The following is a 51,747-nucleotide window of genomic DNA, read 5'->3' as shown; positions in this document are numbered from 1 at the left end:
GCAGGTTATGATTCAATCGGATTTCTGACATACGATGGAGATCACGATGGCCTGGACTGAAACCGCTCGCCGACAGTATGAGCGTCGCAATTCGCGTTATGCAAGCGATTTAACGGATGCGGAATGGTCTGTGCTCGAACCGCTGATGCCTTTGCCACGACATCTCGGTCGCCCTCGAAAGACAAACCTGCGAGAAGTGGTGAACGCGCTTCTTTATATAGCTTCTTCGGGCGGTGCGTGGCGGCTTTTGCCTACTGAATTCCCACCATTCTCCACGGTGCAGAAATATTTCTACCGCTGGAGAGATGATGGCATGCTGCGGACCATCAACAACACACTTGTGATGATTGCGCGTGAACAGGCCGACAAGCAGCCCAGCCCCACGGCTGGTGTGATCGATAGCCAGTCGGTGAAAACCACGGAAAGCGGCGGAATACGAGGTTTTGATGCGGGGAAGAAGATCAACGGTCGCAAACGTCATATTGTGGTTGATACTCTCGGCCTGATGGTTGGTCTCGTGATCCATTCTGCGGGCATTCAGGACAGAGACGGCGCGCCGGATGTCTTGAAAACCATTCTCAAACGTTGGCCGTGGTTGCGGCATATCTTTGCTGACGGCGGATACGCAGGACCAAAGCTCAAAGGCAGGCTGGAAAAGGTCGGGAGGTTTACACTGGAAATCGTCAAGCGGTCTGATCGCGCTGAAGGTTTCCAACTACTCCCGCGTCGATGGGTTGTCGAACGCACATTTGCATGGCTGGGACGGTGTCGCAGACTGACCAAGGACTTCGAGAAAACCATCGCTTCCTCTGAAGCGTGGATCTACATCGCAAATATCCGCTTCCTCACCCGAAGGATCGCAAGAGCCTGATATCGTTACGTTCATTATGATTCAGGCTCTTAAATAAGATAATATTACATTCAAAACTATTTTGATTATCAAAATAATTTAATTGTAAATAGTATATTATTCGGGTTACCTTAGTAACTTTTAAGTATATTTTGTGGAGAGTCGATGTTCTTATCCAAGAGAAGTTCGATTACTTTCATCCGGATGGATGCTTCCTCGACCGTAACTGCCCGATGTTGGACGGTACGATTAGGCTTCGTACTCAGTCCCTATTGCAATAGCAGCACGCGCTTGCTTAATTGCAAAAATGGCGTTTACCCTGCGGCAGTTACAATACTTCATCGCTGTGGCCGAACAGGGGTCTGTGACCCGTGCGGCGCAGAAGCTATCCATTTCCCAGTCATCCGTCACGGAAGCCGTCAAAGAACTTGAGACGGACCTGAATGTCGAGCTTTTCGAACGACACCCTCGCGGCCTAACCGTCACGCATAACGGTCATCAGTTTTTGCGCCACGCGACGAAAATTCTGGCAGATGTATCGGACGCCCGCCGCTCCTTCACGGACAATCGCATTCAGGAAAAGGGTAAACTCAATCTCGGCGTCACCTCGCTCGTCGCGGGTTATGTGCTGTCGGAACTGCTTGCCCGCTATCGCCGGGCTTTTCCCAGCGTTGAAATCAGCGCCATCGAGGATAATGGTTCCTATCTTGAACATCTTCTGGTCGGTGGTGAACTGGACGTCGCCGTGATGGTTATCTCCAATCTTCGCGACCGGATGGCCTTGCACGCGGAAATTCTCGAAACTTCGCCTTATCGATTGTGGTTGCCGCTCGGCCATCCGCTTGTCCCGACGGACAGCATTTCGGTAAGCGACATCGCGAAAGAGCCGCTGATCATGCTGACAGTGGATGAAATCGAGGAAAATACCGGCAAGCTACTTGCCGCTCTAGGTGCCCGGCCACATGTGGCTTTCCGGACGCGCTCCGTAGAGGCTGTCCGCAGCCTTGTCGCCACTGGCGCAGGCGTGGCGCTCCTCCCCGATCTGGTCTATCGCCCATGGTCGCTGGAAGGTGACCGGATTGAAAGCCGTGATGTCTCCGGATCACTGCCTGTCGTGCAGATCGGCATGGCTTGGCGCAAGGGATCGAGCCTGCCACAATCCGCACGAGACTTTATCGGCATTGCCGAAGCTGCCCGTTCCGGCAGATTGCGCTAGTCTTCGATATCGGAAAAACCGATATCAGCTTTTCGATAAATGAATTTGCGAAAGGCGAGGTTTAAGCACACCATCCGCTCTGGGAACAAAATCACTGAATGTGAAAAAACGGGAGTGGTCGATGAAAAAGATTCTGCAATCCTGTACCGCTTTGATGGCTGTTGCGAGCTTTGCGACGCAGGCCATCGCCGCCGAACCGCTGAAAGCGATCGGCGAAGGTGAAGGTGCGCTGAGTATCGTGGCCTGGGCAGGCTATATTGAACGCGGCGAGACCGACAAGAACTACGACTGGGTTACGGATTTCGAGAAGGAAACCGGCTGCAAGGTCAGTGTGAAGACCGCCGCCACTTCCGATGAAATGGTGGCGCTGATGAATGAAGGCGGCTTCGACCTGGTCACCGCTTCCGGCGACGCCTCGCTTCGTCTCGTGGCTGGAAAGCGTGTGCAGCCGATCAATACCGACCTTATCCCAAGCTGGAAGACGGTAGACGAACGGCTGCAAAATGCGCCGTGGTTTACCGTCAAGGACGTGCACTACGGCGTGCCCTATCTCTGGGGGCCGAATGTGCTGATGTATAACACCGATGTTTTCAAGGACGAAGCGCCGAAGAGCTGGAACGTGGTGTTCGAGGAACAGACCCTGCCGGATGGCAAGTCCAACAAGGGCCGGGTGCAGGCTTATGATGGGCCGATCTATATCGCTGACGCTGCCCTTTATCTCATGAAGCACAAGCCGGAACTCGGTATCAAGAATCCTTACGAGCTTAACGAAGACCAGTACAAGGCTGCGCTCGACCTCCTGCGTGGACAGCGGAAGCTCGTCAGCCGTTATTGGCATGACGCCATGATACAGATCGACGATTTCAAGAATGAAGGCGTGGTGGCTTCCGGCTCATGGCCATTTCAGGTCAACCTGTTGAAGTCGGAAAACGCCAAGATCGGCTCGACGTTTCCGGAGGAAGGTGCGACCGGCTGGGCCGACACCACCATGCTGCACGTAGACAGCGAGCACCCCAATTGTGCCTATAAGTGGTTCGAGCATTCGCTAAAACCGAAAGTTCAGGGCGATGCCGCAGCCTGGTTCGGCGCTGTACCGTCCGTTCCGGCAGCTTGCAAGGGTAATGCGCTCCTGACCGATGCAGGCTGCGCGACCAATGGCTTCGACAATTTCGCGAAGATCAGCTTTTGGCGTACGCCGACAGCCAAATGCGAAAGCCAGGGGGAATGCGTGCCCTATCATCGCTGGGTATCCGATTATATCGGCGTCATCGGCGGTCGCTGACATTGACCATCGTAAGCTCAAAGATCGCCTTTCCTTCGGTTGAAGGAAGGGATCGGGAAGACGTATCCGCTCCGCATGATGGATAGAACCATGACAGCAGCAGTTCGTTTTGAAAATGTGAGCCGTTACTTCGGCGAGGTCCGTGCCGTCGATCACGTCAATCTGGCCATCGCGTCCGGTGAATTCTTTGCCATGCTCGGCCCTTCCGGTTCCGGCAAGACAACCTGCTTGCGGTTGATCGCAGGTTTTGAACAGCCGACCGATGGTAGAATAGAGATTTTCGGCGAAAGTGCCGGCGGCGTGCCGCCCTATCGTCGGAACGTCAACACGGTCTTTCAGGACTATGCGCTGTTTCCGCATCTCAGCATTCTTGACAATGTGGCCTATGGGTTGATGGTGCGGGGCGCCGGAAAGGCCGAACGACATCGCGAAGCCGAAGAAATGCTGGAGCTGGTCAAGCTGCCCGGCTATGGCGCACGCAAGCCCAGCCAGCTTTCCGGTGGACAACGTCAGCGTGTCGCGCTGGCTCGCGCCCTCGTCAATAGACCCAAAGTGCTGCTCCTCGACGAGCCACTCGGCGCCCTCGACCTCAAACTGCGCGAACAGATGCAAGAAGAGCTGAAGAGCCTGCAAAAGGCGCTTGGTATCACCTTTGTTTTCGTGACCCACGATCAGGGCGAGGCGCTGTCCATGGCGGACCGTATTGCTGTCTTCAACAATGGTCGTATCGTTCAAGCCGGAACACCGCAGGAAATATATAACCGCCCGCAAACCCGGTTTGTCGCCGATTTTGTCGGCTCTTCCAATGTCGTTGCGCCTGAAGTTATGGCCGCATTCGGCGGGGAACGGCGTTGGGCAAGCCTTCGGCCGGAATCCATTCGCATTGCAGACAAGAACGACAAGGTCGGAGTAGCAGCGCGGATCGAAACCGCCAGCTTCCTTGGGTCCGCTACACGTCTCGGTGTGGAAGCCGAAGGCGCCAGGCTGCACGTCATGCTGCCTGCCGGCGCAACTGTCCCCGAGACCGGATCGGATATCCGCATCGTGTGGACTCCGGGTGACGTTCATTACATGGATCAGACAGCATGACTGGCGCGCAGGCTTCCACACTCGCAAACTCCGGGTCAAATCCGGCGTCCATCTTGCCGCAGCGCGGTGGGATGTTTGGTCGCCTCTCGGACCTTTTCTGGCGTCGTCCGGGGCTGCTCCTGTTTCTCATGATCACGCCGCCGCTTCTGTGGCTGGGCATCATCTATATAGGCTCGCTGATAGCGCTTCTCTTGCAGAGCTTCTTTTCGGTCGATGATTTCTCCGGTCTGATCGACTATAATTTCACGCTCGCCACTTATGCTCAGCTGCTAAATTCTGCCAATCTCGACATCATCATCCGCACCGTCCTCATGGCTGCGCTGGTCACGGTCGCCTCGGCATTCGTCGCCTTTCCCATCGCCTATTATGCCGCCCGCTATGCACGCGGACGCTGGAAGGCGCTGTTCTATCTCGGCATCATGTTGCCGCTCTGGTCGAGCTATCTGGTCAAGGTCTATGCGTGGAAGCTGATCCTCGCCAAGGAAGGCATCCTGACCTGGATATTCGCAAAGCTGCATTTGTCCTGGCTACTCGACGGCATTCTGTCCGTGCCGGTCATAGGCGGTAATTCACTGTCGGTCAGCTATCTCGGCACGTTCATCGTCTTCGTCTATATCTGGCTGCCCTATATGATCTTGCCGACACAGGCCGCGCTGGAGCGTGTGCTGGGCAATCTGGTGGAAGCTTCCTCCGATCTCGGTGCAACGTCGGCGCAGACTTTCCGAACCGTGCTCATGCCGCTCGCCATGCCGGGCATCATTGCAGGATCGATCTTCACCTTTTCGCTGACGCTCGGCGACTACATCATTCCGCAGATCATTGGTTCGTCGCGCCTGTTCATCGGACAGGCCGTCTATACACAGCAGGGAACGGCAGGCAATGTGCCGCTGGCGGCTGCCTTCTCCGTCGTGCCGATCGTCATCATGGCCATCTATTTGTGGATCGCCAAGAAACAGGGGGCTTTCGATGCGCTCTGATCGCAACAACCGCGCTTCCTTCGGATTGAAGCTTGCTGCCGGACTGGGCCTCGCCTTCCTGCATCTGCCGATCTTGCTCATCTTCGTCTATGCCTTCACGACGGAAGAGAAGAGCTATCAATGGCCGCCGCCGGGCTTTACGCTGCAATGGTTCGCAGTGACATGGAATCGTGCCGATGTGTGGTCGTCGCTTGCGCTCTCTTTGCAGGTCGCCACAATTGCGACCTTGATCGCGCTGGTGCTCGGAACGCTGTGCGCAGCAGCTGTCAGTCGGACGCATTTCTTTGGGCGTGAAAGCATTTCGCTGTTGGTCATCCTGCCTATCGCACTGCCCGGTGTTGTAACCGGCATCGCATTGCGCTCGGCCTTTTCGCTATTCGATATTCCTTTTTCGATGTGGACCATCGTGCTCGGTCACGCAACCTTCTGCGTGGTGGTCGTCTACAACAATGCCGTGGCCCGCTTCCGACGCACTTCCGGTTCGCTGATCGAAGCCTCGATGGACCTTGGCGCCAACGGGTTCCAGACGTTCCGCTATGTGATCCTGCCGAATATCGGAACAGCTTTGCTTGCAGGCGGCATGCTCGCATTCGCACTTTCCTTCGACGAGGTGATCGTCACCACATTTACCGGCGGCCAGCAGATGACCCTGCCGATCTGGATGCTTCAGGAACTGATCCGGCCACGCCAACGCCCCGTCACCAATGTGGTGGCCATGGTGGTGGTTCTGGTGACCTTCCTGCCCATCCTCGTCGCCTACTATCTCACCCGCGATGGCGATCAGGTCGCCGGTCATGGGAAATGACAAAAGGGAGAACGTCATGAACACCGAAATGCTGATTGGCTCGCGCTTTGAAGCTGGCACGGAGACAGAGGAAAAAGTCCTTAATCCCAAGACCGGCGAGACAGTTCTCAAGCTGCCCGAGGCCTCGTTAGGACAGATCGACGCCGCAGTCACCGCCGCGGACAAGGCATTCAAGGCCTGGTCACGCACCACACCCGCCGAACGTTCCAATCATCTTCTCAAAATTGCCGATGCGATTGAGCGGGACGCGGAAGCGTTTGCCACGCTGGAAGCGCTCAATTGCGGCAAGCCGATCAATGCTGTCATCAATGACGAGATCCCGGCCATCGTGGATTGTTATCGCTTCTTTGCAGGCGCGGTGCGTAATCTTCATGGACCGCTTGCCGCCGAATATATCCCGAACCACACATCGATGATCCGTCGTGATCCGGTCGGCATTGTCGGCTCCATCGCTCCTTGGAATTATCCTTTGATGATGATGGCATGGAAACTGGCACCGGCCATTGCGGGCGGCAATACGGTGGTTTTCAAACCGTCGGAACAGACACCGCTGACCGCGCTGAAAATGGCCAAGCTGTTGGCGGAAATTCTGCCGGAGGGCGTCGTCAATGTCGTTCTGGGGCGAGGCGAAACCGTCGGCAACGCGCTGATCAACCATCCACGTATCGACATGGTGTCGATCACCGGTGATGTCGCCACCGGCAAGAAGGTCTTGCAGGCCGCGGCCAAGACCGTGAAGCGCACTCATCTGGAGCTTGGCGGCAAGGCGCCGGTCATTGTTTTCGACGATGCGGACATCGAAGCTGTCGTCAACGGTATTCGCACTTTCGGCTATTACAATGCCGGACAGGACTGCACAGCTGCCTGCCGCATCTATGCCGATGCACGCATCTACGACCGTTTCGTCGCTGACTTGTCATCTGCCGTTTCCAGCATCCGCTACAATCTGGACGATGACAGCCAGAATGAGATCGGACCGCTCATTTCCCGCCGACAGCGTGACCGCGTTGAAAGTTTTGTGGCCCGCGCTCGCGAGCATAAGCATATCGAGGTGACCGCGGGTGGTAATACGTCTGGTGCCAATGGCTTCTTCTTCGAACCGACCGTCATTGCAGGTGCATTGCAGGAAGACGAAATCGTGCGACGCGAGGTATTCGGACCAGTCGTATCGGTGACGCGCTTCAGCGATGTCGATGAAGCTGTGCAATGGGCCAACGACAGTGATTACGGCCTTGCCTCGTCAGTCTGGACCAAGGATGTCAGCAAGGGAATGCAGACCGCCGCCCGTCTGCAATATGGCTGTACGTGGATCAACACCCATTTCATGCTGACAAACGAGATGCCACATGGCGGCCTGAAACAATCGGGCTACGGCAAGGACATGTCGATTTACGCACTGGAAGATTACACGACCGTGCGTCATGTCATGATAGCTCATTAGAGGGCATCTCGAAAAGTGTGAGCATTTTTCGGAACAAGATGCACGCCAAGACAAACAGTTAGAACGCCGATCTGATTCAATCAGATCGGCGTTCTATTTCGCACCGCAGATGTATTGTTCCGTCGCTATTCAAACTTGAAGCTCGTCAAACAAGGCTGACATAAAATATGGAAGCGTCTACGATCATTCATCAATATTGTTGAACGATATATTCCATGTTAGAACTTGTCCGTCATGGAACACGCGGTCGCGTATCGTGACGATCCAAACGCAAGAGAACGACAGAGCGCTTCATGAAGATAAATTCGATCACGCCGCGGCCCGCCGATGCCGCTGCTCGCATGGCCGTTAAACCAGTGATCTGTTATCCGGTCGATACGCTGCCGCCCCCTGATCTCGATGCTTATCGCTGCCTTCGTGACAAACTTGTTCTTGTCGAACGCATCACCGTGCAGCCGAGGGATGCGGAGTGTTGGTCCGTTCCTGCCGGCCATTTTTGCCGTATTCTGTGCAGCGAGGGGCCGCAGGTCGGGGACCTCAATCTGTTCAATGCGGACGATCTCAACGAGAAATTCTATAGCGGCAAGACGCGCGCGCTCAACGGAACCCATGTGGGGCTGGGAGACCAGCTGTTCTCCAGTTTTCCTTACTTGCGTCCGATGGCCACCATCACTCACGACAGTCTCGACTGGTATGGTTTCGACGAATTTGGCGGCGCGGTGCATGATGTGATCGGTACGCGTTGCGATCCTTATACCAATAATCTTCTGAGCCATGGCGGGCAGTACCATCATTGCTGCCACTCCAATCTCACGCGCGCTTTTGCGAACCAGACAGGCAAGCCGCTGCACGAGGCCGAAACCTATATTCACGACGTGCTCAACGTGTTCATGTGCACGGGCTTCACCCGGGATACGGGACAATATTTCATGAAGGCAAGCCCTGTCCGACCGGGCGACTATCTGGAGTTCTTTGCCGAGATCAATCTTCTTGGCTGTCTGTCGGCCTGTCCGGGAGGCGACTGTTCTGCGGAACATTCTTCCGATGCTGCTACCTGTCATCCAATGGTGGTGGAGGTTTACAAGCCGGAGCGTCTGCCTGAAGGCTGGGCACCGCCTGCTCCCAACGGATATGATCGGACGCACGGTCTCTAAGTTGGGAAAAGACCAACAAAAAAACGCCGCGATCAATCGCGGCGTCTTCTTTCGATTGCCGACAACCCGATTTTTCAGTCGGCAGGAGCATAGCTCCCATCTTCTCGGTGCACCTCATTGCCTGCCAGCGGTGGCGTGAAAACGCAGACCAGCACGAGGTCGCCCTTGGTGGCGCGCAGGATGTGCGGGTCGTTTTCGTTCAGGGCATAGATCGTACCGGGGCGGATTGGAAACACGTCGCCACTCTGCTTGTGCTCGACTTCGCCTTCGCCCGAAATGCAATAATTGGTTTCGAAGTGGTTTTTGTAATGCAGGTGCAGCTCTGCACCTTCCTTGACGCGGGTTTCGTGGACCGAATGGCCCATACCGTCGTCACGCACGATCATGCGGCGGCTTTCCCAGCCGGGTCCAGAAGCGTCACGCGCGGTACCGGCGATTTCGTCGGATGTCACGACAATCATGTTATTCTCCTCATGTCAGGGTCAGAAAGGCTATTAAAACTTGGCGGCCAGCGGCTCGAGTACTTCTGCGATGGCAAGCAGCGTCTCGTCTTCGCCGCGCAGTCCGGTCAGCATGAGACCGGCGGGGTGTTTGCCCATCGGCAGCGAGATGCTGGGCAGATCAAGACGATTGGCGAATTCCGTCAGCGAGAATGCGCGCCGGTTGAGCGCCAGATAGGTTTCCTCGTCTGCAAGCGTGACCAAAGCGGGCGGTAGCATGGGAACGGTCGGCAGAATGAAACCATCAAAACCTTCGATTTCCGCGTCGAACTGCTCACGGCAGGCAGTAAGGGCGTTCAATGCATTCACATAGAGATAGGCGGGGTTTTCTCGACCTTTTTGAATGCGCGTTCCGACCAAGGGATCGTAACTGTCGAAATCGAAGGCGAGCCGCTCGCGATGAAGCGCATAAGCCTCGGCGCCGATCATCCCGCCATCGACGGCAATCCTAGCACTCTCGATCAGGCTTGGAAGTTCGATATCCCGGATGACAATTTCTGCCGCTTCCAGAGCGGACCGGCAGGCACCGAAAAGCTTCTCGATAGTTCCGTCGAGGGGGGCTTCCGAAAGCAGACGGGGAATTGCCAGTCTTATCCGCTTTGAGCGTGGAAGTTTCCTTGCTGGGATGCTGGTTGCTACATCGTCGATCAGGCGACAATGGGCGACCGAGGTGCTGATGATCCCCGGCACATCAAAGCTTGTAGACAACCAGTGCATTCCGCTGGTTTCGTAGCGTCCGCGGCTTGGTTTGAAGCCCACCACGCCACAGAAAGCCGCGGGAATGCGCGCTGAGCCGCTGGTATCGGAGCAGACGGCGAAATCGCTATATCCTAGTGCGACTGCCACCGCTGCACCGGAACTAGAGCCGCCAGCGATTGCTTCCTGGGTAGGGTCGAGCGGTGTGCGCGGCGTCCCGAAATGCGTGTTGACCCCCAGCGCGCCATAAGCAAATTCGGTCATGTTTGTCTGGGCGAGCAATGTCGCACCGCCCATACGGAGCCTGCGCACCAGAACAGCGCTTGTGAGAGCGGGAACAGCCCCTTGCAGCGCTTTCGAACCGCAGCTTGTCACCCAGCCTTCTGTGTCGAAGCAGGCCTTGACCGTCATCGTCAGACCAGCGAGAGGTGCGAGTTCATGATTACTTTCGCTAAGTTCCTGCCAATGGCTGAGCTCAATGCGAGCCGCCTCGAACCGCCGGTTGAGAAAAATCTCTCGTGCATCCCAGTCACGCGCCGCATAGTCGGCCAGCGCCAGGTCAAGCTTTTCAACCCAGTTGCAAGGCATGGCATTCCCCAATCCGGATTTGTCTTGCGGATCGTGTTTCATAAAGCGTGTCCCGTTGGTGCAATCGGCTGTGATCAGTTCCGGACCAGTGCCGTCAGCATTTTTTCTGAATTCGCCAGATAGTTCTCAAGCTGGTCGGCCGCGGCTTCGCAGTTCCCCACTGCAATGAGGCGACAGATTTCGGCTTCTCTTTTCAACCATGGCTCATGAAAAGCCTGTTCGTTGCCGGTGACGAAAACCAGACGCAGCTGGGTCACAAGCAGAGAGAACATCTGATCGAAGATAGGGCTCCCATGCAACGACACTATTTCCTGGTGAAAGAGAAGGCTCTGGCGGGCTACCGCCGTCCAGTCTGCGCGGGCGGTCGCATCACTCTCGTTGTGGATCACCTCGTTGAGCCTTTCCAGCCAGTGCGAAGGAACCGAGGTTCGCCCCCGGAGCGCACCAAGTTCAACGACCCGACGCACCACGAAGATGTCGCCAATGTCCTTTTCCGTCAGCCTTTTCACACGGACGCTCTTGTTCGGCTCCTGCGAAACCAGTCCTTGCTGGCGTAGAAGCTGCATGGCTTCGCGCAAGGTGTTGCGCGAGACGTCGTAGACATTGATAAGTTCGGCTTCGATCAGGCTCGTGCCGCTCAACAGACGGCCTTTGAGAATGTCGTCGCGTATGGCATTGGCCACACGAATGAATGCGGGATCGCGAAGGGTGGCTGGCTGGTTCATGTGTCAGACCGTCATATTCTTCAGGAAAGGTTTCAACTGCGGATAGATTCCGGATTTGAGTTTATCCGGCGTATCGTCGCAGACGACCTTGCCCGCGTCCATAAAGAGAATTCTGTCGGAGACCTCGAAAGCAAAGTTCATTTCGTGGGTGACGATGACCATCGTCACGCCTTCGCTTGCAAGAGACCGGATAACGCCCAGTACTTCTTCAACGGTTTCTGGGTCCAGCGCCGAAGTGGGTTCATCGAACAAAACGATACTCGGCGACATCATCAGGGCGCGAGCAATTGCAACTCGCTGCTGCTGGCCACCGGAAAGCTGGTGCGGATATTTTCCCGCGTGAGCTGCCATGCCCACCTTGCTCAGATAATGAAACGCTTGCCGCTCAAGGTCGGCTCGCGCACCGATCTTGTGATACAAAGGCGCGAGGAGCATGTTTTCAAGCACAGTCTTGTGATTGAAAAGATTGAAGCTCTGGAACACCATGCCGACATCGCGGATTAGCGAGACATCTTCCCGGAAGACATGTTTGCCTGATTGTGTCACTTCTGCCGAGATGAAGGGCGAGCCGTGCAGTTTTACTTTACCGGCATCGAGACGTTCCAGTCCGTTGAGCAGGCGAATGAAGGTCGTCTTGCCTGAGCCAGAACGACCGATGATGGAGATCACCTCACCGGATTTCACCGTCAGGCTGACGCCCTTCAACACCTCATGCGAACCATAGGCCTTGCGCAGTCCGGTTGCTTCCAGGGCAACGGTGTCGGATTGCTGGGATTTGCCTTGGGCGCGATCAACGGGAGCTTCAGTGCCGGACAGTTTTGCCGAAACCTCCTGCGGCGACAAGGTGCGTGCCTTCTGACCGCGTCGTATCACATCCGAGCGCCGCTCCAGCAAAGTAAGACCGCGATCGAACAGCGTGACGACGAGGACGTAGAAGAAGGCAACAACGGTGAGCGTCTCGAGGACCAGAAAATTCTGCGTATAGAGCCGCTGGCCAACAAGCAGGATTTCGGCAAGCGAGATGACCGAAACCAGAGAAGTGAGTTTGACGATAGTGACAAGTTCGTTCGACATTGCGGGCAAGGAAACCCGGATTGCCTGTGGAATGACGATCAGACGCTGAATGCCAAAGAAGCTCAGACCCAGCGCACGCCCGGCCTCGATCTGGCCTTTGTGAATAGCGAGCAATCCACCCCGATGGATTTCTGCCATATAGGCGGTTTCACTGATGACAAGTGCGATCAGGCCAGCCGCGAAAGCATTTGACAGGAGCGTGCGAAGAACCGGAAAGACCTGCGGCAGGCTGTAGATGAAAATCAGCAGCACCAGAAGCGGAAGGCTGCGGAAGAACCAGATATAGGCCCGCGCGGGACCGTTGATCACCGACCAGGATGATTGCTTTGCCAGTGCCAGACCGAAGCCAGCAATCGCCGCCAGAAGCCAGCTCAGCAGGCTGAGCTTGATCACAACCCAGCTCGCCTCCCAGAAATCCCGGTCTGCAAGCAGACCGAGCGCGTAATGCCAATCGTAGTTCAAGCGAAGCCTCCCGTTTCGGCAATGCAGAGGGAAATGGGGCCAGTCCGGTCCGCCCCAATCCCGGTTTATCGAGCTGTGGAAACGACTTCTTTGATCTCATCGTCGGTGACGGGTTCCATGCGATAGGCTTTGACGAGCGCGTCATAAGAACCATTCTTTCGCATCTGGGCGAAAGCATCGTTCATGGCATTGAAAAGCTCTTTGTTCTGGGGTGTGGTAGCGATGCCCACCATGATCGGATAGATGAGCGCCCCGGACGTAACGGCATATTCGTCAGGAAACTTTTTCAGCAGTTCGGCGGCGACAACATTATCCATGAATTCTACGTCGACCGAGCCGCTGCGCAATGCCTGTGTGACCTGGGCATCCGTGTCGAACTCCCGGGTCTCGATGGCGCCGAGATTATTCTTGACGCAGTAATCTTCCGAGAGTGCCTTCAACTTCGGAAGCCACGACGCGCCCTGCATCGATCCGATGACCTTGCCGCAAAGCTCTTTTTCATTCGAAGGGCGATATTTGGCGTCTTTCAGTACGAGCAGGGAAGACCCGGCCTTGATGTACGGGATGAAATTGAGAATCTTCTGCCGCTCCGGTGTCACATAAAGCGCCGATGCGATGACGTCGAAATGGTTGGCGCGTGCACCGGTGATGAGGCTGGTGAAGCGCGTGTCCTTGAACTCTGCAGCAAGCCCGAGTTGCTTTGCGATGCCTTCCATCAGTTCAACGTCGAACCCGGCCGGTTTGCCTTCTTTCATGTACACGAAGGGGGGATATGTCAGATCGGAACCAACCGACAGCGTGTTTTCCTTCACGGTCTGAGGTGCGGCTGCGGCTCCATGCGGCACCAACGCGACGACGGCAAAAGCGGCGGCCAGCAAGGCTGATTTCAGTTCAGTCACGCGTATTGAGATTGTCGGAGCAGGCATATCGTTCCCTTTTTTGTTCAATAATATTGTTGAACAATTAAAAGATGGGCCGTGCGATGTCAATATGTCTTCACGCGGAGGCGATGAAGACACGTATGCTCGTCTCTTCTGACGCAGTTAAGGGTATCGGATGTTCAACGTTGGGAACTGGCTTCTAAAACGGGTCTTTGCAAGCTTTGCAGACTTTTGAAGAGCAACTTTTCGCCAGGGCGGTTCCAGTTAAAACGGAGTAGCTGAAGTAGCGCTAGGTATTTGTTTCTTCGCATTATTCTAAACAAAGCCGCTTCGCACTTTTGCTGGGCATGCTCTAACTTTCAAAATCGCCGAAAATATCCTGGAGACGGGTAAGGCTCTGCACTCTTTCATCCACCTGACTACCGAGCTGTATGATGATATGCGAAAGCATAAGATCCATGATGGCAGTCATCGTTGCGGCACCATCCCAAAGTGGCCCGTGAGAACCGGGTACGATCAGGGCAATATCGGCCACCTCGCTTGCCCATGGACAGAATTCATCGGTAAGAAGTATCACTTTTACGCCCATTCGACGGGCCTCGATGGCCAAGGGGCGGGCTTTTGATGCGAAGCGGCGGACATCGTGCAAAAACAGAACACGGTTTTCCCTTGAGCCATCCAGGACTTCTGCATAGGTACCGTTCAGCCCATCCATGAAGGACACCCCCGGGCGCGAATAGGACAGCTGTGACGCGAAATATTGCGCTATGCCGCGTACATTCTGATAGGCTGCAACATAAACCTCGCTTGCCCCGATCAGTGCGTCGATCGTCTCCTGCCATTCAGGACGGGTAGTCAGCTCGTAGATGGCGCCGAGATTTTCGATCTGTTGTTGCACCAGACCGGCGAGCAGCTTGCCTTCTCGAAAATCTTGCTGGAGCCGGGCAACCGGCCCCTTAACCTGCCACGCAGGATTGGAGCGGCCGCGCCTTAATGCTGTTTTTAACTCCTCCAGCCCATCAAAACCGAGCCGTCGCAAATAGCGACCGACCGTCATCTGAGAAATACCAAGACGCTCCGCGATGGACTTTGCCGTTTCGAATGGCAGTTCCGCCAGATTACGCTCGATATAGCCTGCGATCAGCTTGTCGGCCTTGGATTTGCGTAATTCCGCATTTTGGAGACGTATGAGAATTTCTTTAGACAAACTTACCCCTCCCGTTTTGGCTCCGGTCCTGGTAATGGAGACCGGAGCCAGCAAAACAGCCTATTGCGCTGTTTTTACCTTTGTCCATGCCCGGTCGAGCTGGCGAACGCCGGAACCCAGATCCTCGAAAATCTGGAGCCGTTTCATCGTTTCGTCGGTCGGATTGATTTCCGTGCTGTTCTTGATGTTGTCAGGTGTCAACTGACGTGCCGGCACATTGGGCGTTCCGTTCGTCTGTTGCGCAACATTGAGCGCGGCGATTTCGGGGCGCGTGTAAAACTGCATGAACTTCACTGCACTGTCCTTGTTCGGAGCTGTTTTGAGAATGCACATATCTTCCTGGTACATGGTCGCGCCTTCTTCCGGAATGACGTAACCCAAATCTTTCGGATTGCCTAAAACATCCACCATGCTGCCGATAAAATAATGCGCAGCAGCAACGTCGCCTGCGCCGACCATCGGACGGGAATCATAGGTGAAAGCAGCCACATACGGCTTCATTTCGATGATGGTGTCCGCGGCCTGCTGAAGCTGCTTCGGGTCTGTGGAGTTTACAGAGTTTCCGTTGAGAATAAGCCCGACACCCAGCACTTCACGCATGTCATCGAGAAGTGTGATCTTGAGACCCTTTTCCTTGATCGTCGCAAGCAGATCCTTCCAGCCGGTCACATCCTTGCCGAGCACGCGCCGGTTATAGAGAATGCCCACCGTGCCGAAGGCGTAAGGCAGGCAATATTCTCCGTTGGGATCACTTTTGGCGCGCAGAAAGCGCGGGTCGATGTTCTTGAAGCCTTCATATGTATTGATATCGGTTTTCGCGAGCAGATCGAGCTTAGCCATGATGTCTTGCATATGCACGGACGGAAACACGATATCGTAACCGCTGGCACCGCCCTGAATCTTGGCCAGCATTTCCTCATTGGAGGAATAGGTCGATAGATTGACCTTGACCTTTGTCTCTTCTTCGAATTTCTGAAGTACTGCAGGATTGATGTATTCGCCCCAGTTATAGATGTTCAATTCATCTGCGAAGCTTTTGCCTGCAGACATGCCCAGAACGGTGAGCGCAATCAATCCAAGGCGCTGAACAGCACCATTGAAGATCGTCATTGTAGTTCCCCTTGTCATATTTTTCCCCGCAGCCCGTTTTCATTTCCCTGCCTTGGCAAGGATGCAAAGTACGGTCTTCGAGGCGTTGACTTGCACTGGAAAATGATATCAACATAACCAAATCACGCAAGAGTTAATTAAATAACATTTCGGGGAACGAAAATGCGGGATGCGATTGTGCGGCTGGTTTCCGCGGCCAAAACCTTTGCGAGTCCAGAGGGCGGTGAGGTCAAGGCACTGGACGGTATCGATCTGGATATCGGTCGTAATGAATTCATTACCTTGCTAGGCCCTTCGGGCTGTGGCAAGACTACTTTGCTACAGGCGATCAGCGGGTTCGCTGCGTTGGATGCGGGGCGGATCGAGATCGACAGCGTCGACATGACGGACCGTCCACCTTATCGCCGCCCGGTCAATACGGTTTTTCAGAACTATGCGCTGTTTCCGCATATGAGTGTGGGGCAGAACACCGGATATGCTCTGGAAGTCGCCGGCGTCGGCAAGGCGGAGCGCATGGAGCGCGTCAGGGCCGTTTTGCAGATGGTGGGGCTGGCTGGTTTGGAGGCTCGCCTGCCGCGGCAGCTCTCGGGTGGGCAACAGCAACGTGTGGCTCTGGCCCGGGCCATCGTGGCCCGTCCGAAGGTGTTGTTGCTCGACGAGCCATTGTCCGCACTTGATAAGAACCTGCGCGAGGCGATGCAGTTCGAACTGAAAACCTTGCAGCACGAACTGGGCATTACCTTCATCTTTGTCACGCACGACCAGCAGGAAGCGCTGACCATGTCGGATCGCGTGGCGGTGCTCTCGAATGGGCGCATCCAGCAACTGGATGCGCCGCGGGTTGTGTATGATCGCCCGGTCAATGCCTTTGTCGCCAATTTCGTTGGCGCGAGCAATCTTCTGGAAGGACAAGTCGACGCCAACGGCTTCGTGCTAACGGACGGAACGGTGCTGCAGCACGATGTTGGAGGCAAAGCCAAAGGCAAGGGCACCGCACTTCTGCGTCCAGAAAATTTCTCGCTTATCGCGCGCAATGAAAAATATGGGGTGCTCGATGTAACGCTCGACCAGATTGCCTTTGTCGGTTCGTCTTTCGAATTGCTCGGACGGCTCGCTTCCGGGCGCAAGCTGACGGCGCAGATTCCGGCTGTGGACCGAAACTCGGTCAATGATCTGCAGCCAGGGCTGGCCGCGCGCTGGTATTACGATCCGGCTACAGTCCACCTACTTTGCGAAGGGGAAGCTGCGTGATGAACCTGGCGAGCTTACGGCGTCTTCAGCTGGCAGTTCTTCTCGGACCGGCGACGTTGTTTCTGATTGTCTTCTTCGCCATTCCGCTCGCGATCATGGTGGTGACGAGCTTTCTCGCGCCTGGACTTTATGGTGGTGTCGAATGGGAGTTTTATCCTCATAATTTCGGGCGTATCCTCGGTTTTGCGGATCCGGCATTTGAGGAATTCGACCCGATCTATCTGGCGATTTTCTTCCGCTCGGTAAGGATCGCCATCGTGACGGTCATTGTCGCATTGCTGGTCGCTTATCCGGCTGCCTTTTATATCAGCAGGCTTCCCGACAGGTGGAAGAACTTCTGCATATTCCTCATTACCTTGCCATTCTTCGCCAGCCTGATTGTGCGGCTGTTCGTATGGGTGATGATTCTGCGCCCGACAGGGTTGCTCAACGAGACCTTGATGTCGCTCGGTATCATCTCACGTCCGCTGGACATGATCTATACCGACGGCGCCATCGTGCTGGGCATGGTCTATGTGTTCCTGCCGTTCATGTTCATGCCTGTCTATGCAAGCATTGAAAAGCTGGACTGGCGTTTGGTGCAGGCGTCGCTTGATTTGGGGGCAGGTCCGGTGCGGACTTTTTTTCGAATTGTCTTGCCGCTGACCACGCCCGGCATTGCTGCCGGTTCGGTAATTGTCTTCATTCCTGCGCTCGGAAATTTTGTTGTGCCTGCAGTGCTGGGCGGAGCCAAGGTGATGATGCTTGGCAATTTGATTGAAGGACAGTTCCTGTCTGCCCGCAATTGGCCGTTCGGGTCGGCGCTCGCGATGATGGTGATGGCCGTCATGTTGCTGCTGCTGTCTGGCTATGTACTCTTTACGAACCGGCGTAATGCCGCCGAAACGCTGTCGCGGTAAGGGAGGCGCAACAATGAAAATTACCCGTTCTCTCTTCAATGGCGGATTGCTGCTTTACGTCGCGCTGTTCTTCGCTTTCATCTATATCCCGCTGGCGCTTGTCATCGCCTATTCGTTCAACGCCAATCCGGTGAACATGATGGTGTGGAGCGGCTTTACGACCGACTGGTATGCGCAGGTTCTGGGCTTCAAGACAGTGGTTTCGGAAAGCGCACTCTATATTGAATCGACGGATCAGCTTGTGGCAGCCGTGTTCAACAGCCTGAAGATTGCGACTTCAACGACACTCATATCGACCGTTCTCGGAACGGGGCTGGCGCTGGCCATGCATCGCTACAATTTTCTGGGAAAGCGCTTCTATCAGGTGACACTTTTCATGCCCATGTTGATGCCCGATATCGTGCTGGGCATTGCTCTCCTGATTTTCTTTGTCAATGCGGGTATTCATCTGGGGCTGACCACGATCATCATCGGCCAATGCACTTTTCTGATCTCTTATGTCTTCATTGTCGTTTCGGCCCGGCTGGCCGGCATGGACCGCACGCTGGAACATGCATCGGCCGATCTTGGCGCCAATGAATGGGTGACATTCCGCAAGGTCGTCATGCCCCAGCTCATGCCCGGCATTCTCGGTGGTGCACTGCTTGCCTTCATCATTTCAATGGATGACCTCGTCATCACCTATTTTATCGCGGGCGTCGATGTTACGACCCTGCCGATGTTCATCTTCGCAATGCTGCGTCGCGGCATCAAACCGGAAATCAATGCGATTGCCGTGATGATGCTGACCTTCTCATTCGTTGTGGCTTCGCTTGGACTTTATCTTCGTTCTCGGCAGAAATAATATGACTTCACAAACACCTACACGTAAACCGCGCGCTCGCGATCTGGGGCTTCCTTTCACTGGCGTGACTGGTCCGTACAATGCGATCACCGATGTCAATGGAGTTGGGGTCGGCTTTCAGACCATTATCGAGAACGAGCCGCGCCCCGGTCGCAAGCGTCCGGCGCGCAGCGGAGTGACTGCCATTCTGCCGCATATGCAGTCTGAAACTCCAGTGCCGGTCTATGCAGGCGTCCATCGCTTTAATGGCAATGGTGAAATGACCGGCACGCATTGGATCGAAGATGGCGGCTACTTCCTCGGCCCCGTCGTTATTACCAACACGCACGCTATCGGCATGGCACATCATGCGACAGTACGCTGGATGGTCGACCGCTATGCCTCGACCTACCAGACCGACGATTTCCTCTGGATTATGCCGGTCATCGCAGAAACCTATGACGGTGCACTCAACGACATCAACGGCTTTCCTGTGACGGAAACCGATGTGCGCAAGGCACTCGATAGTGTTGTGTCTGGCCCGGTGCAGGAAGGCAATTGCGGCGGCGGCACTGGTATGATCACCTATGGCTTCAAGGGCGGGACGGGCACGGCATCGCGCGTCGTGGAGTTCGGCGGTCGCAGTTTCACCATCGGTGCGCTGGTGCAGGCCAATCACGGGCAGCGCGATTGGCTGACCATTGCCGGTGTGCCGGTGGGGCGGCATATGCGGGATGGCACGCCGCAGAGCCAGTTGCAGGAGCGCGGCTCGATTATCGTTGTGCTGGCGACCGATCTGCCACTGATGCCGCACCAGTTGAAGCGCCTTGCGCGTCGCGCAAGCATCGGCATCGGCCGTAACGGAACGCCGGGCGGCAACAATTCGGGCGATATTTTTATCGCTTTCTCCACCGCCAACCAGCGACCTATGCAGCATCGTTCCACGCCCTTTCTGGACGTGGAGATGGTGAATGATGAGCCGCTCGATCCCGTCTATCTGGCGGCGGTCGATGGCGTGGAGGAGGCAGTCGTAAACGCGATGATCGCGGCTGAGGATACGGGTGGAACGGCCTATGATCGGCTGCTGGTTCAGGCCATAGATCACGAACGTCTTCGTGCTGTGCTGCGCCTGTATGGGCGGCTTGCCTGATCCTTTATAGGATAAGGATTGGAGCTCCAGTCCCGTCTGATAGCGATCCGGTTCGTGTCACACGGTATCCGTCATGCAGCACGGAAACCGTGAACGTCTCCCTTTATGTTGCCGTCTTGACAGTATTCTATCGACGGCACTACGCTACAGTAACACGGCAGATTTTTACTGAAGTGAGGGGAGGAATTCATGACTAAAAGTTCAATCATTACAGGGCTGGGTCGGGTTTCGATTTCACGACGCCAGTTTATGACATCGAGTGCACTGGGCGCCGGTGCTCTGCTTCTACCGTCCCTGCCGTCTTTTGCAGCAGACCAGCCTAAAGTCGGTCTCGTCATGAAATCGCTCGCCAACGAGTTCTTCAAGCAGATGCAGGCAGGTGCCGAGGACTATGCCGCCAAAAACACCGACAAGTTCTCCTTTGCCGCTGTCGGCATGAAGGACGAACGTGATTTTGCGGCTCAGGTCGATGCTGTAGAGAACTTCATCACGCAGCAGTTCAATGTGATCGTGCTGGCCCCAGCAGACTCCAAGGCGATGGTAACGCCGGTTAAAAAGGCTCTGGAGGCCGGCATCAAGGTTATTAATATTGATGTGGCGCTTGATGAAGAGGCGAAAAAGCAGGCGGGTGTCGATCTCGCCTTTTTCGGTCCGGACAATCGCGAGGGCGCAAAGCTCGCCGGCATGGCACTTGCCAAGGAATTGGGTAAGGGCGGCAAGGTGGTTATCCTTGAAGGCAATCCTGAGGCAGACAATGCCAAGGAACGCAAAAAGGGCTTTGACGATGCCGTGGCTGAAGGCGGTTTGACACTGCTCGATTCCAAGACTGCCCATTGGGAAACGGAAGAAGCCAACACGCTGATGACCAATTTCCTGACCCAGTATCAGGACATTCAGGGTGTTATGGCGGCCAACGATTCCATGGCGCTCGGCGTCGTGAAGGCGCTGGATGCCGCCGGAAAATCGGGCCAGATCAAGGTCGTGGGCTTCGACAACATTCCTGCTGTCCAGCCTTTGATCAAGGATGGCAAGATGTTGGCCACGGTTGATCAGTTCGGCGCGCAGATGGCGGCCATGGGCATTGATTACGGCCTCAAGGAATTGGCAGGCGAAAAGTTCTCCGGTTGGGTCAAGACGGACATCAAGCTCATCACGGCCCAGGATCTCTGAAAACCGGGATCGTCCAAACATCGCCAATTATGGGGCGGCGCTCCGCGCGCCGCTTCCCTTTCACCCGGCAGGCAGGAACAAGCATGCAGTCAGCCGACGCCATTTTGAGATTGGACAATGTCGGCAAGACCTTTCCGGGGGTGGTTGCGCTAAACGATGTCACGCTGGAGCTACAACGCGGCGAGACGCATATAATCCTGGGCGAAAACGGTGCGGGTAAATCGACCCTTATCAAGCTTCTAGCTGGCATATACCAGCCCGACAACGGTGAGATTTTTCTGAACGGCCAGCCCTATAAGCCAAAAACTCCACATGATGCGCAGGTTCAGGGTATCCGCATCGTTCATCAGGAACTCAACCTGCTGTCGCATCTTTCCATTGCCGAAAACCTGATGCTGGAAAGCCTGCCGAGACGTTTTGGCATCATGGACCGGGCGACACTGAACCGCCGTGCCGAAGAGCTTTTGGCCGAAGTCGGTCTGGCGGTCGACCCGCGAATGCCGGTTTCAGAGCTGGGCGTTGCGCAAATGCAGCTGGTCGAGATCGCCAAGGCGCTTGGTTATGACAGCAAACTACTGGTTCTGGACGAGCCGACGGCGACGTTGACGCCGCCGGAAATCGAACGGCTATTTGCGATCATCAAGCGGCTGAAGGCGAAGGGTGTCACGATCATCTACATCTCTCACCGCCTGCATGAGGTCTTCGAGATCGGTGATCGTGTGACCGTGCTTCGCAATGGTCGTCTGGTTGAGACACGTGATTTGCGGGGGTTGAGCGTTCCGCATCTGGTACGCATGATGATCGGTCGCGACATTGCGGATGAGTATGGCTTCAATGCCGATATCAAGCTCGGTTCGGTGGCGCTGGAAGTGAGGAATGTGAAGCGTAACAGCGGCGCCCCGCCGGTTTCCTTCTCGGTGCGTCATGGAGAAATTCTTGGTGTCGCGGGTCTGGTCGGATCGGGCCGCACTGAAGTGATGCGCGCAATTTTCGGCGCGGATTCCAGATCGGCAGGGGAAATCAACGTCGACGGCAGGCCGATAACTATCCGTGACCCGCGCGATGCCGTGCGTAATGGTCTGGGTTTTCTGACAGAAGACCGCAAGAGCCAGGGGCTGCTGCTTGACATGCCTGTGTCGATCAACACCACGATCACTGACTTGAAGAAAATCTCGCACGGTGGCCTGCTGGATGGCCGGATGGAGAAAGGCGCTGTAAGTGAGCTGGTCGAGCGGCTGCGCGTCAAGACGGCGTCTATCGATACGCCGGTGCGTAATCTCTCCGGCGGCAATCAGCAAAAGGTGGTTCTGGCAAAATGGTTATTTCGCGGTTCGTCCTTATTGATACTGGATGAACCGACGCGCGGGGTTGACGTTGGCGCGAGACGCGAGATTTATCAACTTCTCTGGATGCTGGCCGAGAACCAGAAGGCCATTATCATGATTTCCTCGGATCTGCCCGAACTGATCGGCATGTGTCATCGTATCATTGTGTTCTCGAACGGCAAGCTCGTGGGAGAACTGGACCGGTCGCAATTCGATCAGGAGCGTATTCTTTCGCTCGCTTATCAGGAGCATGTTCACGCATGACGGAACCCATTTCTCCATCCACCCAACACCCCGGCGCTGTCGATCGCCAGAAACTGAAGCGCTTCCTGTTGCGTGATGCTGGCGTATTTTTGGCGTTGATCCTGATAACGCTGGTATTTTCCGTAACCGCACCCTATTTCGCAACTTCGGGCAACGCGCTGAAGATTTTCGTTCAGATTGCGATCAACACGGTCCTTGCGGCAGGTATGACCTTTGTCATTCTGACGGGTGGAATCGACCTCTCGGTCGGCTCGGTGCTTGCCTTATGCACAGTCGTCGGCGCTCTTATCATGACATCCGGTCTGGAGCCTGCCTTGTCAATCCCGCTGGCGGTTCTGGCATGTATTGCCGTTGGAGGGCTTTGCGGGTTTATCAACGGCAAGGTATCGACCTACTGGAAAATCCCCTCGTTTATTGTCACGCTGGGCATGCTGAACATCGCCGCCGGAGCGGCTCGGGTGGTTTCCAACAACTCAACCATTACCGGTCTTCCTCAGGGTTTTGTTGATTTCGGCAATCTGATAGTCGGTGGTTTTCTGCCGTCCATTTTCCTCATCGCAGTGGCCGTGATTGCCGTCGGCTGGTTCGTTTTGCGTTTTACCGTCTTCGGTCGCATGATCTACGCGGTCGGAGCTAATGACGAGGCTGTACGTCTGTCGGGACACAACCCCGACGCCTATAAAATCGCCGCGTTTGTCATTTCTGGCGTCACCGCTGGTATTGCCGCGATTGTCTATCTCCTGCGTCTGAATATCGGGAGTCCGATTGCGGGTGTTGGTTATGAACTCAACGCGATTGCTGCCGTCATCATCGGCGGGACAAGCCTTTTCGGCGGCAAGGGCTCAATCGTCGGCACATTGGCTGGCGCCTGTATTTTGCAAGTGCTGGCGACGGGGCTGCAATTGCTAGGTATCGGCGATAATTACAAGCCAATCATAATCGGTACCGTGATCATCCTGGCTGTGATTGTCGATACCTACCGTGAAAGGCTCTTACGGCGTATTCGTTGAGTGCATAACGAAAAGGCGAAGGTGCAGCTGAGGTCAAGGCTGGACAGGATTTGTTGTCCGGCGAAGCAATGCTCTGGATACAGCAAAGTTGCTTTCGGGAGTCGTCTTCCCTGGTTATAAAGCTTGCTGGCCCGTTGAGGTTAACGCATTTGCCAGGCGGCGCCACATTAAGTTGCGGGCAACGCTTGGATGGTATGTGAGGGGACATGAAGCAACAGGTACGGCAATAAGGGTGAAACAGACTGCAAAACGAAAGATGAAACCGAAACTGACAAAGCAGCGGGTGTCAGTATCACGCTCGCATGTCAATCCAGCAACGCGGCATCAAGATTCGGTTATGCGGATCATTGCGTTCAATTCAATTGACCGACAGGACCGCTCGCTTACCGGTATCCCTGATATCACTGCGACACGATGTATGTGCTTTGGCATTGCGATACTCTTGTCGTGTGTTGCGTTGATGCTTCCTGCACTCACGATTCTCATCCGACCCAGCCCTGACCAAGATCCGGTAGCCCTGATTGTAGCGACACTCTTGGCGGCAATGCTGCTTGTTCCGGCCTTCATGTTTACGCGCGCTGGTTTATTGGCCGGCGCCTGGATCACCATTACACCGCAGAGCGTCGAATATGGCGCAGGTAATGGAATTGTGGAGAAGCAAGGCACCAAGATCGAATGGGCGCGCATAGCGTCCGATCAGATGGCACGATATGACGTGCGTCTCATTTTGAAAGGGCCTGTTCGGGAGCCCCGGATAGCATTCGGGTATAAGATGCACGACGGAACGCAGAGCGAGCGTTCGCTTCCAATGACATTGCGGGAACGTGGCATGCAATGTATTTGGTTCGTCAATGCTGACGCCCTGCGTATCGCTCTGCTACACAATATGGCAGCTCGCTCGAATTTGCTTTTCGACCCGGATATTTTCGTTGAAGCTGGTATTGATCCCGAGACATGGCATCTAATGCCAAAACCCCGCAAGGTTGAGTGGGCGATAGCCATAGCTTCGATGGCAACGGTGTTGATATTCGGCAGTTTTATATCGGCGACGACATCTGTCGTGTTGGTCGTGGGGGGTGTTTTCGCAATTCTGGGATTGGGCCTTTTTGCAACATTCAGTTTCAGGAAGAGAGCTTATCCGGGCTTTGATCATGCCATCTGTTTTCGTGAAAGCCGATAGTTCGTGCTGGGTTACTGTAGTTCTTCCATATCCGCATAAACCAGATAGCGAAGCGGCCCAGGCGTGATAGCATCGAACGGATAACATGTCGCCAGTATAAGATGCCGACCTTCGCCATTTTCGGGGATCTTTGCTTCATCCCAACGCGCGACGGCCATATGACTGACACGATAGGAAATCGTCTTTCCGTCGCTGCGGGTGACGAGTATCTGGTCGTTCTTTTCGACATTCTTCAGAAAAGCGAAATGTGTGTCGCGATGCGCAGCATAGACGGCTGTTCCCCGTTCCCCAGCCATCGGCGTATTGTCCAGATGACCGGGGCCGAAAGCCAATGCTTGCCCGCTGGCGCCTTTCAGAGCGATGGCTGATTCATTAAGTCGTGGCGCTTTAATACGGGCAACCGGCCATGTATCGGCCCAGCTCCAGGGTTTGACTGGTGCGCCAGCTTCAATGCTTTCCGCAAAAGCTCGTTCGAGGAGGATCTGTGCCACAAATGCCTTCGCATGGATCCAGATTCCCTGACTGGCAATTATCATCCCCAGCGCAATTAGCAGCATGCCCACCGCAGGGAGTAGGGAACGCTTCAGCGCGTTCCCTGTAACAACCTGATTGATAGGCATCACACATTCTCCTTGCGGCGGAAGAACCAGAAGACGAACAGTCCAATCAGCATCAAACCCAAGCCTTGCATAAGCAGCAGTGTCGCTGGCGTTGCCGTCTGCGGCAACGGAATTGACGGCGATGGCGATGAAGGCGAGGCAGGGCGTTCATGGCTGCGGGCAGCGTCGCTTGCCTTATTCATGTCCATGCTTGCGTGATCCCCGACGGTGCGATCCGCACGAATGCCGAACAGCTTGTCAAAATCCCAGCCAGCAGGCAGTTGCAGTGGAATATCGGCGCGGGTCAGCGGCGCATTTGCCGGTCGGGACGGTGTCTTGTCGACAGCCACAAGGCTCGTCAGCCGACTGACCAGATGATGCTCCAGTGCGAGGCGAAGAATGCGCGCATCAGCGGCGTTCTGGGAAATTTTCCCAAGGGTAAGTTCCACTTCGGCGTCGTCAATCTTGCGACGTGCCCACAGTTTTGAAATGCCTTCGGCATTCATTGCCTGATCAAGCGGCAGATTGACCGTCCATGGACGACCGTCCATCTGGCCCTCAATAACAAGTCCTCCGGTTGCGTTTCCCATTCGCGCGGCGATGACAAGTGGTTCACCACGATAGAGATCGGGTAGAAGGGAGGGAGTCACGCTCACATTCTTTTCCGAGAAATTGGCCTTCAGATCGGTAACAGCCGGGTTTTCAAGCTTGTCGAACAGAGCCCGCATGCGTTCGTCCACTTCAGCCGCCGACCCGATATGGGTGAAGGTTCCGCGTCCAAGTTCTGCCGCACGGTTCATCAGATAGGAATTCGGGGCAGAACCGATACCGACCATGAAAATACGCGAGCGCCCCCGACGTGCTGCAACAGCATCTAACAATTGCTGCTCATTGCTGATCTCGCCGTCGGTAAGAAACACGATCTGGCGCAATCCATTGCCCTGATTGCTGTCATCAAGTGCGGCATGAAGGGCAGGCAACATTTCGGTGCCGCCTTGCCCTTCAAGGCTCGTCACGAAACGGCGGGCGGACGCGATATTCTCCTGATTAGCATCAACTGAATCTTCGAAGAATTTGGTCAATGTGTCATCGAAGCGGATCACGTTGAAACGATCTCCGGGCTGAAGTTGCGACAGTGCATAATCCAGGCTGGCCTTTGCCTGTTCGATGGAAGTACCGCCCATCGATCCGGAATTATCGATCACGAAGATGACTTCACGCTGGGCCCTTTTTGCGCTGGCAACTGCCGGTGGCGTAACATAGGCAAGTACATAATTGTCTTTGCCGATATGTTCGCGGAACAGCCCGACCTGCGGTGCGTCGCTTGCGACCGCGCTCCATTCAAGAACGAAATCGCGATCTGCACCAGCAGTTTCGTCCAGCGTGATTTCCCGTGTCGCGCTGTTCATCGTGTCGATGCTGACCTTGTGGTAAAGGCTCTCAACCTCTCCAAGGGGGAAGCCTGCCTTCAGTTTGATCGAGATGCTCACAGGATTGGTTCGCAGGGCAGCCGGTGGGGCCAAAGGCGTTACAAGAGGTGCATTGTAAGTATCAGGTTTGCCCGCATCGCTCGACTTGCCCCAGCCGTTCTTCATTTCGACTTCCTGGACAACCGGTGAGGCATTGTCCGGATTGTAACGTGGTGCGACGACCAACGGCACACGCAGCGAGAAACGCTCATCGGAAAGCCGCACCGCCTGCTGATACTCAATCTGGATGACGACTTTCTCATGCGGGCCGATATTGGCAACCGCATTGGTAAACACGTTGGGTCGCTGCTGTTCGATCAGCGTTGCTTTTTTACCTTCGCTTTTCGCCTGTTCATATATTTCACGGGCTGCCTGCTTCTCCTTGATGTCAGCGACAATCACGCGATCGCCAATGACCATCTTCAGCGAATAGACCGCACTTTCTTCCGGCAATGGGAAGACATACAGGGCTTCAACGAAACCGTCGGTCTGGTTCTCGAATACCTGCGTCAGCCGGGCCCGGACCGTGGGGCCATTCACATCGAGGTTGACGTCCGTCGCTAGCCGAGGCGCTTCGATATAACGCCCGGGTTCGCTTGTCTCAAGCAAAAGACTGCCGGATTGAACCTCGCTCGGCGTGACCAGAGCGGGTGTTTCAGCGCGGGCCTGCACGATCTGCAACAGACAGAAAATGACAGCCAGCATCGGCAGCAACACCATGTTGCAGAACCAGACGAACGAACACAAGCGGGAGAGTATCCAGCCTCTTTTGTTATGATTTGGAAGACTTATCGCGGGTGACATGATGTGCTCCTTGTTCACCTCGAAGAACTGGAGCCATTGTCGCCGGAGCTATTGTTTCCACTCCAGCGTAAGCTTTGCCAAGTTTCAGCCGTCACTTTCCGCAAACCACCTTGCCGGTTACGCATATGTGTGGAATTGTGCAGAAAAGTACGCAATTCAGGATAAGCTATGTCCGATCAGGACTCTCACCTTCCCGACCAGCTCAATGCCCGCGTTGCCGTACGGGTTCGTGAGGAAATTGCCCGACGGCGAATTTCGCGCCAGCTTTTGGCCGACGAAGCGCGGATCAGTCTTTCGACTTTGGAGAAAGCACTGTCGGGCCACAGACCCTTCACGCTCGCAACCATCATCCGGCTCGAACAGGCAACGGGTGTCGCCCTGCGTGAACAGGCAGGTGAAGCTCCCGCACCGTTGGCCAGGAATGGCAACAGCCACGCAGGGCAAGAACTGGGCGCCTATTCTCGCGCATCGGTTTCATGGCTCGAAGGCGATTACCTCACCTTGCGTCCGTCCTTCGGCGAGGACAAGGCTATCTTCGCTTACATCACGGAAATCGGCTGGGATTTCGATGCCGGGCATCTCAATTTTCGTGAGCGTGAACGGTCCGACGTTTCGTTCTCGCAACAGGGAGCTGTCTCCGTTCCACACCTTTCGGGACACATCTATCTCGTCACGAATACATCCGGCCAATACCGCATGGCCGTGCTCTCCCGCCCAAGCATTACAGGCGAGATGTTTGGCATCCTGACGACATTGCGCGCCGGGCAGGGTGCACACCTGACACCAGTTTCAGCGCCGCTCGCGCTCGTGCCCATGAGGCAGTTCGCCGATCCGTCATTTGGGCGTTTACGACCCGGCGACGTGCCCTTTGCGGGATATTCGGCAATTCTGCACAAGACATTGGACGACGGTTACGCGGGTTTTATTTCTGGGTAGTTTTACAGCGAAATCCAGTTAGTTTTGGTTTCATTCCGTGCATCCCGCTGTCCGTGAACGGTGTCGTTATGATGATTAAGTGTACTTCCGCAGCCATATAATCTCGTATACTTTTCGCTGGTCAGCTCCCAACCCGGAGGATTGTTGCGTTGAATAGTTCATTAATCGCAGTATTTTGCGTCCTGCTACTTGGGGCTTTCAACCTGTCCGCAACCGGTGCGTCTATCGGTGCAGGCAATCCCTATCCCGTTGGCCACTACAAGTGCGAGGACGGCACCCAGTTGGCGGTACGCCTGTTCGGTGATCGTGCTTCCGTCTCCGTTAATGGCGAAACGGCGATTGATTTACCTTCTATCGGCAAAGAAGGTACGACCTATTCAAACGGCCGACAAACGCTGACCATCATACAGGGTCGATTATCGTGGGGCGTGGGCCGCGCCATGCCTTCTGCATGCACAGGCGGTTGAGACCCGGTCTTGCCATGAGGGAATAGTCAGGCAAAGCAGATCAGTCCATCGGACTGATCTGCTTTGTTAGGCGCTTCGCCCGTTTACTGGAAATGGCCTAGTTGGGGCTGTGAATGATCCAGAATTTTTCAAGATCGCTCGGATTGTCCCATGCTGCTACGGCACCGGGACGAACGAGGAAGATATCGCCCGCCGTAAATGTCACGCATCCCTCTTCAGGGTTGGAAAGTGTCACCTTGCCCTTCCGCAGCATCATCAATTCCGAGAAAGAATAGGTGATCGGATGGCGAGCATAAGGTGTAGTGGCCCAGATGCCCCAGGCAAGTGGATCGTCACTTTGGAACTCGTGACGGGATGTCGTTGGTGCAGGTGTGGTCAGAAGCGCAGGATTGGGCGCTCCGCCGGATGACATGGGATGGTCCAAATCAAGTTTGGTGAAGGATGCGCCTGGGCACTCCTGATGTATCGTGAGGATCACACAATCTGCCGCATTTGCGCGCCATGAGAATATGTCTGCGGGCAGGCTCCCGACCTCGCCTTTGGTCAACGCGATTTCGAGACCATTACCGTCCTGGATCGTCAAAGCACCATCACACAGCATTATGAAGGAGGAAAACGGGCTATTTACCCCTGTTCCTTCGCCAGAAAGGATCGCGCGTCCAAAGCCGAAAGGCTCCGTCGACTGACCATCCAGGCTTATGGCTCGGAAAGCTTCTTCCAGGTCGGAGGCGCAAGGAGGCGAAACGCCCAGATTGATTACGTTTCTCAGCATTTCAGGTTCTTTCTGTATGGGATTATTTTGATGCAAAACCAAGGCTGTCCTTGATCCAGTACCAGCGGATTCCGAGGTCCATGACAGGCTTGCGGATGGCATGCCACGCAAGGCGCGGTATATTGGTGGTCGGATAAACCATGGGGCGGCCTTCGGCGATGTATTCGGCATACATCTTGCCAAAAGCGGTGGCCATGGCCACGCCCCGGCCATTATAGCCAAGCATGGCATGCAAGCCCGGGGCAGGATTGTGAAGATGTGGCAGGCCATCCATGGTCAGCGCCACATGGCCGGACCAGTGATAATCGATGCCGACACCTTCCAGCTGTGGAAACAGTCTCACCATTCCAGCCTTCAGCGCTTCCATCAGTGCTTTCTTTTCGTTCATCCCGACAGCGCCGCGCCCGCCGATAAGAAAACGCCCGTCTTCTGACTGGCGCATATAAAAAGCAATTTTGCGCGTCTCGGACAGGACAACGCCGCCTGGCATGATCTCACTTCGCTGCTTCTCCGAAAGAGGCTCTGTTGCAATGAGCATGCTTTGCACTGGAAGAATGCTTTGAGAGAGACCCGGTATGAGATTACCTGTATATGCGTTGGTAGCGACAAGTGCTTCACGTGCGCGAACCGACCCATTTGTGGTTTTTGCGATCCAGTCGCCATTCTCCGGCGTCAGAGAAGTAACTGAGGAATCTTCAAAAATCTGAACGCCGCGCGCCGTGGCGGCACGGGCAAGCCCACGGACATAATCCAGCGGTTGCAGGGCGCCCGCGCGCGGATCGCGCCATCCGCCGAAATAGCGCTCTGTGCCGGAAAGCTTTGCAATCTGCGCGCGATCCAGGATCTCGACTTCGACGCCTTGAGTCTGCCATTGCCGGGCACGCTTATGGACGGCAGCGGTTGCAAGCTGGGAATGGGCGGCCTGTATCCATCCGGCTCGAACAGGAGAGCACTGGATTTCATGTTCGCGCACAAGGCCGAAGACAAGATCGCCTACACCGCCCACGAGATCGATCATGCGCCTGCCTTGCTCTGGCCCATAGTTCGCAAGCAGATCTTCGGGATCATGCTTCAGTCCGGGGATCACCTGTCCGCCGTTACGTCCTGATGCGCCGAAGCCGACATGGCGCGCCTCAAGGACCACTACAGTCTTTCCGCGTTCGGCGAGGAACAATGCGCTGGAAATTCCCGTAAAGCCGCCACCAACAATAACGACATCCGCCTCGTGTACGCCATTCAGTTTGGGATGGTCAGGCTTTGCCTCCCCAGCCACGTTCCACCATAATGAGCGTGAGAAGCTATCAGGGCTGCTTGCCATTTTCATCTTTCTCCAGTGTTTTTTTGCCTGCCGGGCAATTTCACTCTGGTTTGTTCACCCAGAGCACGAAAGCTTCGGCTTCACCATTATTGAAGAATCTGTGGCGGGTCGTTGAAGGCAGTGCAAATCCGTCGCCTGCTGAAAGCAGGTACTGTGCGTCTTCAATCTGCAGCGTGAAACTGCCCGAAATGACATAACCCAGTTCCTCGCCGGAATGCGTGTAGCACTCATCACCGGAACTCCCGCCCGGAATGATCCGCACGGCGAAGGATTTCATCGTCTCGATGAGTTCAGGCGAAGCGCGGTGCTTGATGACGCCGCCAGCGTTCAGCACTTCTGGCTGTTCACCGGCACGCAATACATAAGGATTAGCACGTGCGGCCGCCGCGAAGCCTTGCGGGTCGATGAGCTGGGCCGGGCTCATGGAGAGCACTTCGGCAATCGTATAAAGGGTACGCACAGTCGGCGACACCAGGCCGCGCTCAATCTGTGACAAGGCTCCTGTCGAAAGACCAGAGACTTCCGACAGGTAACCGAGCGTGAGGCCCAGCGTCTGCCGTCGCAAGCGAATACGCGCTCCGATATCCCCTGCATCGTTGGGAGCAGGCTCCCTGGTTGGGGCGGTCGGGGATATTTCTACCTTGTTCACTTTTGGCATCCTTTGATGGCTCTCGCTACGAACAGGATTGAATCGGGGTTGATTAGTTTTCACTATTCTGCTTCATATTTGATCCACGTTCAATAAACTAAAAACAAAATCCATCCAAAACATGGAGGGGACATATCGGACATGGCTTACAAGGATACACCTTACTGGTGGGAAGCCGCTCCGCCGCGCAGCAACGAGAACCACGAGATCGAGCGGGATTGCGACGTTGCCATTGTTGGTGCGGGTTATGCGGGACTTTGCGCTGCTCTTCATCTGGCGCGCGCAGGGCGAAAGGTTCAGGTTTTCGAGCGGGAACAACTGGGGTTTGGTGCTTCGAGCCGCAACGGCGGCTTTACCAGTGGCAATATTCGTCCCGACGATAAGACACTGGTGCGCAAGTTCGGCTTGGAGCGTGCGGTGAAGATTGCTGCTGAAGGCCATGAAGCGCGCCGTTTCATGATTGATTTTCTGGCTAATGAAGGCATCGACGCGGATTTCCAGCTTGTGGGACGATTCAGCGGTGCAATGACGCGCGCCGAATATGATGATATGGCGCGAAGTGTTGAAGCTATCCAGCGTGCGACCGGCATCGAATCCTATGCGGTTCCCTTGAACGAGATTCACCGCCATATCGCCACGGACCTATATGCTGGCGGTAGTGTGCGTATGGATATAGGCGGTCTGCATCCGGCAAAATTTCATGCGGAACTGGTGCGGCTTGCACTCGCTGAAGGAGTGTTGATTCACGCCGAATGCCGCGTAGAAGGCATCGACCAAAGCGCTGGTAAGAAAACGGTAATTACCGCGCGTGGCCGTGCTCAGGCACGCGAAGTCCTTGTTTGCACGAACGGCTATACAGACCATTCGGACCGTTGGTTGCGTCAGCGGCTGGTGCCCTTGCGTTCACGAATCATAGCAACCGAAGAGCTCGGTGAGGAACGCGTGCGCGACTTGGTGCCGGGGTTGAAAATGCTGACCGACACTCGCGCTATGACTTACTATTTCCGCCCGTCGCCGGATGGACGGCGCATTTTGTTCGGGGGGCGTGACGTAACAAGCCGAGGCGACCCGGATAGTGCCACACAGCGCAATTATACAGAAATGTGCAGGGTTTTCCCTCAGCTTGAAGGAGTTGGTATCTCGCATAGCTGGTTTGGCTATGTGGCGATGAATCGGGACATGGTGCCTCGAATTTTTCAACGTGGAGCGGTTCATTATGCAACCGGTTTCTGTGGCTCGGGTGTTGTCTGGGCTCCTTGGCTCGGTCTCAAGGCAGCGCAGAAAATACTGGGCGTACCGAACAGCGAAAGCAGTTTCGATTTCCGTCCCCCGCGTCTTGTTCCTACGTGGCGCGGAAAAGCCTGGTTCATGCCGCTGGTTTTTGCCGACCTTGAACGGAAGGATCGCAGGTTGGAAGCCGTAGCATCCAGTGAACGTGCATTGAGAAACGGTTCGGATTCCCACGGTGGCCACAAGTGAGAAGCCGCAACGTGGACGCTGGTCACAACGAGTTTCACTTTATCAAACGCGGTTTCACAACCAGCGTTACGAATAACAGCCTTATCGCTGCATTTAGGAAGGAGAATGTCATGCGTCTCAAGAAAATTTTCGGCCTGGCGGCTATGACGGTCATCATGGGGAGCGCGATGCCCGCCTTGGCCCAGGAAGTCGTCAAAGTAGGCTCTTCGCCCACCGGTTTGCCGTTTACTTTTGTGAACACGGAAACCAAGGCGATGGATGGCGTATTGATCGATGTGGTCAAGGCTATTGAATCGGATATCGGTATCAAGCCGGAATTCGAAGCCGTGCAGTTTTCGGCGCTCGTGCCATCGCTAACCTCGAACAAGATCGACATGATTGCCTCGGCAATGTTCATCACCGAAGAACGGGCAAAAGTCGTGAACTTCTCTGATCCTGTCTATGGTTATGGCGAAGGCGTCTTCGTACCGGTTTCGGATGATACTGCCTACAAGACCTATGCGGATCTCAAGGGCAAGACCATTGGCGTGCAGGTGGGGACCACTTTCGTCGATCTCTTCAAGAAGAGCGGGCTGTTCAGCGATGTTAAGGTCTACAAGGGCATTCCCGATATCATTGCCGACGTGAACGCCGGGCGCATTGATGCCGGCTTCGGAGATGGTCCGATGGCCGCGTATTATCTTTCGCAGGGCCGGTTCCCCAAGGTGAAGATGGTCGAGAGCTATGAAGCTTCGGCTGGCGGCGAGTTTGGTCTGGCCCTGCGCAAAGGTGATGAACGTATGCCCAAGATCAACGCGGCTATCGCCCGCATCAAGTCGGACGGTACGCTTCAGAAAATTCTTGCGAAATATGGACTGAAATAATCCCCATGCTCGAAATTTCAGGTGTGCTCCACGCGCGCGTCCAAGCTGAGGCTCGTCATGCTTTTCGGTCTGCGCACGAGACGGGGCCTGCCGGCCGCAAGGCCTAATCCCCGTTTGATCACGCCAAATAAACAGAGTTAAAGCCAATGCAAAATTTTCTCATGGACATCCGCGAGTTCTTCCCGATCTTGCTGGAAGGCGTGAAATACACGCTTCTCGTGACCTTGGGTTCCCTTGTCCTTTCGACGCTTCTGGGGCTCGTCTGGGCGCTGATGCGGGTATCGGGGATCCGTTGGGTGTCGGTCATTGCCGCAGCTATCGTCAATGTCATTCGCGGTATCCCCATTCTGGTACAGCTGTTCTATATCTACTTCGTTCTACCGGAATTCGGCATTGCGCTTTCCGCTCTTCAGGCTGGTATCATCGGTCTCGGCATTGCCTATTCAGCCTATCAGGCAGAAAATTTCCGCGCCGGCATCGAAGCTATCGACCACGGGCAGACGGAAGCCGCGCAGTCTATCGGTATGGGCTGGTTCATGACGATGCGCCGCGTGATCTTGCCGCAAGCCGTTCGTGTAATCCTGCCACCCTACGGCAACATCATGGTCATGCTGCTGAAAGACAGCTCGCAGGCGTCGGCCATCACCGTTGCTGAACTGACCTTGCAAGGCCAGCTGCTCGCCTCCTCAACCTTCAAAAACATGAGCGTCTATACGCTGGTTGCCATGTTCTATCTCTGCCTGAGCTTGCCGCTGATGATGGCTGTCGGGCGTCTCGAAAAGCTTTTCGGTAAAAGAAACGGACACTGATCATGGCGATGATTGAAATAAAGAACGTGACCAAATCCTATGGTCCGCTTCAGGTTCTCAAAGGCATCAGCGCTGATGTGCAGAAGGGTGAAGTGGTCTGCCTCATAGGTCCCTCCGGTTCGGGAAAGTCCACGATGCTGCGTTGCCTGAACGGGCTGGAAACCTATCAGGGTGGCGATATTCTGATTGAAGGCCAGCGGGTTAATGCGAAGGATCGTTCGATCCACGATATTCGCACGCGAATGGCGATGGTTTTCCAGCGGTTCAACCTGTTCCCCCATCGAACCGCACTTGAAAATGTCATTGAAGGTCCAGTGTACGTCAAAGGTGAAAAGCCGGTCGAGGCTCGCAAATATGGCGAGCATCTGCTTCAGCGGGTCGGTTTGGGAGACCGGGCCAACCACTATCCGGGCCAACTTTCCGGAGGTCAGATGCAGCGTGTTGCGATTGCCCGCGCCTTGGCGATGCGGCCGCAGGCGATCCTGTTCGATGAGCCGACGTCTGCGCTCGACCCCGAACTGGTGGGCGATGTGCTTGATGTCATGCGCAGTCTTGCCGATGAAGGGCTCACCATGCTGGTGGTGACGCACGAGATGGGCTTTGCCCGTGACGTAGCTGACCGTGTGCTTTTTCTCGACGGCGGCGTCATCGTTGAGCAGGGTAAGGCCAAGGACGTGCTCGGTGCACCCCAGCATCCGCGTACACAGGATTTCCTGCGCCGCGTTCTCAACCACTGATTTATATTAATGCGCAACACGTGCTACGTGTTGCGCTGGGGGCGTCATGGCTTTCTATTGTTATCTGGATGCGGGGCGCACCGAGCAGATTCGCGACGTGTTTGCCCACGAACTGCCGGAGATGGAGTTCCTCTCCGGCGAGCTGAATGCCGACGCTGCGGCAAGGGTGCGCCATCTGTTATGCTGGCAGGCTCCTGAAGAGCTGGCGGAGCGCTTCCCTGCATTGGAAATCATTTTCTCAAGTGGGGCGGGTGTAGAGCAATTTCTGGAAGCAGATATCCCTTCTCACGTTCGTATTGTCCGCATGACCGAGCCAGGTCTTGCACGGATGATGCAGGAATATGTGACGCTCGCCGTGCTGTCCGTATTCCGGCAATTGCCCGCTTATCTGAAACAAAGCCGTGACGAGATTTGGCAGACCCTTCCTCAGCCAAGTGCGCATCGCCGCCGGGTGGGTGTAATGGGGCTTGGATATCTTGGACAGGCCGCTTTGACGGCGCTCAAGCCTTTCGGTTTCCCACTATCCGGCTGGAGCCGCGGCGAGAAGAATATTGAGGATGTGCAGTGTTTTTCAGGCACGGACGGGCTTCAGGCATTCGTTGCGCAAACAGACATACTGGTTTGCCTTCTGCCGCTCACGGCGGAAACAGAAGGCTTGATCGATGCCGGGTTTATTGCGCGCCTGCCGAGGGAGGCAAGTGTGGTTCTGGTCGGTCGCGGGCTGCATACGGATTATGATGCGCTTCTTACAGCTCTCGATAGCGGACATCTTTCGTCGGCTTTCATTGACGTGACCGCACCTGAACCACTTCCATCGGCGCATCCCCTTTGGTCGCATCCAAAGGTGATCCTTACACCTCATATCGCTTGCGTGACTGACAGCCATGGAGCGGCTGACATACTCGTTGAAAATCTGCAGCGGCTGCAGAAGGGCGAAGCGCTTATGGGCGAGATTGACCGCAAGCGAGGTTACTGAAGCAGAAGGTCCCCGAGCCATAACCGGTGGCGATTGATCACTGAATCCTCATCATGGCGGGCGTATCCATATCCAGCCTGCAAGTTGATACTGTTCACTCCGTTGCGGCAACAAAGCGCTTGCATGCGCTGACCAGATCGGGTTCCGACAGCAGTGCGCCCCCAACGAGATACATAACGTCATTGCCGTAGGTATCTCGCATTTCCGGAATGCGGGCGAAAGTCATGCCGCCGCCGGGAGCGGCGGCGATGGCTTTCAATCCGCCGATATCGATGGCACACGCTTTTGCAATCGATTGACATTCCTCGCGGGTAAAGCCGAAGCGACCACCGAAATTTGGATAGACCACGGCGTCGACGCCCATCAGGCGGTGCAGCGTGCCAAAAAAGACGCGGTGCGAGAAACCACAATCGGGTGAGACGACGTTAGCGCCGGAAAAGGCGGGGTGTGAGACGATCGGAAGCGAGAAATCCGGATCGGCGGCCAGTGCGCGCACGACGTCATAACCTGCGAGCGCCGGCGCGATCATCACGCCGCCGGCACCGCATTCCTCGGCCTGTTTTGCCCGTTCGATGATGGCGGTGGCGGGGCCTGTAATGTTGGGAACGAAGCTCGTCTTGCCCCCGCTCTTCGCATTCGCTTCGCCGACAGCCTCAACGCAAGCCTTCAGACGTTCGCCGAAGGGGGCGGTCTTCTGGTCGACAAGGCCGTGGTCATCCTTCACAAAATGCATGCCGCCCAGCGCAAAATCATGGGCGAGACGGGCGAGCTCCGTAGTCGACAGGCCGACCGGCTTGATGGCGGACATCAAGATCGACTTTTCGCCGATGCCAGCGCGGGCACGCAGACCCGCTATGCCGTGGCGTGGTCCCTTGCACAGATCAAGCAAGCCCGGTGACAGGCCGATATCCTCGACCTTGATGCCTGGCTTGATGGAACTGTTACCGAAGACGATGTTGAGGAATTGCAGAAAATCCCCCCCGACATCGTCCTCCGAATAGGAGATTGCGGCGAGAAATCCTGATCTGCCTTCGGGATCCTGGAGCAGGCTTTCCAACCGGCCGAGTATCTCGTCCTCCACATAGCCTTTCGGCACAGCGGTGCGTGGGATTTCCACGGTCTGTTCCAGCGCGATGTCGAGTGCGCGCGTCCTGGCTTCCGCTTCCTCGGCGGCCCGCACGAAATATGTGACCGTAAAGCGCGGTGCCATCAGAGCGCCTCGGCCTTCTGTGCGGAATGGACATGATCGAGGCGAACTTCCGCCAGTTCCTCTTCGCCGATGGCGAGATTCATGCCGACAAGCATCTCAATTGCTGAAACCAAGGCTCCCGCATCGAGCCCATATTTCTTCATGAGATATGGCTTCGAGGCACCGTGTGCAAAAGTGTCGTTGAGGCCCAGGCGCTTGAGGCGGATACCCAGCCCTTCCTCCGCAAGGATTTCAGCGACCATTGAGCCGAGGCCTCCAACGATTGTGTGGTTCTCCAGGGTCACTATGCCCTTCTTACCGCGTGCGGCTTTCAGGAGGCCGTCCCTATCGAATGGTTTCAGCGTTGAGGCGTGAAGATGATGGATGCCGACACCACGCGTGGCGAGTGGGCCGGTGGCGCGCAGTGCTTCTTCGGTGCATACGCCGGAAGAGACGACGAGGATGTCATCACCTTCCGAGAGCGTGCGAAGCCTGTTAAATTCAAATGGTGTCGAAAACAGACGAGGTACTTCGCCCCGCAGGATGCGCACGTAGACCGGGCCGTCGATGCTGTCGGCGATTTCCAACACAGTCTCGACTTCGGTCGCATCGCCTGTTTCGAGGATTGTCATGTTCGGTACAGCACGCAATACGGCAATATCCTCAATCGCCTGATGCGTAATGCCGCCCGGTGTGGTGATACCGGGAAGGAACCCCATCAATCGCACCTTGCGATTGGAATAGGCAATCGAGTTGATCAGCTGGTCATAGGGCCGTCGATAGAGGAAAACCGAAAAGGTATGGATGAACGGCCGGAATCCCTGCATGGCGAGACCGCCAGCAAAAGACAACATGTTCTGTTCGGCCATGCCGAGAGTAAGAAACTGCTCCGGATGCCGGTCGCGGAAACCGTCGACCTCGCAGGACGAGGTCAGATCGGCCGAAAGGCACAACACTTCCGGGCGCGCGGTTGCGAAGGATTCGAAAGCCTTGGCGTAGGGGCGGTTGACGATTTCGACCATGGTCAGGCCCCTTCCATCGCATTGAGATCGACGTCGAGTTCGGCAGCAAGAGCCTTCTGCATTTCCAGCCTCTCTTCCGCGCTCTTGAATCGGACATAGTGCAGGCGCGGGAAACGCTTTTTCAGGAAATCCATGCCTTGGTAAGGTGAAGTGTTGGCGAGGATGACAAGTGGTTTGCCTGCTTCCGCGCTTTCTGCAGCTGTCCGCAGCGCGTCGAGATCGTGGCCATCCACCGAACGGCAGGTGACCCCAAAGGACGTCACACGGGACGCAAGGTCGCCAAGGTCGAGTACGGAGGACATGGCACCGTCGCATTGCTGGCGGTTTACGTCGACGATGACGCGAACGTTGTCGATCTTGTGGTAGCTCATCGCCGCGAGACATTCCCAGGTCTGACCTTCTTGGAATTCGCCGTCCGACATATAGACCCACACCTTGCCGGGCTCTTTGTTCCGCAGCCGCGCCCAGGCGACGCCTGACGCCATGGAAAGCCCCTGTGCCAGCGAGCCCGTAGTCACTTCCATGCCGGGGCTATGCTCGGCACCAATCATTTCGACCGAGCCACCGTCCTTATTGAAATGATCGAGCGCATGTTCGTCCATTCGTCCCATTTCGATCAGCGCGGAATAAATGACGAGCGCATAATGGGCAGGCGAGATGAAAAGGCGGTCGAAGTTCGGACCAACGGGACCATGATATCCGGCTCCGGTGAAGGCGTCCGGATTATGGGCGGAGGGTACGCCGCGAAAAGGCAAAGGCACTTTTGGCAGGGTTGGTTCGCCGAGCGTCAGGAACTCGTTATAGAGAAGCGCGAGGCTCTCGGCGGCGGAGCAGGCCTGGCTTAGATAGCCACCATTGTTTTTCATTGTATGGAAGAAGACCCGGCGACGGATACCGAGTGCGATATCCTCGGTGGATTTTTCGTTGGTCAGAACCATCGTCTCAGCTCCTTTCCGGAAAGAGCGCCTTCAGGCCTTCAGATGACGGCGTTGCGATGCCGCGCTCCGTGATGAGGCCGGTAATGAGGCGGGCGGGCGTTACGTCGAAGGCTGGATTGGCAGCGGGGCTGCCTTCCGGTGAGATGCGGACGCTTGCAATTGAGCCATCGGTAGCGCGACCCTGGACGAAGCTCACTTCGTCGGCGGTGCGTTCTTCGATCGGGATTTCCCTGACGCCGTCATGCACCGTCCAGTCGATGGTTGGCGAAGGAAGTGCAACATAGAACGGCACGTCGTTGTCACGCGCTGCGAGCGCCTTGAGGTAGGTGCCGATCTTATTGCAGACATCGCCGTTTGCCGTGGTGCGATCGGTGCCGACGATTACCATGTCGATATCGCCGTGCTGCATCAGATGCCCGCCAGCATTGTCTACGATTAGCGTGTGCGGCACGCCATGGCCCTTCATTTCCCAGGCCGTCAGATAGGCACCCTGATTGCGCGGACGCGTCTCATCGACATAGACGTGGACCGGGATTCCTTCCTCTACGGCCATATAGATCGGCGCCGTCGCGGTGCCATAATCGACGGTAGCAAGCCAGCCAGCGTTGCAATGGGTAAGGATGCGCACCGGCTCGCCCGGCTTCTTTTTCGAAGCGATCTCGCGAATGACATCAAGGCCGTTGGCACCGATTGCGCGGTTGAGCTCGACATCTTCCTGGGCGATCTCGGCGGCACGCCTATAGGCCGCATCAGCACGTTCGGCCTCAGGCAATGGTCGCAGATATTCGCGCATTGAGTTCAGCGCCCAACGCAGGTTGATGGCGGTGGGACGTGTCTCGTTCAGCTCTTCCCAGACTGCATCAAGGTGAGCATCCGAGGGGCTTTTCGCCATGGCGATGGCGACGCCATAGGCAGCCGTAACACCGATCAGTGGAGCGCCGCGCACCCACATGTCGCGTATCGCATCGGCGACGTCGGCGACCGTTTTCAGTGTTACGACACGGAATTCATGTGGCAGCCAGCGCTGATCGATGATGTCGACGGAGCGGTCGTCTTCGTTCAGCCAGATCGTATGGTAGTGGCGTTCTCCGACTTTCACGCGAGAATCTCCTTTTCAAGCCGCTCCACTGTCTCGCGGATATCCCGAAGACTATGGATGCGCTGCCTGTTGACTGCGAGATGACGCCCGAATTTCAGCGCCTTGCTCTCGCAAGCAGCGCGGCGGTCGGGGTCGGTGATGGTTTCGAAATCGGCATTATGGGCAAGACCCAGGATGCGGCGATGGGTTTCGATGCCGGCGAAGCCCAGCATTTCATGCCAGATATCGTCGATGACGATGTTGAGTGCCTGTTCGGCGGCAAGCGGGTCCTGGCGATCTTCGAAGAGACTTGCCTGATAGAGGATACCTTTGCGCTCCGTACGCCACAGGGCAGCGAATTCGGCGCGGAAAGTGTCCCACAGCGTCTCGATCGTATCGAGAAGATAGGTGCGCATTCTGTCGCGAGCGCCGGGTGCAGCCTCATGACCGGCCTGGGAAAAATAGCTCATCCAGAAATTGGCGATCAGCATGCCGACGTCGAAGCTGATCGGACCGTAGAACGCGAATTCCGGATCGATGACACGCGTCTCATCGTCGGTCACCATAACGGAACCGGAGTGAAGGTCACCGTGGCAGAGTGTTTCGGCCTTGGCAGAGAAGAGATGTTTCAGCCGCTGCGCTTCCACCTTGAGCTCGCGGTCTGCGCGCAGCTCTGCCACGATTGGATCGAGCTGTGGTGTGGTGTGATGGTTAAGTTTTGCCTCGAAATAGGGATCGGAAAAGACAAGGTTTTCCGTGATGTCACAGAGTTCAACGTTGTCGGAAAACAGGGCGACATCCGCCTTCTTCTCGCGTGTCACCATCGAAAGGTCGGAACCCCGGAAGAGGGTACGGGCAACGAAGAGGCCGAGGTCACGACCGATCCTGGGAAGTTCGCGCCCGTCAATCAGGGCGCGGCGCAGGATGATGTGGGGTGTTAGAAACTCCATGACGATGATCGCCTGCGCTTCATCGAAGTGCAGGATTTCCGGCACCATGCCCGGATCGCGCGCACCCTGGCGTTTAAGAGCATGATATTCGAAGAAAGAACGCTTGAGCGGCAGAGGCCAGCTTTCACCGACGAGACGCACATAGGGTAGCGCCTGCTTGACGATCACGGCGCCTCGTTCTCCCGTGACGATGAAGACCAGATTGAGATTGCCGTCACCAACTTCCCTGATGGTCCAGCGCGACGAATCGCTTCCAACTTTTTCTTTCAGGGCGGCATTGCCGCCTAGCCGAACTGGCAATGTCTCTGTACTCAGCGCCTCGAAGACGTGGCTGTCCATAATGCTCTCCTCCTGCGCATGGGCCGCCTCCACCATGCGCCGCCATGCCGTCTTTCCCACAGCTAAGGCATCATTCTGTCAAATGTCAATGGCCTTGACATTTGATGGCGGCCTATCTTAACGTGGCGTAAGTGGGAGGAATTTATGAGCGAACAGCCAGTGTTTCGCATTGAGGGCGTGCGCAAATCCTTTGGACCGGTGACGGTCCTGCAAGGTGTTGATCTCGACCTCAAGGCAGGCGCAGTGACGGTTTTGATGGGCGCCAATGGCGCCGGAAAATCCACACTCGTGCGCATTCTCTCTGGCGTCTACACCCGTGGTGGCGGCACCATCACGCTGGCGGATGCTGCCTTTGATCCAGTGACGCCCGCCGAGGCAATCCGGGCTGGCGTCGTCACTGTACACCAGAATATAAATGATGGTGTCGTCGCCGATCTCGATGTGGCAACCAATCTCACTCTTGACCGGCTGAATGGACGCGGCGCGCGGCTGTTCTTCAATCCTCGCCGGGTGCGCCGCGAAGCGGCGGCGGTCGCCTCGCGCATGGGACTTGCCATCGACCTTTCGGCCAATATCAATGACCTGACACTTGCGGATCGCCAGATGGTAGCGATTGCGCGCGCCATGGCGCATGAACCGAAAGTGCTGATCCTCGACGAACCGACATCGTCGCTTTCCAGTGCCGAGGCGGACCGTCTGTTCGACCTCGTTGATCGGTTGAAGGCGCGGGGCGTCGCCATTCTCTATATCTCGCATCGCATGTCGGATATTCGTCGCCTTGCTGACAGCATCGTATCGCTGCGCGACGGTCGCATCACTGGCCACTTCGAAGGGCCAGAGCTCGATTACGAGGGCGCCGTAAATGCCATGCTGGGGCGCAAGGTGTCGGCTGGTGCTGTTACCGTGCGCGACGCTAGTCGCCCGGTCTTCAGTGTGCGGGGCCTCAAGCTTTCCGAACAGACGCGACCCTTCGATTTCGATCTCGGCGATGGTGAGATCGTTGCCGTCACGGGCCTTGTTGGCGTGGGCAAGACGGCACTTGCGGAAACGTTGTTTGGTTCGCGTGCCCCGGAAGCAGGCGACATGACGCTGGATGGAGTGAACTACGCACCGAAGACAACGAGTCAAGCGATTGCCAGAGGCGTTTTCCTTGTCGCGAAGGACCGTGCGATCAGCGGGATCGTACCGGACTTCAATATTTACGAGAATATCAGTTTGCCATTCTTACGCCGGCTTTCGACTTTCGGCATTTCAAACCGACGGGCGGAGAAGGTAACGGCGCGCCAGCAGATTTCGTCGCTCGGCGTTGTTTGCCGCAGTGAGCGCGACGAGATGCAGACATTGTCGGGCGGAAACCAGCAGAAAGTCATGGTTGGCCGTTGGCTTTCCGAGCCATCGCGGCTGCTCATCCTCGATGAGCCTTTCCAGGGCGTCGACATCGCTGCCCGTCGCGACATAGGTGAGAAGCTGCGAGCTTCTGCAGCAGGGCGCACCACAATTCTTTTTCTGACGGAACTCGACGAAGCCTTCGAAGTCGCCGACCGCATCCTCGTGATGTCGGAACACACCATCGTGGGCGAGCATCGCAATGCAGACATTGATGTCGAGCGGCTGCTCTCCGAGATTGCCGGACAATCCCATCAACAGGTCAGTGCATGATGATAAATGAAGAGAGCAAATCCGCCGTCACCGGTACAGTTCCGCCAGCGGCCTTGAACATCCGGGAAACCGTGATCAAATATGGCTTCCTCGTGCTGCTTGTCGGCATGGTGCTCTATTTCTCGGTTGTAACCGGTGGTTTCGCTTCACCCCAGAGCGCCGTCTTCATCCTGCAATCCGTATCAATCACGGGCATTCTTGCGCTCGGCGTCACCGCGACACTCGTTGTCGGCGGTTTCGATCTTTCCATAGGCTCGGTTGCCACTACCGCCATGATGGCCTCGTCCTATGTGATGGTGGTCATGGGCGGAGATGCTCTGACAGCGACACTCGTCTGCCTAGCCGTGGGCGTGGTCGTCGGTTTGGTCAACGGGATTATCATCGTCTATATGCGCGTTCCCGATCTTCTGGCGACGCTTGGAATGATGTTCCTGCTCCTTGGCCTGCAGCGAATCCCGACCGAAGGGCGCTCAATCGCAACGGGCATGACGCTTCCCGATGGTTCGACCGCCACTGGCACCTTCAACCCGGCCTTTCTGGCGCTCGGTCGCCACCGTTTCGATTTCATCCTGCCCAATCTGGTGCCAGTCTCGGTGGTGGTGCTGATCGTGCTGGCAATTGTTATCTGGTTCTTCCTTGAGTACACCCGTTTCGGACGGATGATGTATGCCGTCGGCTCCAACGAGCGCGCTGCAAGCCTCGCGGGCGCGCCGGTCAATGCCTACAAGATATCGGCCTATATCATCTCCGGCGTATTTGCCTCGATCGGCGGTATTCTGCTCGCCGCCCGCCTCGGGCGCGGGGATATCGCCTCGGGCAACAATCTGCTTCTCGATGCCGTTGCCGCAGCCCTTATTGGTTTCGCAGTGCTCGGCGCTGCAAAGCCAAATGCGTTCGGTACTGCTGTCGGCGCTCTGTTCGTTGGCATCCTTTTGCAGGGCCTCACGATGATGAACGCGCCTTACTATACCCAGGATTTCGTCAAGGGCGCCGTGCTTGTAATCGCCCTGATTTTCACCTTTGCGCTCTCGAAAAGAGGCAAACGCTGAGGCGGGAACCTTCAGCGGGCTACCAATATTGATCAGTGGAGGAGACTGACATGAATTTCACGCGTAGAACCCTGGGCAAGCTGACGCTGGGGCTGATGGCCGCGACAACATTTGCCGCGCCATCCCTCGCGGCCGATATGCCGAAACCTTTCGACAAGCCGGGCGAAGTAAAGATCGCACTCGTGCGTTATCTGTCGACCGGCGACTTCTTCCAGTCCTACCTCGCAGGCGTCGAAGCACAGGCCAAGGCGTTGGGCGTCCAGCTTCAGGTATTCGACAGCCGTCAGGATGCGGCGCTGCAGGCTGATATGGTCGACCAGGCCATCGCACTTGGAGTACAGGGCATCATCATTCAGCATGGCCTGACGGAATCCATGAAGGAAGCCGCCAAGCGTGCGGTTGACGCGGGCATCAAGGTCGTTGCTTTCGATGTGAACGTTGAGAACGAGAATATTCCGCAAGTCGAGCAGTCTGATCACGACCTTGCTCGCTTGGCACTGGAGCAGGCGATCAAGGATAATGGCGAGAGCTTCAAGGCTGGCTATGTCTATGTCGCAGGTATCGCGCCGCTAGACCGACGTGACGAGAAATGGAAAGAGTTTAAGACGAAATATTCCGGCATCAAGGAAGCAGCCCAGTTCGGTACAATGGACAATCCAATTGCCAATTCCGTCGCCAATCAGGCACGCTCTGTGATCTCCGCCAACCCCGACATTACAGTGATGTTTGCACCCTATGACGAATTCGCCAAGGGCGTGAAGATCGCGGTCGATGAAGCTGGGATGTCTTCTGACGTGAAAATTTATTCGGCGGATATCTCGACCTCTGACATTGCCGCCATGCGTGAATCCGGTTCTGCGTGGGTTGCGACGGCAGCGACCAATCCGGCGGTGGTCGGTCAGGTGTCGGTGCGCTCGCTGGCCATACTGCTGGCTGGTGAAAATCCGGGCAAGCAGGTCATTGTGCCGCCGACCCTGATTACACAGAAGGACCTGAACGATCAGGACATCAAGAACATGGAAGAGCTTGGCGCGAAACTACCGCAGTTCGCCCATGCCGATGTTGCCATGCCTGCATGGATGCCCAAGCCTTGATTTTGGCATGACTGCATACAGGAAGGGGCGGTCAATCGGACCGCCCCTTTCTGTATGTCTGGTAGGCTGGCGTAGTTACCAGCCTTACCCCGGAAGATCAGCGCATCGCTGCTGCGATATTCCCGCCATCGACAGTGGTGACATCGGCAGTCGTGCGTTCAGCAAGCGCATGGTGCACGAAGGCGCGAGCAACGTCTTCAGCCGTCACTTCAAGGCCGAGCAGGTTTCCGCCCATATACTCTTTCACGGAGAGGCCGCGAGCTGCAGCCCGATTGGCAATCATCTCATCGTTAAGAAGACCGGAACGAATACGATCCGCATTGACCGCGTTGACGCGGATGTTGTCGGCACCATGTTCCAGCGCGTATTGCCGTGACAGGAAGAGGGTTGCTGCTTTCGGCAGACCGTAGGCACCGAACTTAGCACCGGGATTGACCGCCTGCTTGGAGGCGTTGAAGAGTAGGACGCCGCCGGTCTTTTGTGCTTTCATGATGCGCACGGCATTTTGCGCGACGGTCTGATGAGCGAAGAAATTCAGCTCGAAACTCTTGCGCAGCAGCGCATCGTCCATCGTGGCGATAGGACTTTCCCAGGCCGCTCCGGCATTCGATACCACAATGTCAACACCACCAAATGTTGCGACTGCTTTGTCAAAGGCAGCGCGAACAGAGGCGGCATCAGTGATGTCGCAGGCAATGCCGATGGAGTTGTTTCCGGCGGCCTTGGCAGCCACTGCTACCTTCTCACCATCGAGATCAAGCGCAACAACATGAGCGCCTTCGGCGGCAAAGGCCTTGACGACGGCAGCGCCGATGGCGCCCGCACCGCCGGTAACGACAGCGATCTGCCCAGTAAAGGGCTTCGGCCTGACGCCCGCGAGCTTAGCCTGTTCTAGCGACCAATATTCAAGGTCGAAGAGATCGGGGCGACTGACCGGCTCAAAACGCCCAACGGATTCGGCATCACGCACGGCTTCGATCCACATCTCGCCGACATCGACGGCAATGGTCGCATCCTTGAAGGTTCGTCCGTGGCCAAACATGCCAAGGCCGGGCACCAACGTCAGGCGCGGCATGGGATCGAGCATGGTGCGCTTGACGTCGTCACGTGCATCATTGCTGCGGAAATAATCGGTGTAATCGGCGACGAAAGTTGCGACGTGCTGGTCGATGACCGCGCGGTAACCGGCCAGACCATCCGTGGCAGGTGCCGGCAACACCATCGGGCCGGTCTTAATGCGGATTGAAAGATCGGGCGTGGAGACACCCCGCGCCGCCATGTCCGCGACCTCGCGGGCATTGACGAAATGGAGAATTGCCGGAGATGTGCGGAAAACGCTGACCATTCGGTCATAGCGGCCTTCCCCCTTGTCGACGGCGATCGCGCCGCGCAGCATGGGGGCGATATCGCCGGGGCTGGCCAGGGAAGAGGACAGGGTAGCGGGCGTGAACGGATTGCGACCATTGTTCCTGACGTGATCCTCCGCGACCGTGACGTAGTGGATCATTCGATCATAGGCTTCTTTCGCGGTGTCGCCGAAGGTAAAGATGCCGTGCTTGTCGAGGATCAGGCCCTCAACTGTCGGGTTCTGTTCGAACACTTCGGCGGCCGCCTTGGCGAGAGCAAAGCCGGGCATGATATAGGGCACAAAGCCCATTTTCTCGCCGAAGAGTTCCGTGCTCATCTTCTGGCTCTCGGCCTGGTCCGCAATGGCGAGAATAGCCGTCGAATGCGTGTGGTCGATGAACTTGTGCGGGAGGAAGGCATGCAGCAGTGCTTCCACGGAAGGATTCGGAGCGGCGGGCTCGATGAGATTGGCGCGCAGCAGCGTTACCATGTTCTCGTCTGAAAGCCTGTCGAGTTTACGGCTCTTGAGGAGGGCGTCGATTTTCACCGCAGGCAGGCCTGCAGGTTCGATCGTGCCCATATCCCAACCGCTGCCTTTGACGCAGAGCACTGCATGGGTGTCACCGAGGAGGTCGGTCACCTCGGTTTTTACCGACGTGTTGCCGCCGCCATGCAGCACCAGCCGTGGCTCGCCACCCAGAAGCCGCGTCGTATAGGTACGCAGCGCCAGATCACGGTTGATGTCTTTCGCAGCGTATTCGGCGATGACCTTTTCCGCTTCGTCATCGCGCCAGAGATTTTCCATGGTATTCAGCCTCCCGATAAACCGGCCCGACCGGCATCGACGGACCCAAACTTTCCTGACTCAAGCCTTGCGTGAACTGCCTTTTTCGAGCCCATCCTTGCTCCAGCGATCCAGAATCCGACGCGCCATGGAGGTCGTAACGACGAGATGGGAAGCAAAGCTGCCCTTCAACGCCGCTACCAGCGGCTCGAATTTGTTGTCTTCCTGCACAACGAGCATGCGCTTCTTGATGGCGCGAATGGAATCGAGGTCAGCGGAAATGCAGCGCCTGTTGTGATTGCAATCCAGCCATTGGCCCTCGCGGTTAATTAGCTGACCAGCAATGACCCCGGCAGCGCCCTTTTTGCCCATGGCATGCATGTCGGCGGCTGAAAGCGCTCCGCATTTGACCAGATGGCTGTCATCCTCAATGCCGCCAACTGAATAGAGCGCCAGATTGCAGTCTGGGATCGTCGCGAGCTGTTCCTTGATAACCGGTTCACCGCGCAATTCGTCAGCAAGACGCTCGGACGAAAGCACGAGCGGCGCATAGAAGTTGATGCCTTCCGCATTAAGACGGCGAGCGATTTCCGTGGTGCACTGATCCGGTCGATAGGAATAGGGCGCACCGAGATTGCCGCAGAGCTGAACAACTGTAACGCCGCTAAGATCCGCGAAAGGCATCACGTCTGCAATATGATAGACGGTTCGGCCCCAGGCGACGCCGACCCGGTCCCCCTTGTTGAGGAGCTCAAGGAAAACAGATGCTGCGACGACCGGCATTTCAGCAGCCGGGTCCATTGCCTGACGGTCTTCCGGCACCAGCCAGACAGTGTTCAGGCCCGTTGCGTCTTCCAGTTCGCGCGCCAGCACATCGTCTGAAAACAGTTCTGAGGAAGTCGAGATCGTGACGATCCCCATCTCGCGTGCCTTGCGCAGGTACATCGCAATCGAGGCGCGGGAGATTTCGAGCCGCTGCGCTACTTCGTCCTGGCGCAGGCCGTGCGTATAATAGAGCCAGGCGGCCTTGTGGATGATCTGGTCATTCGGTCGGACGGGCATTGGGGTTCTTTCGTTGGATATTCTGACATTAGTCATCGATGCTGACAAAAGTCAATGCTTCAACGCTGGCGAACGGCATGACAGAATAAAAAGAGAATTCAGTCTGACGAACCGTGGGGTCATCAGGGGGCGGAAAGGGAATTATAGAGTTTTTACAGCCGTCTGTTTTGCCATTTGACGTGGCCCCCTAATCAGATTTGACTAAAGATAGCGTTAGAAACTCATCCCATCTTCTGTTTGTGGTATCCTCTCCCGCCCGAAGGCTGTAATTCCGGAATATTCCAATCGCAAAGTCCTCCTTTGGTGATCCTTGCATGTTCATCAAGTGCTACCTGTGTCGAATCGACCGAGCCGTCTGACGCAGTTATAAAACCGTCGATCACACCAGTTTCATATCATTTGCGCATGTCGTTGGCGGCATCGTCAGCCGTTTCATCACCTGTCAATTTGCAGCGCTGATGAACCGGGGCCTGCGCAAAAGTTCATGGCTCGTGCCGTGTGGTTCCGTGTGAGCCGGGCAAAAACCCACTTATCTCCGATGAGCGAATCGTTTTCATTGCCGGTTGATATCGCTTGGCGGAAAGTTTGGCTTTGGGGTAATTATAGTTGAGGGTCGCCAAAGCCTGGAAACCTTATATCTGCCGAGATGGAGTGAACATGGCCACAGACGATATTTCATCTCTCCCCGTTTCACAGTCCGTTGTCGGAAAACTCACGAGAGCTGCGATCTTTCTGGTCGTGAATATCAATGACGGTCCCGAAGCAGAAAAGACTGTGAGGGGGCTGTGCGCTGATCTTTCGAGCCTGGTGCGAGGTGTCGGGTTCCGGCGATTGAATGGGCAACTCTCCTGCGTCACCGGTTTTGGAGCGCGGGCCTGGGATCGTCTCTTCGGTTCACCGAGGCCGAAGGAGTTGCATGTATTCCGTGAGATACGCGGTGTTCATACCGCCGTATCGACACCCGGTGATATTCTGTTTCATGTCCGGGCAGACAGCATGGACCAGTGCTTCGAGTTGGCAAGTCATATCATGTCGCGGCTTGAAGGTTATGTTTCCGTTGCCGATGAGGTGCACGGCTTCAAGTTTTTCGACGACCGCGATCTCCTGGGTTTCGTCGACGGTACCGAGAATCCGGTCAATCAGGCCGCTCTTGCAGCAACTCTCATTGGCAACGAGGATCCTGAATTTTCCGGCTGCAGCTACGTGATCGTCCAGAAATATCTTCATGACCTCGATAGCTGGAACAGAGTCCCGGTCGAGGAACAGGAAAACATAATAGGTCGGTACAAGCTGTCTGATATCGAGCAACGCGATGAGCAGAAGAAACCTTACGCTCACAATGTACTGACGAACATTGAAGAGAACGGAGAGCAGCTTCAGATCGTGCGTGACAACATGCCTTTTGGCGAAGTCGGCAAAGGAGAATTCGGGACCTATTTTATCGGTTTCGCCCGTTCGCCGTCACGTATCGAGAAAATGCTGGAGAATATGTTTATCGGCAATCCTCCTGGCACTTACGACCACATTCTCGATTTCAGTCGTGCGGTAACAGGCTCACTGTTCTTCGTTCCCACTGTGACTTTCCTTGATGGTGTCAGCCCCGACACAACCGCGGCGACGCTTGGGCGCTGATCTCCACACTCATTCAGGCATGAAAATACTTAACAGGTAACTTCCGCAGGAGTCTCCTGTCCGGATGAGCCCGCAGATGACACGGGACTGTTCTTTGCAGCAGCATTTTTCCAGTTGTAGTAGGTTTGCTCACTCACTTCAGCCTGCTTTAAAGTAACCTTGAGTGTGGATTTTCCACTCTTTGTTGCGCTTGCTCTGCAACGGCGGCAGCGCAGCGGGGCAGACCTTTGAAGCAGCTTTGGCCGCCTTAGCAGGCTTGGTAGCAACTTTGGTTGCAACTGATGAAGAAGCGGTCCCAGCTCGTTTTGATTTTGGCACGGCTTTTCTCCGCGGAGCGCGCGTCTTTGGTTGATTGCCGGCAGGTTCAGCAGCGTCAGTTTCCGTTAAAGTCGGATTTGTATCTGTAACCGGTTCATAGCCACGTGGATTTTCTCCTAGCGCTCGTGGACAAAGGTTGACTGAGGAATCAATTTTTGATTCAAGGCTGCCATTTGGAGGCTGCTTTGGGCGAACGGATAGGTTTGACAGACGAGGAATGGTCGGTAATCAGTCCGCTTCTACCTGCTGAAAGTGGGCGTGGATGCCGCCCTGCTCAGG

General features: G+C 55.9%; 47 protein-coding genes. 27 read left to right on the top strand and 20 right to left on the bottom strand.

Features of this window, described 5'->3' with window-relative positions; genetic code table 11:
- Positions 1–46 precede the first annotated feature (46 nt).
- From AAE521_RS24150 to AAE521_RS24115, 8 genes are all read left to right on the top strand, one after another.
- Positions 47–871, top strand: coding sequence for an IS5 family transposase (locus AAE521_RS24150; protein WP_342060385.1), 825 nt, complete (start codon positions 47–49; stop codon positions 869–871).
- 286 nt (positions 872–1,157) lie between these two features.
- Positions 1,158–2,066, top strand: coding sequence for a LysR family transcriptional regulator (locus AAE521_RS24145; RefSeq protein WP_071633234.1), 909 nt, complete (start codon positions 1,158–1,160; stop codon positions 2,064–2,066).
- 121 nt (positions 2,067–2,187) lie between these two features.
- Positions 2,188–3,348, top strand: a complete 1,161-nt coding sequence (locus tag AAE521_RS24140; RefSeq protein ID WP_071633235.1) for an ABC transporter substrate-binding protein — start codon at positions 2,188–2,190, stop codon at positions 3,346–3,348.
- 90 nt (positions 3,349–3,438) lie between these two features.
- A complete protein-coding gene (locus AAE521_RS24135) occupies positions 3,439–4,437 on the top strand; it encodes an ABC transporter ATP-binding protein (RefSeq protein WP_342062769.1) in 999 nt (332 codons plus the stop codon).
- Positions 4,434–5,414, top strand: a complete 981-nt coding sequence (locus AAE521_RS24130; protein ID WP_342062768.1) for an ABC transporter permease — start codon at positions 4,434–4,436, stop codon at positions 5,412–5,414. The genes AAE521_RS24135 and AAE521_RS24130 overlap by 4 nt, the downstream gene beginning before the upstream one ends.
- Positions 5,404–6,219 carry an ABC transporter permease gene (locus AAE521_RS24125; RefSeq protein WP_071633237.1) on the top strand — a complete coding sequence of 272 codons (816 nt, stop codon included), beginning with the start codon at positions 5,404–5,406 and terminating at the stop codon, positions 6,217–6,219. The genes AAE521_RS24130 and AAE521_RS24125 overlap by 11 nt, the downstream gene beginning before the upstream one ends.
- Positions 6,220–6,235: 16 nt before the next feature.
- Entirely contained in the window at positions 6,236–7,660 is a 1,425-nt protein-coding gene (locus tag AAE521_RS24120) for a gamma-aminobutyraldehyde dehydrogenase (RefSeq protein ID WP_342062767.1), read from the top strand.
- Between the two features lie 293 nt (positions 7,661–7,953).
- Positions 7,954–8,814, top strand: a complete 861-nt coding sequence (locus AAE521_RS24115; protein WP_342062766.1) for an urea carboxylase-associated family protein — start codon at positions 7,954–7,956, stop codon at positions 8,812–8,814.
- 74 nt (positions 8,815–8,888) lie between these two features.
- On the opposite strand, the gene AAE521_RS24110 is transcribed toward AAE521_RS24115, so the two are convergent.
- The 7 genes from AAE521_RS24110 to AAE521_RS24080 all read right to left on the bottom strand — a co-directional run bounded on the left by AAE521_RS24110 (position 8,889) and on the right by AAE521_RS24080 (position 16,057).
- Positions 8,889–9,275: an ectoine synthase gene (locus AAE521_RS24110; RefSeq protein ID WP_071633240.1), complete on the bottom strand. Its 387-nt coding sequence runs from the start codon at positions 9,273–9,275 to the stop codon at positions 8,889–8,891.
- Between the two features lie 33 nt (positions 9,276–9,308).
- Complete coding sequence (locus AAE521_RS24105) at positions 9,309–10,640, bottom strand: amidase (RefSeq protein ID WP_342062765.1); 1,332 nt, start codon at positions 10,638–10,640, stop codon at positions 9,309–9,311.
- Between the two features lie 32 nt (positions 10,641–10,672).
- On the bottom strand, positions 10,673–11,323 hold the full coding sequence (locus tag AAE521_RS24100) for a GntR family transcriptional regulator (RefSeq protein WP_342062764.1): 651 nt from the start codon (positions 11,321–11,323) through the stop codon (positions 10,673–10,675).
- A gap of 3 nt (positions 11,324–11,326) precedes the next feature.
- Positions 11,327–12,859 carry an amino acid ABC transporter permease/ATP-binding protein gene (locus tag AAE521_RS24095; protein WP_342062763.1) on the bottom strand — a complete coding sequence of 511 codons (1,533 nt, stop codon included), beginning with the start codon at positions 12,857–12,859 and terminating at the stop codon, positions 11,327–11,329.
- A 65-nt stretch (positions 12,860–12,924) separates the two neighbouring features.
- A complete protein-coding gene (locus AAE521_RS24090; RefSeq protein ID WP_342062762.1) occupies positions 12,925–13,785 on the bottom strand; it encodes an ABC transporter substrate-binding protein in 861 nt (286 codons plus the stop codon).
- A gap of 307 nt (positions 13,786–14,092) precedes the next feature.
- On the bottom strand, positions 14,093–14,947 hold the full coding sequence (locus tag AAE521_RS24085) for a MurR/RpiR family transcriptional regulator (RefSeq protein WP_342062761.1): 855 nt from the start codon (positions 14,945–14,947) through the stop codon (positions 14,093–14,095).
- 60 nt (positions 14,948–15,007) lie between these two features.
- Positions 15,008–16,057, bottom strand: coding sequence for a polyamine ABC transporter substrate-binding protein (locus AAE521_RS24080; protein ID WP_342062760.1), 1,050 nt, complete (start codon positions 16,055–16,057; stop codon positions 15,008–15,010).
- 162 nt (positions 16,058–16,219) lie between these two features.
- On the opposite strand from AAE521_RS24080, the gene AAE521_RS24075 reads away from it, so the two are divergent.
- The 8 genes from AAE521_RS24075 (at position 16,220) to AAE521_RS24040 (ending at position 25,129) form a co-directional block, all read left to right on the top strand.
- Positions 16,220–17,308 carry an ABC transporter ATP-binding protein gene (locus AAE521_RS24075; RefSeq protein WP_071633247.1) on the top strand — a complete coding sequence of 363 codons (1,089 nt, stop codon included), beginning with the start codon at positions 16,220–16,222 and terminating at the stop codon, positions 17,306–17,308.
- The gene (locus AAE521_RS24070) at positions 17,308–18,207 is read left to right on the top strand and encodes an ABC transporter permease (protein ID WP_071633248.1); all 900 of its coding nucleotides are present in this window, start codon (positions 17,308–17,310) and stop codon (positions 18,205–18,207) included. Before AAE521_RS24075 ends, AAE521_RS24070 begins: the two co-directional genes overlap by 1 nt.
- Positions 18,208–18,220: 13 nt before the next feature.
- Positions 18,221–19,051, top strand: a complete 831-nt coding sequence (locus tag AAE521_RS24065; protein ID WP_342062759.1) for an ABC transporter permease — start codon at positions 18,221–18,223, stop codon at positions 19,049–19,051.
- Between the two features lies 1 nt (position 19,052).
- Positions 19,053–20,180 carry a DmpA family aminopeptidase gene (locus AAE521_RS24060; protein ID WP_342062758.1) on the top strand — a complete coding sequence of 376 codons (1,128 nt, stop codon included), beginning with the start codon at positions 19,053–19,055 and terminating at the stop codon, positions 20,178–20,180.
- 249 nt (positions 20,181–20,429) lie between these two features.
- A complete protein-coding gene (locus AAE521_RS24055; RefSeq protein ID WP_071633276.1) occupies positions 20,430–21,350 on the top strand; it encodes a sugar ABC transporter substrate-binding protein in 921 nt (306 codons plus the stop codon).
- Positions 21,351–21,433: 83 nt separating this feature from the next.
- Positions 21,434–22,939 carry a sugar ABC transporter ATP-binding protein gene (locus tag AAE521_RS24050; RefSeq protein ID WP_342062757.1) on the top strand — a complete coding sequence of 502 codons (1,506 nt, stop codon included), beginning with the start codon at positions 21,434–21,436 and terminating at the stop codon, positions 22,937–22,939.
- Positions 22,936–23,949: an ABC transporter permease gene (locus AAE521_RS24045; protein ID WP_071633251.1), complete on the top strand. Its 1,014-nt coding sequence runs from the start codon at positions 22,936–22,938 to the stop codon at positions 23,947–23,949. The genes AAE521_RS24050 and AAE521_RS24045 overlap by 4 nt, the downstream gene beginning before the upstream one ends.
- A 232-nt stretch (positions 23,950–24,181) precedes the next feature.
- Positions 24,182–25,129, top strand: coding sequence for a hypothetical protein (locus tag AAE521_RS24040; protein ID WP_342062756.1), 948 nt, complete (start codon positions 24,182–24,184; stop codon positions 25,127–25,129).
- A gap of 11 nt (positions 25,130–25,140) precedes the next feature.
- Here AAE521_RS24040 and AAE521_RS24035 read toward each other — a convergent pair whose 3' ends face one another.
- Together AAE521_RS24035 and AAE521_RS24030 are read right to left on the bottom strand one after the other, a co-directional pair.
- Positions 25,141–25,749 (bottom strand): class GN sortase, encoded by a 609-nt coding sequence (locus AAE521_RS24035; protein WP_342062755.1) that lies wholly within the window; start codon positions 25,747–25,749, stop codon positions 25,141–25,143.
- On the bottom strand, positions 25,749–28,001 hold the full coding sequence (locus tag AAE521_RS24030) for a marine proteobacterial sortase target protein (RefSeq protein WP_342062754.1): 2,253 nt from the start codon (positions 27,999–28,001) through the stop codon (positions 25,749–25,751). The genes AAE521_RS24035 and AAE521_RS24030 overlap by 1 nt, the downstream gene beginning before the upstream one ends.
- 168 nt (positions 28,002–28,169) lie before the next feature.
- Here AAE521_RS24030 and AAE521_RS24025 point away from each other — a divergent pair, with 168 nt between their 5' ends.
- Together AAE521_RS24025 and AAE521_RS24020 are read left to right on the top strand one after the other, a co-directional pair.
- A complete protein-coding gene (locus tag AAE521_RS24025) occupies positions 28,170–28,937 on the top strand; it encodes a helix-turn-helix domain-containing protein (protein ID WP_342062753.1) in 768 nt (255 codons plus the stop codon).
- 149 nt (positions 28,938–29,086) lie between these two features.
- Positions 29,087–29,404: a hypothetical protein gene (locus tag AAE521_RS24020; RefSeq protein ID WP_342062752.1), complete on the top strand. Its 318-nt coding sequence runs from the start codon at positions 29,087–29,089 to the stop codon at positions 29,402–29,404.
- A 97-nt stretch (positions 29,405–29,501) separates the two neighbouring features.
- Here the strand turns inward: AAE521_RS24020 and AAE521_RS24015 are convergent, their stop codons facing one another.
- From AAE521_RS24015 to AAE521_RS24005, 3 genes are read right to left on the bottom strand one after another with little or no spacing between them, the layout of a single operon-like run.
- Positions 29,502–30,176, bottom strand: a complete 675-nt coding sequence (locus AAE521_RS24015) for a cupin domain-containing protein (protein ID WP_342062751.1) — start codon at positions 30,174–30,176, stop codon at positions 29,502–29,504.
- Between the two features lie 22 nt (positions 30,177–30,198).
- Positions 30,199–31,494: an NAD(P)/FAD-dependent oxidoreductase gene (locus AAE521_RS24010; protein WP_342062750.1), complete on the bottom strand. Its 1,296-nt coding sequence runs from the start codon at positions 31,492–31,494 to the stop codon at positions 30,199–30,201.
- A gap of 40 nt (positions 31,495–31,534) precedes the next feature.
- Complete coding sequence (locus AAE521_RS24005; RefSeq protein WP_071633256.1) at positions 31,535–32,152, bottom strand: cupin domain-containing protein; 618 nt, start codon at positions 32,150–32,152, stop codon at positions 31,535–31,537.
- A 132-nt stretch (positions 32,153–32,284) separates the two neighbouring features.
- Here AAE521_RS24005 and AAE521_RS24000 point away from each other — a divergent pair, with 132 nt between their 5' ends.
- The 5 genes from AAE521_RS24000 (at position 32,285) to AAE521_RS23980 (ending at position 37,007) form a co-directional block, all read left to right on the top strand.
- Complete coding sequence (locus AAE521_RS24000; RefSeq protein WP_342062749.1) at positions 32,285–33,622, top strand: NAD(P)/FAD-dependent oxidoreductase; 1,338 nt, start codon at positions 32,285–32,287, stop codon at positions 33,620–33,622.
- A 110-nt stretch (positions 33,623–33,732) separates the two neighbouring features.
- Entirely contained in the window at positions 33,733–34,485 is a 753-nt protein-coding gene (locus AAE521_RS23995; protein ID WP_071633258.1) for an ABC transporter substrate-binding protein, read from the top strand.
- Between the two features lie 146 nt (positions 34,486–34,631).
- A complete protein-coding gene (locus AAE521_RS23990; protein ID WP_071633259.1) occupies positions 34,632–35,294 on the top strand; it encodes an amino acid ABC transporter permease in 663 nt (220 codons plus the stop codon).
- Between the two features lie 8 nt (positions 35,295–35,302).
- Positions 35,303–36,031 carry an amino acid ABC transporter ATP-binding protein gene (locus AAE521_RS23985; RefSeq protein WP_071633280.1) on the top strand — a complete coding sequence of 243 codons (729 nt, stop codon included), beginning with the start codon at positions 35,303–35,305 and terminating at the stop codon, positions 36,029–36,031.
- Positions 36,032–36,077: 46 nt separating this feature from the next.
- Entirely contained in the window at positions 36,078–37,007 is a 930-nt protein-coding gene (locus AAE521_RS23980) for a 2-hydroxyacid dehydrogenase (RefSeq protein WP_342062748.1), read from the top strand.
- 94 nt (positions 37,008–37,101) lie between these two features.
- Here the strand turns inward: AAE521_RS23980 and AAE521_RS23975 are convergent, their stop codons facing one another.
- From AAE521_RS23975 to mtnK, 5 genes are read right to left on the bottom strand one after another with little or no spacing between them, the layout of a single operon-like run.
- The gene (locus AAE521_RS23975) at positions 37,102–38,217 is read right to left on the bottom strand and encodes a RuBisCO large subunit C-terminal-like domain-containing protein (RefSeq protein WP_342062747.1); all 1,116 of its coding nucleotides are present in this window, start codon (positions 38,215–38,217) and stop codon (positions 37,102–37,104) included.
- Positions 38,217–39,218: a transketolase family protein gene (locus AAE521_RS23970; protein ID WP_342062746.1), complete on the bottom strand. Its 1,002-nt coding sequence runs from the start codon at positions 39,216–39,218 to the stop codon at positions 38,217–38,219. Before AAE521_RS23970 ends, AAE521_RS23975 begins: the two co-directional genes overlap by 1 nt.
- Positions 39,219–39,220: 2 nt before the next feature.
- On the bottom strand, positions 39,221–40,156 hold the full coding sequence (locus AAE521_RS23965; protein ID WP_342062745.1) for a transketolase: 936 nt from the start codon (positions 40,154–40,156) through the stop codon (positions 39,221–39,223).
- A 4-nt stretch (positions 40,157–40,160) separates the two neighbouring features.
- Positions 40,161–41,255 carry an S-methyl-5-thioribose-1-phosphate isomerase gene (gene mtnA / locus AAE521_RS23960; protein ID WP_342062744.1) on the bottom strand — a complete coding sequence of 365 codons (1,095 nt, stop codon included), beginning with the start codon at positions 41,253–41,255 and terminating at the stop codon, positions 40,161–40,163.
- Positions 41,252–42,523, bottom strand: a complete 1,272-nt coding sequence (gene mtnK / locus AAE521_RS23955) for an S-methyl-5-thioribose kinase (RefSeq protein WP_342062743.1) — start codon at positions 42,521–42,523, stop codon at positions 41,252–41,254. Before mtnK ends, mtnA begins: the two co-directional genes overlap by 4 nt.
- Before the next feature lie 144 nt (positions 42,524–42,667).
- Between mtnK and AAE521_RS23950 the strand changes: the two genes are divergently transcribed.
- Genes AAE521_RS23950 through AAE521_RS23940 form a run of 3 tightly spaced genes read left to right on the top strand, consistent with a single transcriptional unit; the run spans position 42,668 to position 46,325 of the window.
- Positions 42,668–44,182, top strand: a complete 1,515-nt coding sequence (locus tag AAE521_RS23950) for a sugar ABC transporter ATP-binding protein (protein WP_071633265.1) — start codon at positions 42,668–42,670, stop codon at positions 44,180–44,182.
- Positions 44,182–45,231: an ABC transporter permease gene (locus AAE521_RS23945; protein WP_084094359.1), complete on the top strand. Its 1,050-nt coding sequence runs from the start codon at positions 44,182–44,184 to the stop codon at positions 45,229–45,231. Before AAE521_RS23950 ends, AAE521_RS23945 begins: the two co-directional genes overlap by 1 nt.
- A 50-nt stretch (positions 45,232–45,281) precedes the next feature.
- Positions 45,282–46,325: a substrate-binding domain-containing protein gene (locus AAE521_RS23940; protein WP_342062742.1), complete on the top strand. Its 1,044-nt coding sequence runs from the start codon at positions 45,282–45,284 to the stop codon at positions 46,323–46,325.
- Positions 46,326–46,422: 97 nt separating this feature from the next.
- Here the strand turns inward: AAE521_RS23940 and AAE521_RS23935 are convergent, their stop codons facing one another.
- Both AAE521_RS23935 and AAE521_RS23930 read right to left on the bottom strand, forming a co-directional pair.
- Entirely contained in the window at positions 46,423–48,477 is a 2,055-nt protein-coding gene (locus AAE521_RS23935) for a bifunctional aldolase/short-chain dehydrogenase (protein WP_342062741.1), read from the bottom strand.
- Positions 48,478–48,537: 60 nt separating this feature from the next.
- Complete coding sequence (locus AAE521_RS23930; protein WP_342062740.1) at positions 48,538–49,554, bottom strand: sugar-binding transcriptional regulator; 1,017 nt, start codon at positions 49,552–49,554, stop codon at positions 48,538–48,540.
- A gap of 621 nt (positions 49,555–50,175) precedes the next feature.
- Here AAE521_RS23930 and AAE521_RS23925 point away from each other — a divergent pair.
- Positions 50,176–51,150 carry a Dyp-type peroxidase gene (locus tag AAE521_RS23925; protein WP_342062739.1) on the top strand — a complete coding sequence of 325 codons (975 nt, stop codon included), beginning with the start codon at positions 50,176–50,178 and terminating at the stop codon, positions 51,148–51,150.
- 138 nt (positions 51,151–51,288) lie between these two features.
- On the opposite strand, the gene AAE521_RS23920 is transcribed toward AAE521_RS23925, so the two are convergent.
- Positions 51,289–51,468 (bottom strand): hypothetical protein, encoded by a 180-nt coding sequence (locus AAE521_RS23920; RefSeq protein ID WP_342062738.1) that lies wholly within the window; start codon positions 51,466–51,468, stop codon positions 51,289–51,291.
- Positions 51,469–51,747 lie beyond the last annotated feature (279 nt).

Source organism: Brucella cytisi, assembly GCF_038433355.1.
In the GTDB taxonomy this organism is placed as follows: Bacteria; Pseudomonadota; Alphaproteobacteria; order Rhizobiales; family Rhizobiaceae; genus Brucella; species Brucella cytisi.
This window is presented reverse-complemented; position numbering and strand designations above follow the sequence as displayed.

Bases quoted from the DNA above. Each gene is read 5' to 3' on its own strand.
- AAE521_RS24150 (WP_342060385.1), top strand. From the start codon at position 47: ATGGCCTGGACTGAAACCGCTCGCCGACAGTATGAGCGTCGCAATTCG.
- AAE521_RS24145 (WP_071633234.1), top strand. From the start codon at position 1,158: ATGGCGTTTACCCTGCGGCAGTTACAATACTTCATCGCTGTGGCCGAA.
- AAE521_RS24140 (WP_071633235.1), top strand. From the start codon at position 2,188: ATGAAAAAGATTCTGCAATCCTGTACCGCTTTGATGGCTGTTGCGAGC.
- AAE521_RS24135 (WP_342062769.1), top strand. From the start codon at position 3,439: ATGACAGCAGCAGTTCGTTTTGAAAATGTGAGCCGTTACTTCGGCGAG.
- AAE521_RS24130 (WP_342062768.1), top strand. From the start codon at position 4,434: ATGACTGGCGCGCAGGCTTCCACACTCGCAAACTCCGGGTCAAATCCG.
- AAE521_RS24125 (WP_071633237.1), top strand. From the start codon at position 5,404: ATGCGCTCTGATCGCAACAACCGCGCTTCCTTCGGATTGAAGCTTGCT.
- AAE521_RS24120 (WP_342062767.1), top strand. From the start codon at position 6,236: ATGAACACCGAAATGCTGATTGGCTCGCGCTTTGAAGCTGGCACGGAG.
- AAE521_RS24115 (WP_342062766.1), top strand. From the start codon at position 7,954: ATGAAGATAAATTCGATCACGCCGCGGCCCGCCGATGCCGCTGCTCGC.
- AAE521_RS24110 (WP_071633240.1), bottom strand. From the start codon at position 9,275: ATGATTGTCGTGACATCCGACGAAATCGCCGGTACCGCGCGTGACGCT.
- AAE521_RS24105 (WP_342062765.1), bottom strand. From the start codon at position 10,640: ATGAAACACGATCCGCAAGACAAATCCGGATTGGGGAATGCCATGCCT.
- AAE521_RS24100 (WP_342062764.1), bottom strand. From the start codon at position 11,323: ATGAACCAGCCAGCCACCCTTCGCGATCCCGCATTCATTCGTGTGGCC.
- AAE521_RS24090 (WP_342062762.1), bottom strand. From the start codon at position 13,785: ATGCCTGCTCCGACAATCTCAATACGCGTGACTGAACTGAAATCAGCC.
- AAE521_RS24080 (WP_342062760.1), bottom strand. From the start codon at position 16,057: ATGACGATCTTCAATGGTGCTGTTCAGCGCCTTGGATTGATTGCGCTC.
- AAE521_RS24075 (WP_071633247.1), top strand. From the start codon at position 16,220: ATGCGGGATGCGATTGTGCGGCTGGTTTCCGCGGCCAAAACCTTTGCG.
- AAE521_RS24070 (WP_071633248.1), top strand. From the start codon at position 17,308: ATGAACCTGGCGAGCTTACGGCGTCTTCAGCTGGCAGTTCTTCTCGGA.
- AAE521_RS24065 (WP_342062759.1), top strand. From the start codon at position 18,221: ATGAAAATTACCCGTTCTCTCTTCAATGGCGGATTGCTGCTTTACGTC.
- AAE521_RS24060 (WP_342062758.1), top strand. From the start codon at position 19,053: ATGACTTCACAAACACCTACACGTAAACCGCGCGCTCGCGATCTGGGG.
- AAE521_RS24055 (WP_071633276.1), top strand. From the start codon at position 20,430: ATGACATCGAGTGCACTGGGCGCCGGTGCTCTGCTTCTACCGTCCCTG.
- AAE521_RS24050 (WP_342062757.1), top strand. From the start codon at position 21,434: ATGCAGTCAGCCGACGCCATTTTGAGATTGGACAATGTCGGCAAGACC.
- AAE521_RS24045 (WP_071633251.1), top strand. From the start codon at position 22,936: ATGACGGAACCCATTTCTCCATCCACCCAACACCCCGGCGCTGTCGAT.
- AAE521_RS24035 (WP_342062755.1), bottom strand. From the start codon at position 25,749: ATGCCTATCAATCAGGTTGTTACAGGGAACGCGCTGAAGCGTTCCCTA.
- AAE521_RS24030 (WP_342062754.1), bottom strand. From the start codon at position 28,001: ATGTCACCCGCGATAAGTCTTCCAAATCATAACAAAAGAGGCTGGATA.
- AAE521_RS24025 (WP_342062753.1), top strand. From the start codon at position 28,170: ATGTCCGATCAGGACTCTCACCTTCCCGACCAGCTCAATGCCCGCGTT.
- AAE521_RS24015 (WP_342062751.1), bottom strand. From the start codon at position 30,176: ATGCTGAGAAACGTAATCAATCTGGGCGTTTCGCCTCCTTGCGCCTCC.
- AAE521_RS24010 (WP_342062750.1), bottom strand. From the start codon at position 31,494: ATGGCAAGCAGCCCTGATAGCTTCTCACGCTCATTATGGTGGAACGTG.
- AAE521_RS24005 (WP_071633256.1), bottom strand. From the start codon at position 32,152: ATGCCAAAAGTGAACAAGGTAGAAATATCCCCGACCGCCCCAACCAGG.
- AAE521_RS24000 (WP_342062749.1), top strand. From the start codon at position 32,285: ATGGCTTACAAGGATACACCTTACTGGTGGGAAGCCGCTCCGCCGCGC.
- AAE521_RS23995 (WP_071633258.1), top strand. From the start codon at position 33,733: ATGCGTCTCAAGAAAATTTTCGGCCTGGCGGCTATGACGGTCATCATG.
- AAE521_RS23990 (WP_071633259.1), top strand. From the start codon at position 34,632: ATGCAAAATTTTCTCATGGACATCCGCGAGTTCTTCCCGATCTTGCTG.
- AAE521_RS23985 (WP_071633280.1), top strand. From the start codon at position 35,303: ATGATTGAAATAAAGAACGTGACCAAATCCTATGGTCCGCTTCAGGTT.
- AAE521_RS23980 (WP_342062748.1), top strand. From the start codon at position 36,078: ATGGCTTTCTATTGTTATCTGGATGCGGGGCGCACCGAGCAGATTCGC.
- AAE521_RS23975 (WP_342062747.1), bottom strand. From the start codon at position 38,217: ATGGCACCGCGCTTTACGGTCACATATTTCGTGCGGGCCGCCGAGGAA.
- AAE521_RS23970 (WP_342062746.1), bottom strand. From the start codon at position 39,218: ATGGTCGAAATCGTCAACCGCCCCTACGCCAAGGCTTTCGAATCCTTC.
- AAE521_RS23965 (WP_342062745.1), bottom strand. From the start codon at position 40,156: ATGGTTCTGACCAACGAAAAATCCACCGAGGATATCGCACTCGGTATC.
- mtnK (WP_342062743.1), bottom strand. From the start codon at position 42,523: ATGGACAGCCACGTCTTCGAGGCGCTGAGTACAGAGACATTGCCAGTT.
- AAE521_RS23950 (WP_071633265.1), top strand. From the start codon at position 42,668: ATGAGCGAACAGCCAGTGTTTCGCATTGAGGGCGTGCGCAAATCCTTT.
- AAE521_RS23945 (WP_084094359.1), top strand. From the start codon at position 44,182: ATGATAAATGAAGAGAGCAAATCCGCCGTCACCGGTACAGTTCCGCCA.
- AAE521_RS23940 (WP_342062742.1), top strand. From the start codon at position 45,282: ATGAATTTCACGCGTAGAACCCTGGGCAAGCTGACGCTGGGGCTGATG.
- AAE521_RS23935 (WP_342062741.1), bottom strand. From the start codon at position 48,477: ATGGAAAATCTCTGGCGCGATGACGAAGCGGAAAAGGTCATCGCCGAA.
- AAE521_RS23930 (WP_342062740.1), bottom strand. From the start codon at position 49,554: ATGACTAATGTCAGAATATCCAACGAAAGAACCCCAATGCCCGTCCGA.
- AAE521_RS23925 (WP_342062739.1), top strand. From the start codon at position 50,176: ATGGCCACAGACGATATTTCATCTCTCCCCGTTTCACAGTCCGTTGTC.